General features: G+C 72.2%; 50 protein-coding genes and 2 pseudogenes (2 of these 52 cut by a window edge). 34 read left to right on the forward strand and 18 right to left on the reverse strand.

Annotation, left to right across the window (positions count from 1 at the left end):
• A protein-coding gene (locus RNL97_RS28620; RefSeq protein ID WP_243315849.1) for a VOC family protein crosses the window boundary here: on the forward strand, positions 1-207 show its end. The gene continues 588 nt to the left of window position 1, outside the view; only the last 207 of its 795 coding nucleotides appear in the window; the start codon falls outside the window, past its left edge; the stop codon is at positions 205-207.
• Positions 208-314: 107 nt separating this feature from the next.
• The gene (locus RNL97_RS28625; protein ID WP_006128884.1) at positions 315-569 is read left to right on the forward strand and encodes a WhiB family transcriptional regulator; all 255 of its coding nucleotides are present in this window, start codon (positions 315-317) and stop codon (positions 567-569) included.
• Positions 570-644: 75 nt separating this feature from the next.
• Here RNL97_RS28625 and RNL97_RS28630 read toward each other — a convergent pair whose 3' ends face one another.
• The 4 genes from RNL97_RS28630 to ssgD form a co-directional block, all read right to left on the reverse strand.
• A complete protein-coding gene (locus RNL97_RS28630; protein WP_030582503.1) occupies positions 645-1,619 on the reverse strand; it encodes an acyl-ACP desaturase in 975 nt (324 codons plus the stop codon).
• A gap of 188 nt (positions 1,620-1,807) precedes the next feature.
• Positions 1,808-4,135, reverse strand: a complete 2,328-nt coding sequence (locus RNL97_RS28635) for an excinuclease ABC subunit UvrA (protein ID WP_313751364.1) — start codon at positions 4,133-4,135, stop codon at positions 1,808-1,810.
• A 71-nt stretch (positions 4,136-4,206) separates the two neighbouring features.
• Positions 4,207-5,838, reverse strand: coding sequence for an ABC-F family ATP-binding cassette domain-containing protein (locus RNL97_RS28640; RefSeq protein WP_313751365.1), 1,632 nt, complete (start codon positions 5,836-5,838; stop codon positions 4,207-4,209).
• A 216-nt stretch (positions 5,839-6,054) separates the two neighbouring features.
• Positions 6,055-6,471, reverse strand: a complete 417-nt coding sequence (ssgD, locus tag RNL97_RS28645) for a spore wall synthesis regulator SsgD (protein WP_030582495.1) — start codon at positions 6,469-6,471, stop codon at positions 6,055-6,057.
• A gap of 238 nt (positions 6,472-6,709) precedes the next feature.
• Here ssgD and RNL97_RS28650 point away from each other — a divergent pair, with 238 nt between their 5' ends.
• Positions 6,710-7,798, forward strand: a complete 1,089-nt coding sequence (locus RNL97_RS28650; RefSeq protein ID WP_243315855.1) for a WD40/YVTN/BNR-like repeat-containing protein — start codon at positions 6,710-6,712, stop codon at positions 7,796-7,798.
• Positions 7,799-7,811: 13 nt separating this feature from the next.
• Here RNL97_RS28650 and RNL97_RS28655 read toward each other — a convergent pair whose 3' ends face one another.
• The 3 genes from RNL97_RS28655 to RNL97_RS28665 form a co-directional block, all read right to left on the reverse strand.
• Positions 7,812-8,678, reverse strand: a complete 867-nt coding sequence (locus RNL97_RS28655; RefSeq protein ID WP_030582489.1) for an alpha/beta fold hydrolase — start codon at positions 8,676-8,678, stop codon at positions 7,812-7,814.
• Between the two features lie 70 nt (positions 8,679-8,748).
• Complete coding sequence (locus RNL97_RS28660) at positions 8,749-9,045, reverse strand: YciI family protein (protein WP_030582486.1); 297 nt, start codon at positions 9,043-9,045, stop codon at positions 8,749-8,751.
• Between the two features lie 10 nt (positions 9,046-9,055).
• Positions 9,056-10,456: an LRV domain-containing protein gene (locus tag RNL97_RS28665; RefSeq protein WP_243315856.1), complete on the reverse strand. Its 1,401-nt coding sequence runs from the start codon at positions 10,454-10,456 to the stop codon at positions 9,056-9,058.
• A gap of 108 nt (positions 10,457-10,564) precedes the next feature.
• Here RNL97_RS28665 and RNL97_RS28670 point away from each other — a divergent pair, with 108 nt between their 5' ends.
• Positions 10,565-11,257, forward strand: a complete 693-nt coding sequence (locus tag RNL97_RS28670) for an endonuclease V (protein WP_030582480.1) — start codon at positions 10,565-10,567, stop codon at positions 11,255-11,257.
• A 133-nt stretch (positions 11,258-11,390) separates the two neighbouring features.
• Positions 11,391-11,534 (forward strand): morphogenic membrane protein MmpA, encoded by a 144-nt coding sequence (mmpA, locus tag RNL97_RS28675; RefSeq protein WP_199814189.1) that lies wholly within the window; start codon positions 11,391-11,393, stop codon positions 11,532-11,534.
• A 23-nt stretch (positions 11,535-11,557) separates the two neighbouring features.
• On the opposite strand, the gene RNL97_RS28680 is transcribed toward mmpA, so the two are convergent.
• Positions 11,558-12,748 (reverse strand): saccharopine dehydrogenase family protein, encoded by a 1,191-nt coding sequence (locus RNL97_RS28680; RefSeq protein ID WP_030582477.1) that lies wholly within the window; start codon positions 12,746-12,748, stop codon positions 11,558-11,560.
• A 209-nt stretch (positions 12,749-12,957) separates the two neighbouring features.
• On the opposite strand from RNL97_RS28680, the gene RNL97_RS28685 reads away from it, so the two are divergent.
• From RNL97_RS28685 to RNL97_RS28700, 4 genes are read left to right on the forward strand one after another with little or no spacing between them, the layout of a single operon-like run.
• Positions 12,958-14,097, forward strand: coding sequence for a CaiB/BaiF CoA transferase family protein (locus RNL97_RS28685; RefSeq protein ID WP_030582474.1), 1,140 nt, complete (start codon positions 12,958-12,960; stop codon positions 14,095-14,097).
• Positions 14,098-14,105: 8 nt separating this feature from the next.
• Complete coding sequence (locus RNL97_RS28690) at positions 14,106-15,248, forward strand: acyl-CoA dehydrogenase family protein (protein WP_030582471.1); 1,143 nt, start codon at positions 14,106-14,108, stop codon at positions 15,246-15,248.
• A 45-nt stretch (positions 15,249-15,293) separates the two neighbouring features.
• Complete coding sequence (locus tag RNL97_RS28695; RefSeq protein ID WP_030582468.1) at positions 15,294-16,508, forward strand: acetyl-CoA C-acetyltransferase; 1,215 nt, start codon at positions 15,294-15,296, stop codon at positions 16,506-16,508.
• Between the two features lie 40 nt (positions 16,509-16,548).
• A complete protein-coding gene (locus RNL97_RS28700; RefSeq protein WP_313751366.1) occupies positions 16,549-18,723 on the forward strand; it encodes a 3-hydroxyacyl-CoA dehydrogenase NAD-binding domain-containing protein in 2,175 nt (724 codons plus the stop codon).
• A gap of 24 nt (positions 18,724-18,747) precedes the next feature.
• Here RNL97_RS28700 and RNL97_RS28705 read toward each other — a convergent pair whose 3' ends face one another.
• Positions 18,748-19,479, reverse strand: coding sequence for a MerR family transcriptional regulator (locus RNL97_RS28705; protein WP_030582462.1), 732 nt, complete (start codon positions 19,477-19,479; stop codon positions 18,748-18,750).
• Between the two features lie 131 nt (positions 19,480-19,610).
• Between RNL97_RS28705 and RNL97_RS28710 the strand changes: the two genes are divergently transcribed.
• Together RNL97_RS28710 and RNL97_RS28715 are read left to right on the forward strand one after the other, a co-directional pair.
• Positions 19,611-20,087 carry a macro domain-containing protein gene (locus tag RNL97_RS28710; RefSeq protein WP_030582459.1) on the forward strand — a complete coding sequence of 159 codons (477 nt, stop codon included), beginning with the start codon at positions 19,611-19,613 and terminating at the stop codon, positions 20,085-20,087.
• Between the two features lie 113 nt (positions 20,088-20,200).
• Entirely contained in the window at positions 20,201-21,073 is an 873-nt protein-coding gene (locus RNL97_RS28715) for an oxygenase MpaB family protein (protein ID WP_243315861.1), read from the forward strand.
• Between the two features lie 105 nt (positions 21,074-21,178).
• Here the strand turns inward: RNL97_RS28715 and RNL97_RS28720 are convergent.
• Positions 21,179-22,347: pseudogene (locus RNL97_RS28720) on the reverse strand (M1 family aminopeptidase); the annotation flags it as partial.
• Between the two features lie 109 nt (positions 22,348-22,456).
• Here RNL97_RS28720 and RNL97_RS28725 point away from each other — a divergent pair.
• Positions 22,457-23,842 (forward strand): M14 family metallopeptidase, encoded by a 1,386-nt coding sequence (locus RNL97_RS28725; protein WP_243315862.1) that lies wholly within the window; start codon positions 22,457-22,459, stop codon positions 23,840-23,842.
• A 73-nt stretch (positions 23,843-23,915) separates the two neighbouring features.
• Positions 23,916-25,718 (forward strand): BCCT family transporter, encoded by a 1,803-nt coding sequence (locus tag RNL97_RS28730; protein WP_030582451.1) that lies wholly within the window; start codon positions 23,916-23,918, stop codon positions 25,716-25,718.
• Positions 25,719-25,943: 225 nt separating this feature from the next.
• Here RNL97_RS28730 and RNL97_RS28735 read toward each other — a convergent pair whose 3' ends face one another.
• Entirely contained in the window at positions 25,944-26,876 is a 933-nt protein-coding gene (locus RNL97_RS28735) for an FAD-dependent oxidoreductase (protein WP_032765489.1), read from the reverse strand.
• 257 nt (positions 26,877-27,133) lie between these two features.
• Between RNL97_RS28735 and RNL97_RS28740 the strand changes: the two genes are divergently transcribed.
• The 3 genes from RNL97_RS28740 (at position 27,134) to RNL97_RS28750 (ending at position 31,209) form a co-directional block, all read left to right on the forward strand.
• Positions 27,134-28,330, forward strand: a complete 1,197-nt coding sequence (locus RNL97_RS28740) for a glycoside hydrolase family 64 protein (RefSeq protein WP_313751367.1) — start codon at positions 27,134-27,136, stop codon at positions 28,328-28,330.
• Between the two features lie 155 nt (positions 28,331-28,485).
• Complete coding sequence (locus RNL97_RS28745; protein ID WP_243315866.1) at positions 28,486-29,220, forward strand: carbonic anhydrase; 735 nt, start codon at positions 28,486-28,488, stop codon at positions 29,218-29,220.
• Positions 29,221-29,571: 351 nt separating this feature from the next.
• Complete coding sequence (locus RNL97_RS28750; protein WP_030582440.1) at positions 29,572-31,209, forward strand: ABC-F family ATP-binding cassette domain-containing protein; 1,638 nt, start codon at positions 29,572-29,574, stop codon at positions 31,207-31,209.
• A gap of 106 nt (positions 31,210-31,315) precedes the next feature.
• Here RNL97_RS28750 and RNL97_RS28755 read toward each other — a convergent pair whose 3' ends face one another.
• Positions 31,316-33,748, reverse strand: a complete 2,433-nt coding sequence (locus RNL97_RS28755; protein ID WP_313751368.1) for a Tex family protein — start codon at positions 33,746-33,748, stop codon at positions 31,316-31,318.
• Positions 33,749-33,950: 202 nt separating this feature from the next.
• Positions 33,951-34,820 carry an SCO6745 family protein gene (locus RNL97_RS28760; RefSeq protein WP_313751369.1) on the reverse strand — a complete coding sequence of 290 codons (870 nt, stop codon included), beginning with the start codon at positions 34,818-34,820 and terminating at the stop codon, positions 33,951-33,953.
• 169 nt (positions 34,821-34,989) lie between these two features.
• Here RNL97_RS28760 and RNL97_RS28765 point away from each other — a divergent pair.
• Both RNL97_RS28765 and RNL97_RS28770 read left to right on the forward strand, forming a co-directional pair.
• A pseudogene (locus tag RNL97_RS28765) lies at positions 34,990-35,954 on the forward strand (GlxA family transcriptional regulator).
• A gap of 125 nt (positions 35,955-36,079) precedes the next feature.
• Positions 36,080-36,715 (forward strand): DJ-1/PfpI family protein, encoded by a 636-nt coding sequence (locus RNL97_RS28770; RefSeq protein WP_313751370.1) that lies wholly within the window; start codon positions 36,080-36,082, stop codon positions 36,713-36,715.
• A gap of 18 nt (positions 36,716-36,733) precedes the next feature.
• On the opposite strand, the gene RNL97_RS28775 is transcribed toward RNL97_RS28770, so the two are convergent.
• Positions 36,734-37,498 (reverse strand): enoyl-CoA hydratase/isomerase family protein, encoded by a 765-nt coding sequence (locus RNL97_RS28775; protein WP_030582429.1) that lies wholly within the window; start codon positions 37,496-37,498, stop codon positions 36,734-36,736.
• A gap of 80 nt (positions 37,499-37,578) precedes the next feature.
• Between RNL97_RS28775 and RNL97_RS28780 the strand changes: the two genes are divergently transcribed.
• Positions 37,579-38,202 (forward strand): HdeD family acid-resistance protein, encoded by a 624-nt coding sequence (locus RNL97_RS28780; RefSeq protein WP_030582425.1) that lies wholly within the window; start codon positions 37,579-37,581, stop codon positions 38,200-38,202.
• 145 nt (positions 38,203-38,347) lie between these two features.
• Positions 38,348-38,803 carry an ATP-binding protein gene (locus RNL97_RS28785; RefSeq protein ID WP_030582422.1) on the forward strand — a complete coding sequence of 152 codons (456 nt, stop codon included), beginning with the start codon at positions 38,348-38,350 and terminating at the stop codon, positions 38,801-38,803.
• A gap of 74 nt (positions 38,804-38,877) precedes the next feature.
• On the opposite strand, the gene idi is transcribed toward RNL97_RS28785, so the two are convergent.
• The 4 genes from idi to galE form a co-directional block, all read right to left on the reverse strand.
• Positions 38,878-39,471, reverse strand: coding sequence for an isopentenyl-diphosphate Delta-isomerase (idi, locus tag RNL97_RS28790; protein WP_030582419.1), 594 nt, complete (start codon positions 39,469-39,471; stop codon positions 38,878-38,880).
• 147 nt (positions 39,472-39,618) lie between these two features.
• The gene (locus tag RNL97_RS28795; RefSeq protein WP_313751371.1) at positions 39,619-40,143 is read right to left on the reverse strand and encodes a GNAT family N-acetyltransferase; all 525 of its coding nucleotides are present in this window, start codon (positions 40,141-40,143) and stop codon (positions 39,619-39,621) included.
• Positions 40,144-40,253: 110 nt separating this feature from the next.
• Positions 40,254-41,195, reverse strand: coding sequence for a cation diffusion facilitator family transporter (locus RNL97_RS28800; protein ID WP_030582412.1), 942 nt, complete (start codon positions 41,193-41,195; stop codon positions 40,254-40,256).
• Positions 41,196-41,378: 183 nt separating this feature from the next.
• Entirely contained in the window at positions 41,379-42,368 is a 990-nt protein-coding gene (gene galE, locus RNL97_RS28805) for a UDP-glucose 4-epimerase GalE (RefSeq protein ID WP_030582409.1), read from the reverse strand.
• A gap of 317 nt (positions 42,369-42,685) precedes the next feature.
• Here galE and RNL97_RS28810 point away from each other — a divergent pair, with 317 nt between their 5' ends.
• The 14 genes from RNL97_RS28810 to hpnH form a co-directional block, all read left to right on the forward strand.
• Entirely contained in the window at positions 42,686-44,440 is a 1,755-nt protein-coding gene (locus RNL97_RS28810) for a DUF5941 domain-containing protein (protein ID WP_243315873.1), read from the forward strand.
• Positions 44,437-45,174 carry a phosphocholine cytidylyltransferase family protein gene (locus tag RNL97_RS28815; RefSeq protein WP_030582403.1) on the forward strand — a complete coding sequence of 246 codons (738 nt, stop codon included), beginning with the start codon at positions 44,437-44,439 and terminating at the stop codon, positions 45,172-45,174. Before RNL97_RS28810 ends, RNL97_RS28815 begins: the two co-directional genes overlap by 4 nt.
• Positions 45,162-46,223, forward strand: coding sequence for an iron-containing alcohol dehydrogenase family protein (locus tag RNL97_RS28820; protein WP_030582400.1), 1,062 nt, complete (start codon positions 45,162-45,164; stop codon positions 46,221-46,223). Before RNL97_RS28815 ends, RNL97_RS28820 begins: the two co-directional genes overlap by 13 nt.
• A complete protein-coding gene (locus RNL97_RS28825; RefSeq protein WP_078652016.1) occupies positions 46,201-46,980 on the forward strand; it encodes a CDP-alcohol phosphatidyltransferase family protein in 780 nt (259 codons plus the stop codon). Before RNL97_RS28820 ends, RNL97_RS28825 begins: the two co-directional genes overlap by 23 nt.
• An 8-nt stretch (positions 46,981-46,988) precedes the next feature.
• The gene (locus tag RNL97_RS28830) at positions 46,989-47,861 is read left to right on the forward strand and encodes a glycosyltransferase family 2 protein (protein ID WP_030582394.1); all 873 of its coding nucleotides are present in this window, start codon (positions 46,989-46,991) and stop codon (positions 47,859-47,861) included.
• Positions 47,862-47,962: 101 nt separating this feature from the next.
• Entirely contained in the window at positions 47,963-48,892 is a 930-nt protein-coding gene (locus RNL97_RS28835) for an ABC transporter permease (RefSeq protein ID WP_030582391.1), read from the forward strand.
• A complete protein-coding gene (locus tag RNL97_RS28840; protein ID WP_030582388.1) occupies positions 48,885-49,670 on the forward strand; it encodes an ABC transporter ATP-binding protein in 786 nt (261 codons plus the stop codon). Before RNL97_RS28835 ends, RNL97_RS28840 begins: the two co-directional genes overlap by 8 nt.
• Positions 49,671-50,083: 413 nt before the next feature.
• A complete protein-coding gene (gene hpnC, locus RNL97_RS28845) occupies positions 50,084-50,995 on the forward strand; it encodes a squalene synthase HpnC (protein ID WP_313751372.1) in 912 nt (303 codons plus the stop codon).
• A 29-nt stretch (positions 50,996-51,024) separates the two neighbouring features.
• Positions 51,025-51,945, forward strand: a complete 921-nt coding sequence (hpnD, locus tag RNL97_RS28850; protein WP_199814193.1) for a presqualene diphosphate synthase HpnD — start codon at positions 51,025-51,027, stop codon at positions 51,943-51,945.
• Positions 51,946-52,063: 118 nt separating this feature from the next.
• On the forward strand, positions 52,064-53,449 hold the full coding sequence (hpnE, locus tag RNL97_RS28855) for a hydroxysqualene dehydroxylase HpnE (protein WP_313751373.1): 1,386 nt from the start codon (positions 52,064-52,066) through the stop codon (positions 53,447-53,449).
• On the forward strand, positions 53,446-54,549 hold the full coding sequence (locus tag RNL97_RS28860) for a polyprenyl synthetase family protein (RefSeq protein WP_044373057.1): 1,104 nt from the start codon (positions 53,446-53,448) through the stop codon (positions 54,547-54,549). The genes hpnE and RNL97_RS28860 overlap by 4 nt, the downstream gene beginning before the upstream one ends.
• Positions 54,550-54,656: 107 nt before the next feature.
• Positions 54,657-56,657: a squalene--hopene cyclase gene (gene shc / locus RNL97_RS28865; RefSeq protein WP_030582373.1), complete on the forward strand. Its 2,001-nt coding sequence runs from the start codon at positions 54,657-54,659 to the stop codon at positions 56,655-56,657.
• Entirely contained in the window at positions 56,657-57,304 is a 648-nt protein-coding gene (locus RNL97_RS28870; protein WP_313751374.1) for a phosphorylase family protein, read from the forward strand. Before shc ends, RNL97_RS28870 begins: the two co-directional genes overlap by 1 nt.
• Positions 57,305-57,309: 5 nt before the next feature.
• Positions 57,310-57,671 carry the 5' end (the start) of an adenosyl-hopene transferase HpnH gene (gene hpnH / locus RNL97_RS28875; protein WP_030582367.1) on the forward strand. It continues 658 nt past the right edge of the window, so only the first 362 of its 1,020 coding nucleotides appear in the window; it begins with the start codon at positions 57,310-57,312; its stop codon lies off the right edge, out of view.

Consider the following 57,671-nt stretch of genomic DNA (forward strand, 5'->3'; position numbering starts at 1 on the left):
GACGTCCCGTCCGAGGCCGCCCGCGGCGCCCACTGGCTGCCGTATTTCGCCGTGGCCGACGTCGACGCCGTGGTGGCCGAGGCGAAGCGGCTCGGCGGCAGGGAGACACTGGCCGCCATGGAGGTGCCCGGCGTCGGCAAGATGGCCAATGTCGCCGACCCGTACGGGGCGGTCTTCGCGGTCATGAAGCCCGAGCCGAGGCAGTGACGCGGGAGCGCCGCCCGCGGGACGCCCCCGCGGGATGAGCGGGGCGCCCCCGCCGGGTTGATGCATCGTTGATCGGTTGTTTATCGCCGCCGGGCAGCGTGTGCTCCATGCTGATCAACACCGTGACCGACGACGCACTCGCCTGGCAGGAGACCGCGTTGTGCGCGCAGGCCGGGCCCGAGTTCTTCTTCCCGGCCCCGGGCAGCTCGACCCGCGAGGCCAAGCAGCTCTGCAACGCCTGCGAAGGGCGGCTGGCCTGCCTGGAGTACGCACTCGCCAACGACGAGCGGTTCGGCGTCTGGGGCGGGCTCTCGGAGAAGGAGCGCGAGCGGCTGCGCAGGGAAGGACGCGACCGGGGCTGACCGCCCCGTACCGCGCGAACGCCCCCGTCCCCGGGCACGGACCGGAGCTCCCGGGAGGGGGGGGACGGGGTGGGATCAGGCGCGGTCGCGCGCCGCCATCCGGGCCTTGCGGGCGGCGAGCTTCTCGTCGAACTTCGACGCCTCGCTGTCGAGTCCGCCCATGTAGAGACCCAGCTCCTCCTGGGCCTTGGCGCCCTCCGGGCCGAGCCCGTCGATCTCCATGACCTTGAGGAAGCGCAGCACGGGCTGGATCACGTCGTCGTGGTGGATGCGCATGTTGTAGATCTCGCCGATCGCCATCTGCGCGGCGGCCCGCTCGAAGCCGGGCATGCCGTGTCCGGGCATCCGGAAGTTGACGACGACGTCCCGCACGGCCTGCATGGTCAGGTCCGGGGCGAGCTCGAAGGCGGCGCCCAGGAGGTTGCGGTAGAAGACCATGTGGAGGTTCTCGTCGGTCGCGATCCGGGCCAGCATCCGGTCGCAGACCGGGTCGCCGGACTGGTGGCCCGTGTTGCGGTGCGAGACGCGGGTGGCCAGCTCCTGGAAGGCCACGTACGCGACGGAGTGCAGCATCGAGTGCCGGTTGTCCGACTCGAAGCCCTCCGCCATGTGCGCCATGCGGAACTGCTCCAGCTTGTCCGGGTCCACGGCGCGCGAGGTGAGCAGATAGTCGCGCATCACGATGCCGTGGCGGCCCTCCTCGGCGGTCCAGCGGTGCACCCAGGTGCCCCACGCGCCGTCGCGGCCGAAGAGGGAGGCGATCTCGTGGTGGTAGCTGGGGAGGTTGTCCTCGGTGAGGAGGTTCACCACGAGAGCGATCTTGCCGATGTCGGTGACCTTGGACTGGTCCGCCGCCCACGCCTCGCCGTCCTCGAAGACCCCGGGGAAGTTCCGGCCGTCGGAGAACGGGACGTACTCGTGCGGCATCCAGTCCTTGGCGACCTTGAGATGGCGGTTGAGTTCCTTCTCCACCACCTCTTCCAGCGCGTACAGCAGCTGGGCGTCGGTCCACGCCTTCGAACTGCCGAGGTGGGGAGAGGTGATCGTCACGGGGACCTCCTGGGGACGGGAGAATTACCTACGGCTTCGTAGGTTACGAGACCGTAGGTTAAGGCGACCGTAAGGCCAAAGCCAAGCCCGCCACCCGCAGGGGCGGGCTGCACAGGGTGATATCTCCAGGTGAACGGGTGTGTGAGAGGGCGCTCCGGGGCCTTCTCGGGTCCCTGCTCCAGGGGTTCTCAGCGTTCCGGATTCGGTGATTCCACCCCCGGGTCGCGACGGAGGTACCGGCCCGTTACGGACGTCGGATGCGCGAGCAGCTCGGCGGGCGTCCCCGCGAAGACCAGCTCCCCGCCGCCCTTGCCGCCGTCCGGACCGAGGTCGATCACCCAGTCGGCGCGCTTGACCACCTCCAGGTTGTGCTCCACGCAGATCACGGTGTTCCCCGCGTGGACCAGCCGGTCCAGCAGCTCCACCAGCGTGCCCGTGTCCGCCAGGTGCAGTCCGGTGGTCGGCTCGTCCAGCACGTACACGCTGGAGGTGCGGTGCAGCTGGGTGGCGAGCTTGATCCGCTGGCGCTCACCGCCCGACAGCGAGGAGAGCGGCTGCCCCAGGGTGAGGTAGGTGAGCCCGACCGCGTCGAGGGTCCGCAGCTTCCGCAGCAGCACCGGGTCCTCGAAGAGTCCGGCCGCCCGCGCCGCCGTCATGTTCAGTACGTCCACGATCGACCGGCCGCCGACCCGGTGCTTCAGTACGTCGTCGTGGAACCGGCGCCCCTCGCACTCCGGGCAGGTCGTGGTGACCGGATCCATGAACGCCAGATCCGTCGAGATCTCACCACGGCCCGAGCAACCCGCGCAGGCCCCCGCGGAGTTGAAGCTGAACAACCCCGCGTCCACACCGTTCTCCCGGGCGAACACCTTGCGGATGGCGTCCAGCGCGCCGATGTACGAGGCGGGCGTGGAGCGGGACGAAGCCGTGATCGCGCTCTGGTCGATCACCACCGCGTCCGGGTACGCCGCCGTGAACACCCGTGACACCAGGGTCGATTTCCCGGATCCGGCCACCCCCGTGACCGCGGTCAGCACCCCGGCGGGGAAGGACACGTCCAGACCCTTGAGGTTGTGCAGATCCGCCCCGTACACCGGGAGCCGGCCGGTGGGGGAGCGGACGGCATCCTTCACCGGGGTACGGCGGCGCAGTGACCGGCCGGTGAGCGTATCGGCCTCGCGCAAACGCTCGAACGGCCCCTCGAAGACGATGTGGCCGCCGTCGGCACCGGCCCGCGGCCCCATGTCGACGACATGGTCGGCGACCGCCATCACATCCGGGTCGTGCTCGACGACCAGCACCGTGTTGCCCTTGTCGCGCAGCCGCACCAGCAGATCGCCCAGTCGGCCCACGTCGCGCGGATGCAGGCCGACGCTGGGCTCGTCGAAGACGAACGTCAGCCCCGTGAGGGAACTGCCCAGGTGCCGCACCATCTTGAGGCGCTGGCCCTCGCCTCCCGAGAGAGTCGTGGTCTCCCGGTCCAGGCTCAGATAGCCGAGCCCGATGCCGACGAGCCGCTCCAGCCGCTCCCGGGCCGCGGCGGCGATGGGCCCGCCCACCGGATCGTCGATCCGCTCCAGTACGCCGACGAGTTCGGCGACCTCCATCCGCCCGTAGTCGGCGGGCGAGAGCCCGTGGATCCGGGTGGCGAGCGCCGCCGCGTTGAGTCGTGCCCCGCCGCAGGATCCGCAGACCCGCTCCACGGTGAACCGGGCGGCCGCCTCGCGCCGCTTCTCGGAGAGGGAGGCGGTGTCGCGCTTGAGGTACAGGCGCTCGAAGCGGGTCACGACCCCCTCGAACTTCATGTCCGCCGACCCGGTCCGCATGTCGAGGCGGACGGTGAACCCCGATCCGTACAGCAGGAGTCGGCGCTCCTCTTCGCCGAACTCGGCCAGCGGCAGGTCGTTGTCGAACCGCCCCGACCCGCCGTACAGATTCCACTCCCAACTTCCCACCGACAGGCCGGGCAGCAGCAGCGCCCCCTCGTTCAGCGACTTCGACCAGTCGATCGCCCGGTCGAGATCCAGGTGGACCGTGCGCCCCACCCCGTCGCACTCCGGGCACATCCCGGCGGGATCGTTGAACGAGTACGCCGTCGCCCCGCCCGCGCTCGGGTCCCCGCGCCGGGAGAACAGCACCCGGAGCACCGACCAGATGTCGGTCGCCGTCCCCACCGTGGAGCGGACGTTCCCGCCCAGGGGCTTCTGGTCGATCACGATGGCCACCGACAGATCCTCGACGGACTCGACGTGCGGCCGCTCGTACTTCGGCAGCCGGTTGCGCAGGAACGAGGTGAACGTCTCGTTCAGCTGCCGCTGCGACTCCACGGCGATCGTGTCGAAGACGACCGACGACTTCCCCGAGCCGGACACACCGGTGAAGACGGTGATCCGGCCCTTGGGGATCCGGAGGGAGACGTCGCGCAGATTGTTCTCGCGCGCGCCGGTGATGACGATGTCGCGGTGGACGGAGCCGGGGGCGTCCGGCTCCGCACCGCACGGGGAAGAGCGATCCATGAGGGCGACGCTAGGCGGGATACCGGACAGCTTCTGTCGCCTTTTTTCGGGACGTGGGCCCGGGGCCGGTCTCAGCAGCCCCGGCGCACCGCCTCCGCCGTCGTGTCCCGCAGCCCGCCGTCGAGCCGGAGCCACCGGGTGATCCCGATCGACCCCAGGAACGGCACGTCGTGGCTGGCCACGATCAGCGCCCCCTCGTACGCCTCCAGCGCCTCGGTCAGCCGCCGTACGCTCGCCAGGTCGAGGCTGTTCGTCGGCTCGTCGAGCAGCAGCAGCCGGGGCGCCGGATCGGCCAGCAGCAGCATCGCCAGCGTCGCCCGGAACCGCTCCCCGCCCGACAGGGTCGAGACCGGGCGGTCCGCCGCCGCCCCCTTGAACAGGAAGCGCGCCAGCCGGGCCCGCACGGCGTTCTCCGTACGGTCGGGCGCCGCCCGTGCCACGTTCCGCGCCACCGACGACGCCTCCTCCAGCACGTCCAGCCGCTGTGGCAGGAACCCCGTCGCCACCCGCGGGCCGACCTCCCCCGCGAGGGGCTTCAGCTCGCCCGCGATCGTCCGCAGCAGCGCCGTCTTGCCCGCCCCGTTACGCCCGGTCAGCGCGATCCGCTCGGGGCCCCGCACCATCAACTCCCCCCGCAGCGGCGGCCCGTACGGCGGCACCGGATCGCGCAGCAGCAGCACCTCGCTGCCGGGGTGGACCCGGGTGTCCGGCAGCTCGATCCGGATCTCCTCGTCCTCCCGGACCGCCGACTCCGCTTCGTCCAGGCGCTTCTCGGCCGCCGCCAGCCGCTCGGTGTGCAGGATGCGGTGCTTGCCGGCGGACACCTGCGCGGCGCGCTTGCGCTGCCCCATCACGACCTTGGGCTCCCGCTTGGTGTCCCACATCTTCTGCCCGTACCGCTTGCGACGGGCCAACGTGACGTGCGCGGCGGACAGTTCGCGCTTCTGTCGCTGTACGTCGGACTCGGCGGCCCGCACCATGCGCCGCGCAGTCTCCTGCTCGACGGCGAGCACCTCCTCGTACGCCGACAGGTTCCCGCCGTACCAGGTGACCGAGCCCTCGCGCAGGTCCGCGATCCGGTCCACCCGCTCCAGCAGCTCCCGGTCGTGGCTGACGACGAGCAGCACCCCCGTCCAGGCCTCGACCGCCTCGTACAGCCGCCGGCGGGCGTACGCGTCCAGGTTGTTCGTCGGCTCGTCCAGCAGCAGCACCCCGGGCCGGTCCAGCAGCAGCGCGGCCAGCCGCAGCAGGACGCCCTCGCCGCCGGACGTCTCCCCGACGGTGCGGTCGAGCCCGATGTGCCCGAGGCCGAGCCCGTCCAGCGTGGCGAGGGCCCTCTCCTCGATGTCCCAGTCGTCGCCGATCACCGCGAAGTGCTCCGCCCGGACGTCGCCCGACTCCACGGCGGCGAGCGCCGAGCGCCGCTCCGCGACCCCCAGCACCTCGTCGACCCGCAGCGCGGTGTCCAGGACCACGGTCTGGGGGAGATGGCCGAGCTCGCCGCGGATCCTGATCGTCCCGGAGGCCGGGGTCAGTTCGCCGGCGATCAGCCGCAACAGGGTCGACTTGCCGCAGCCGTTGAGACCGATGAGCCCGGTGCGGCCGGGGCCCACGGCCAGATCGAAGCCGGTGAGGACCTCGCTGCCGTCGGGCCAGGAGAAGGAGAGGGAGGTACAGCTGATATGGGTGCCGGCGGATGACATACGGAACTCCCGTTGTACGTCGGGAACGGGCAAGGACGGCTGAAGGAGGCTGAGGTCGCACACGGGCGCTCCGGGCCACGACAGGGCGCGGCGGGCGCTGCACGGTGTGCACAGGACCTCAGATCAGCAACGTCCTACTCCGATCGACGACAACAGGGACGTTCACGAAGGTAGGGCCGGGGCGCGGGCCCGGCAACGGGATTTACGGCCGGGGCGTCAGCGGGGACCGCCGAGCAGGTCGGTCAGACCCCGGTCCATGTCCAGATACCGGTGCTCGTCGCCCACCGGAACCAGCTCCTGCGCCCGCTGGAGGAAGAGCCGCAGCTCCTCGGTGCGCACATGGACCATCGCGATGCCTTCGGGGGCGTGGAACTCCAGGACGGTCCGCTCGTACCCGAACGGCCGGACGCGTACGTCGCCCTGCCCGGCGGGGGAGTCCACGCCGGTGGTCAGCAGCTCGCGGGAGAACTCCCAGGAGACCTCGGTGCCTTCCAGGGTCGCCGGGGCCGGGAACGCCATGCGGACGGCGAAGGGGTACTGGCGGTCGTAACTGAGCATGGCGGGCAGGGTCTCCATCCGGGGTGCGGACGCGACCATGCGAGCCTGCACGGACTGCTCGATAACGCTGGACAAGACCTGCTCCCTCTCGCGGCTGGGTGAACGGTTCCCGGCACTGGAGTAGACGACGGAACTCCTCGTTTCGTGCACCGGCGCGCGGCGTGAGCTGCGTCACCGGTTCCGTCCGGCTCCTGCCCGTATCCCCGCGCACCCCCGCTCTCCTGCCCGTTCGAGGGCGACGCACCCTGGACGGGCCCCTACCCGTGGGCTAGCTTCCAGCGCCATGAAGGCCATGGGGAAGACGAGACGGCTGATGGCAATGGTGACCGGAGGGGCGGCCCTGGCGGCCGCACTGGTCGCACCGGGCGCACACGCGGCGCAGGTCACGGAGGGAAGGACGGCCTCCCAGGAGGCCGCCGTCCGAGGGCTCCTGCCCGAGTGGCGGCTCACCGGCACCGGCACCGGCGCCCGCTTCCGGGGGCTCGCCGCGGTCAGCCGCACCACCGCCTGGGTCGCCGGGTCGAAGGGCACGGTCCTGCGCACCTCGGACGGCGGCCGCACCTGGCATGACGTGTCACCGCCGGGCGCCGCCGAACTGGAACTGCGGGACATCGAGGCGTTCGACGGCCGCCGGGCCGTCGCCCTGGCCATCGGCGAGGGCGAGGCGTCGCGGGTCCTGCGCACCGAGGACGGCGGAGCGACCTGGACCGAGTCCTTCCGCAACACCGACCCCCGCGCCTTCTTCAACTGCCTGACGTTCTTCGACAGCCGGCACGGCCTCGCGGCGGGCGACCCGGTGGACGGCAAGTTCCGGGTCCTGTCCACGGCGGACGGCGGCCGGTCCTGGCGGGTCCTGCCCGACGCCGGGATGCCCGCCGCCCTGCCCGGCGAGGCGGGGTTCGCGGCGAGCGGCCAGTGCCTGGTCAGCTTTGGCGCCAAGGACGTCTGGCTGACCACCGGGGGAGCGGAGACCGCCCGGGTCCTGCACTCCCGCGACCGGGGCCTGACCTGGACGGCGAGCGCCTCGACCCTCCCGGCGGGAGACCCGGCCCGGGGCGTCTTCGCCGTCGCCTTCCGCGACCGGGCCCACGGCATCGCCGTCGGCGGCGACTACCGCCCCGACCAGGCCTCCCCGCAGGCGGCCGCCGTCACCGGGGACGGCGGCCGGAGCTGGCGGCAGTCCGCCACCCCGCCGCCCGCCTACCGCTCCGGCGTCGCCTGGCTCCCGTACAGCCGCACCGCCGCCCTGGCCGTCGGCCCGACGGGCACCGGCCTCACCCGGGACGGCGGGCGCACCTGGCGGACGGTCGACCCCGGCTCGTACGACACCGTCGACTGCACCCCCGACCTCGGCTGCTGGGCGGCGGGCGAGAAGGGACGGGTGGCCCGGCTGGGCCTCTGACGCCGGGGCCGCCTCACGGCGCGTCCAGCACCTCCCGCAGCCGCGCCGCGAACTCGTCGGGCTTCCCGGGGTAGCCGAACTCCCCGTCGAGGAAGCCGCCGTGATGGCTCGGGAAGACGGTCACCCGCTGCCCGAGCAGCTCGGCGGCCGCCTCGGAGGTCCGGCCGGTCTGCACCGCCCGGGACTCCTCGCCCACGGCGACCACCACACGGGTGGGGGCCGCGGTGATGGCCTCGACGTCCGGCCGGTGGTCGCTGACCGCCCAGGACCGCTCGGACAGCAGCGGGTCGTCACGCGAGCCGTCGTCCTCGGTGGGCATCCCGAACGCCGCGGGATCGGGCGCGGGCTGAGCGAAGTACGCGTCCGTGAACTCGCCCTCCCACGAGGTCATGGCCACGAACGCGGCCATCCCGGCGCCCCACCCCCGCTTCTCGTACGCGTCCCGGACCCCGGCCCGCGCCCGGACGGCCGCCGGGCCGTCCGGGGTGATCGCGATGAGCGGCGGCTCGTGCGCGACGAGGGTGGTCACGTCGTCGGGGTGGCGCGCCACGAGAGCGAGAGCGGTGACCGCCCCGCCGCTGCTGGCGAACATCTCGACCGGCCCGGCCCCGAGCTTCGTGATGACGGCGTGCACGTCGTCGGCGAGGGTCTCGGGCGTGTGGTCGACCTGTCCGTCTTCACAGGTGGACCGGCCGAGCCCCCGCGGGTCGAACGTGACGACGGTCCGTTCGGGGAAGCGTGCCGCCAGCGCGGCGAACCCGCTCGCGTCCATGGGGTGCCCGATCAGGAACAACGGTGGGCGGCCGTCGGCGGTGGGCAGCGGTCCGCGGACGTCGTACACGAGGTCGGCGCCGGCTCTGGTCAGTGTGTAGGTCTCCATACCCGTACAGACCGGCCCCGCCCCGGAAAGTCATCGGTGGCGGCGGCAACCACCGTGAGGCGTCCGCCCGCTACGGCAACAACTGCTGGTAGGGCGCCAGCGCCGGCGCCGTCTTGGTGGCGATGAACTCGGTGATCCGGTACGCGCACACGCCGTGCGCGGCGAAGGGGTCGGCCGCCGCGATCTTCTCGATCGCCGCCCGGTTCTCCCCGACGGCCAGGATGACGCCGCCGTCCCGGGGGTTCTTGCGTCCCGAGGCGATGAAGACGCCCGCTGCGTACTGCTCGTCGAGCCAGGTGATGTGCTCCGCCATCAGCGTGTCGACGCGCTCGACGGGAGCCGTGTAGGTCAATTCGAGTACGAACATGATCGTCAGGCTACGGGACCCCGGCCGCCACGAGGACGGCCTCCATGGCCGTGCGCGGAAGGGCGGGCCCCTCCGCCGCGGCCCCCATGGTCTCCGGATCGTCGAGCAGTTCGAGCAGCCGGCCCGCCGGCAGCCGGGCGTCCCGGGCCATGACGCCGCGGACACCGGCCGACGGGTCATGGCTCAGCCGCTCGATCAGCTCCGCCGGGGCCTCCGGATCCCGCGCCACCAGCAACCGCGCCCCCGGATCGTCGCTCTCCGCGAACCGCGCCAGCCCGGCGCGCGGGAACTGCGGTTGGGGCAGCTGCTCGAACCGGGTGATGAAGGGCGATTCGAGCAGCGTCTCCAGCAGCAGTTCCCCGGGGGCCGCCGGATGGTTCTCGCACAGCAGCATCCGCACGACGAAGTCCTCGTCGGCGGCGAGCCGGGCCACCAGATCGCCCGGCAGATGAGGGCTGTACGCGGCGAAGCGCCGCATTCCCGGGTGCGCGGACTCGGCGCAGGCCCGCATGAGCACGGGATCGGTGAGCGACTGCGCCACCCACGCCGGGGGGTGGATGCGGTCCTCCCGCCCGACGTGCCAGTCGATCGCCGTCCGCCGCTCCTCGGTCAACTCCGGCCGCAAGGACACCGCGAGCCGGACCGCCGGGGAGTCGTCCGAGGCGAGGGCGGTCACCAGCCGGTCCGAAAGCCCCTGGTTGGCGGCGAGCCCCGCGCGCACGTCCTCGTCGCCGGTGGCGTACAGCCGGTCCGCGAGCCCGTCGGTGAGCACCGCGCCCGCGGCGGTCCGCCGACGCTCCCAGCCGGACTCCGCGGCGGCGACCTGTTCCAGGATCTCGGCGGGGGAGCCGAGGACGACGTCCGCGACATGGGCCGCCGCCCGCCGCACCGCCGGATCGGGGTCGTCCAGGAGCGGCCGCACCGCCTCGATGGGGGCACGCCGCCAGTGGTACAGGGCGGACTCCCGCACCTTCGCCTCCGGATCCGCGAGCAGGAGCGCCCACACCTCGTCCGGAACCGGGACGAACCTGCCGAGCCAGGCCCGTACCTGCCGGTCCTCGTCCCGGGCGAGAGCGGCGCACACCTCGTCCGGCAGGGGATCGGCCTTCCGCCAGCGGCCGTGCACCTCCGGACCCGCCGCCACCCGGCTGCGTACCCACGGATCCGGGTCCGCCGCGAGCCGGGCCCGCTGCGCACCGGAGGCGCCCCGGCCCACGGCCAGATATCCGCGGACCTCCCGGTCGGGGTGGGACACGGCGGCGTCGCACACCGGCTCCGGGACGTCGTCCCGGTCGAACACGGAACCGCGCACCGGCCCCTCGGCGCCGGTCAGAATCCGCAGGAGCACCGAGTCCGGGGCGGCCGGATTGCGCGCCAGGCCGTCGAGACGTACGAGGTCCGCTCTCTTCATCGCGCCAGTATGAGGAGCGCTCCCGCCGGCCGGCACACCAGCCCCACCTGTGGCCTCGCGGCGCCACCGGGAACAGGACAGGCCTCGTCACCGCATAAGCTTCCCGATATGACGAGCTCTCCCGCCCCCGCCCACGAGACCCCCGCCGACGAAGCCGAGGGCCGGGCGATCCAGGACCGGCTGCGCGACCGGGTGATCCTGGACGAGGCGGGGCCGGAGCCCGGAACCGGCCTGGTCACCGGGGTGGACGTGGCCTACGACGACGAGAAGGACGTCGTCGTCGCGGCGGCCGTGGTGCTGGACGCCGCGACGCTGGAGACGGTCGAGGAGGCCACCGCCGTCGGCACGATCGCTTTTCCGTACGTCCCCGGGCTGCTGGCCTTCCGGGAGATCCCGACGGTCCTCGAGGCACTGGAGGAGCTGAGCGTCGACCCCGGTCTCGTCGTCTGCGACGGCTACGGGCTGGCGCACCCGCGCCGCTTCGGACTCGCCAGCCACCTGGGCGTGCTCACCGGACTGCCGGTGATCGGCGTCGGCAAGAACCCGTTCACCTTCACCTACGAGGCCCCCGGCCCCCGGCGCGGTGACTCCTCCCCGCTGCTGGACGGCGAAGAGGTGGTCGGCCGCGCGCTGCGCACCCGGGAGAACACCAGCCCGGTGTTCGTCTCGGTGGGTCACCGCATCAGCCTCGACAACGCCTGCGCCCACACACTCCGCCTCGCCGGCCGCTACCGCCAGCCCGAGAGCACCCGCCGGGCTGACGCCCTGTGCCGGCAGACCCTGCGGGAAGCGACCGCCTGACGAGGCCGCCGGGCCGCCCGGAGAACCGCCGCCCCGCGCATGATCGTCCCGGGCGTGGAACGGCGTGGAACAGTCCCGCAACTGAGTACGCGTACGGATGGCATAGATCCGTACGGCTGGGCAGGCTGAACGCATGAACGCTTCTCGCACAGTCGTCCGACCCGCGCCCTTCGACCCCGCCCAGCGCCGCATGGCCCTCGGCATACTCCTCGGCAGCGCCGTCGGCCTCGTCTGGCTGGGCGCGATGCTCTACACGCTGGCCGGCTGGATCTTCTAGACCCGGCCGGCCGAGGGCACCGGTTACCGCACCGCCGCCACCCGGAACCGCAGCCCCGCCGCCGTCAGCCGGTCCAGGAGCGCGTCGCCCATCGCCACCGCCGTGGTGACCTGCCCGGAGGTCTCCGGCAGCTCGTCCAGGGCCAGGCACACCGCCGACTCGGCGAGGATCTTCGCCGTCTCGCCGTACCCCGGGTCGCCGCCGGACACCTCGGTGAAGACACGTCGCCCGCCGCCCCCGCCCACGAAGCGGACGGTGAACCAGCTCCGCCCGCGGCGCTCCTCGTCCGGTCCCCGCCCGGGCTCGTAACGGCTCATCAGCCACTCCCGTACGCCTTCCACCTGCGCTGCCGCGACCAGCCCGCCGAGCGCCACGGGGGCGCCGAGAGCCATGGGCAGCGTCTTGACCGAGGCGAAGTGGCGGTAGCGGAAGTCGGGGCCGTACCGCTCCAGGGCCCGCGCCGAGCGGCCCACGATCGCCGGGTCGACCGTCGGCAGGGGCAGTGCCCAGGTGCCGGCCTTCCCGCTGAAGTGCGGGGAGCCGGTCGGAGTGCGGACCCGTCGGCCCACCAGACGCGGCTCGTGCAGTCGGCGCTCCCGGGCGGCGGCCAGCATCTGCGGGCCCCGGCCCATCGCGGTCAGCGCCGAGGCGAACGTCCCGCCGGAGAACACCGCGTTGGTGCGGACGAAGCCGTCGACGGCCAGGGGGACGTCCTCGGGCAGCTGCTTGACGGTGAAGTACGCCCCGAGGTCGTGCGGTACGGAGTCGAAGCCGCAGGCGTGCACGATGCGTGCCCCCGTCTCACGGGCCCGGGCGTCGTGCTCCAGATACATCCGGTCGATGAACTCCGCCTCGCCGGTGAGGTCCGCGTAGTCCGTCCCGGCCTCGGCGCAGGCGGCGACGAGCTTCTCGCCGTACCGCAGGTACGGCCCCACGGTCGTGGCCACCACCCGGGTGGAGGCGGCCAGTTCGGCCAGCGCCCCGGCGTCGTCCGCGTCGGTCTCCAGCAGCGGCAGCTCCGCGCAGGCCGGGGCGATCGCCGTCAGCCGCTCGCGCAGCTCCTCCAGCTTGGCCCGGCTGCGCCCGGCCGGCGCCCAGCGGAGACCGGCGGGGGCATGGGCCGCCAGGTACTCGGCCGTGAGCGCCCCCACGAAGCCGGTGGCACCGAAGAGGACCACGTCCAAGGGCCGTGTCGCGTCGTTCTGCCTGTTCACGAGTACCTCCGGCTGGGAGACGGGTGCCGATGCGGCAGGCAGAGGGTAGCGGAGAGCGCCGTGGCGGGGTGCGGCCGGGCGGGACGCATGCGAGAGGATCGGAGGAAAGAGCTAAGCGCTTGCTCGGCCCGAGGGGTTGTGCGGAGCCGGGGACGTTCTTAGCATCGCAGGTGTTACATCGGTTGTGTCACACCCCTGGGGGCTCACAGATGGCGAAAGGCCCAAGGCCCGGGCACGGTCCGCTGACCGGTGTCCGGGTCGTCGAGCTGGCGGGCATCGGCCCCGGACCGTTCGCCGCGATGCTGCTGGCGGACCTCGGGGCCGATGTCGTCCGCGTCGACCGGCCCGGCGGCGCGGGGCTCGGCATCGATCCCGCGTACGACCTCACCAACCGCAACAAGCGCTCCGTCCTCCTGGACCTCAAGAGCGACGGGGGGCCGGCCCGCGTTCTGGACCTCGTCGAACGCGCCGACATCCTCGTCGAGGGCTACCGCCCCGGCGTCGCCGAACGCCTCGGCCTCGGACCCGACGCCTGCCTCGCCCGCAACCCGAAGCTCGTCTACGGGCGGATGACCGGCTGGGGCCAGGACGGGCCGCTCGCCGACCGCGCGGGCCACGACATCGCCTACATCGCGCTCACCGGCACGCTGTCCATGATCGGCAGGCCGGACGAACCGCCCACCGTCCCCGCCAACCTGGTCGGCGACTACGCGGGCGGCTCGCTCTACCTCGTCGTCGGCGTCCTCGCCGCCCTCCAGCACGCCCGCGCCCACGGCGAGGGCCAGGTCGTCGACGCCGCCATCGTGGACGGCGCCGCCCATCTCGCCACGATGATCCACGGCATGCTCGCCGCCGGGAGCTGGCAGGACCGCCGCGGCGCGAACCTCCTCGACGGCGGCTGCCCGTTCTACGGCACCTACGCCACCTCCGACGGCGGCCACATGGCGGTCGGCCCGCTGGAAGGCCAGTTCTACGCGGAGTTCGTCCGGCTCCTCGGGATCGCGGACTCCTTCCCCGACCGGTGGGACCTCGCGCGCTGGGACGCACTGCGCGCCGCCGTCACCGAACGCTTCCTGGCCCGTACGCGCGCCGAGTGGACGGAGGTCTTCGCCGGCAGCGACGCCTGCGTGGCCCCCGTCCTCTCGCTCACCGAGGCCCCGCACCACCCCCACCTCGCCGCCCGCTCCACCTTCGTCGAGCACGGCGGCCGGACCCAGCCCGCCCCCGCCCCGCGCTTCTCGGCCACCCCCGTCTCCGTACGCACCGGGCCCGCGCTGCCCGGCGCGGACACGGAGGCCGTCGCGGCCGACTGGGACGTACCGGGGCTCCGGCCCACCCCCCGAGACTAGGAGACCCCGTGCAACGGCAGATCTTCACCGAGGAGCACGACGCGTTCCGCGAGACCGTCCGGGCCTTTTTGGCCAAGGAGGTCCTCCCGTACTACGAGCAGTGGGAGCAGGACGGCATCGTCTCCCGCGAGGCGTGGCTCGCCGCCGGGCGGGCGGGGCTGCTGGGCCTGGCCGTCCCGGAGGAGTACGGGGGCGGCGGCAGCGACGACTTCCGCTACAGCGCGGTCCTCGCCGAGGAGTTCACCCGCGCCGGGGCCCCCGGGCTCGCGATCGGCCTGCACAACGACATCATCGGCCCCTACCTCACGGGCCTGGCCACCGACGAGCAGAAGCGCCGCTGGCTCCCCGGCTTCTGCTCCGGCGAGACCGTCACCGCCATCGCCATGACCGAGCCGGGGGCGGGCTCCGACCTCCAGGGCATCCGCACCACCGCCGAGGACAAGGGCGACCACTGGCTGCTCAACGGTTCCAAGACCTTCATCTCCAACGGCATCCTCGCCGACCTCGTCGTCGTCGTCGCGAAGACCACCCCCGAGGGCGGGGCCAAGGGGCTCTCCCTCATCGTCGTCGAGCGCGGCGCGGAGGGCTTCGAGCGCGGCCGCAACCTCGACAAGATCGGACAGAAGTCCCAGGACACCGCCGAGTTGTTCTTCCACGACGTCCGTGTCCCCAAGGAGAACCTCCTCGGGGAACTCGACGGCGCGTTCATCCACCTGATGACCAACCTGGCCCAGGAGCGCATGGGCATAGCGGTCGCCGGGATCGCCGCCGCCGAACACCTGCTGGAGATCACCACCCGGTACGTCAAGGAGCGCGAGGCCTTCGGACGGCCGCTGGCCAAGCTCCAGCACATCCGCTTCGAGATCGCCGAGATGGCCACCGAGTGCGCCGTCACCCGGACCTTCCTCGACCGGTGCATCGTCGACCACTCCGACGGCGTCCTCGACGCAGTCCACGCCTCCATGGCCAAGTGGTGGGCCACCGAACTGCAGAAGCGCGTCGCCGACCGCTGCCTCCAACTCCACGGCGGCTACGGGTACATGAGCGAGTACAAGGTCGCCAAGGCGTTCACCGACGGCCGTATCCAGACCATCTACGGCGGCACCACGGAGATCATGAAGGAGATCATCGGCCGCTCGCTGCTCGCCTGAGCCCCCTGTGTCCTCCCTCTCCACCACCCTCGAAAGGCAGCTGTCTTGAGTACCGAAGCATTCGTCTACGACGCGATCCGCACCCCGCGCGGCCGCGGCAAGGCCAATGGCGCCCTGCACGGCACCAAGCCGATCGACCTCGTCGTCGGCCTCATCCACGAGATCCAGGGCCGCTTCCCGGACCTGGACCCGGCCGCCATCGACGACATCGTCCTCGGAGTGGTCAGCCCGCTCGGGGACCAGGGCTCCGACATCGCCCGTATCGCCGCCATCGCGGCCGGCCTGCCGGACTCCGTCGCGGGCGTCCAGGAGAACCGCTTCTGCGCCTCGGGCCTGGAAGCGGTCAACCTGGCCGCCGCCAAGGTCCGTTCGGGCTGGGAGGACCTGGTCCTGGCCGGGGGCGTCGAGTCGATGTCCCGGGTCCCGATGGGCTCCGACGGCGGGGCCTGGGCGATGGACCCGATGACCAGCTTCGAGACCGGCTTCGCCCCGCAGGGCATCGGCGCCGACCTCATCGCCACCGTCGAGGGCTTCAGCCGCCGCGACGTCGACGAGTACGCCGCCCTCTCCCAGGAACGCGCCGCCGCGGCCTGGAAGGACGGCCGCTTCGCCCGATCCGTCGTCCCCGTCAGGGACCGCAACGGCCTCCTCGTCCTGGACCACGACGAGCACATGCGCCCCGGCACCACCGCCGACTCCCTCGCCGGCCTCAAGCCCTCCTTCGCCGCCATCGGCGACATGGGCGGCTTCGACGCGGTGGCGCTGCAGAAGTACCACTGGGTCGAGAAGATCGACCACGTCCACCACGCGGGCAACTCCTCCGGCATCGTCGACGGCGCGGCCCTCGTCGCCATCGGCTCCCGCGAGGTCGGCGAGCGCTACGGCCTCACCCCGCGCGCCCGGATCGTCTCCGCCGCCGTCTCCGGCTCCGAGCCCACCATCATGCTCACCGGCCCCGCCCCCGCCACCCGCAAGGCGCTCGCCAAGGCCGGACTCACCATCGACGACATCGACCTCGTTGAGATCAACGAGGCCTTCGCCGGGGTCGTCCTGCGCTTCGTCAAGGACATGGGCCTCTCCCTGGACAAGGTCAACGTCAACGGCGGCGCCATCGCGCTCGGCCACCCGCTCGGCGCGACCGGCGCCATGATCCTCGGCACCGTCATCGACGAACTGGAGCGCCGCGACCAGCGGTTCGGCCTGGTCACCCTCTGCGTCGGCGGCGGCATGGGCGTCGCGACCATCGTCGAACGCATCTGACCTGTTCCCGGCCCCACCTGCTTACGGAGAAGACACCGACATGACCGAGAGCACCACCATCCGCTGGGAACAGGACGAGACCGGCGTCGTCACCCTCGTCCTCGACGATCCCGACCAGTCGGCCAACACGATGAACCAGGCCTTCAAGGACTCCATCGCGGCCGTCGCGGACCGCGCCGAGGCCGAGAAGGACTCCATCCGCGGCATCATCTACACCTCCGCCAAGAAGACCTTCTTCGCCGGCGGCGACCTCAAGGACATGATCAAGGTCGGCCCGGAGGACGCCCAGGCCGCCTTCGACACCGGCACCGCGATCAAGAAGTCGCTGCGCCGTATCGAGACCCTCGGCAAGCCCGTCGTCGCCGCGATCAACGGCGCGGCCCTCGGCGGCGGTTACGAGATCGCGCTCGCCTCCCACCACCGCGTCGCCCTCGACGCCCCCGGCTCCCGCATCGGCCTGCCCGAGGTCACCCTCGGGCTGCTCCCGGCGGGCGGCGGCGTCACCCGGACCGTACGCCTCATGGGCATCGCCGACGCCCTGCTCAAGGTGCTCCTCCAGGGCACCCAGTACACCCCGCGGCGGGCGCTGGAGAACGGCCTCGTCCACGAAGTCGCCGCCACCCGCGAGGATATGATCGAGAAGGCCCGCGCCTTCATCGACGCGAACCCCGAGTCCCAGCAGCCCTGGGACGTCAAGGGCTACAAGATCCCCGGCGGTACCCCGTCCAACCCGAAGTTCGCCGCCAACCTCCCCGCCTTCCCGGCCAACTTGAAGAAGCAGCTCGCGGGCGCGCCCATGCCCGCACCGCGCAACATCCTCGCGGCGGCCGTGGAGGGCTCCCAGGTCGACTTCGAGACCGCGCTGACGATCGAGGCCCGGTACTTCACCGAGCTGGTCACCGGCCAGGTCTCCAAGAACATGATCCAGGCGTTCTTCTTCGACCTCCAGGCGGTCAACTCCGGCGCCAACCGGCCGGGGGGCATCCCGGAGCGCCCGGTCCGCAAGGTCGCCGTGCTCGGCGCCGGGATGATGGGCGCGGGCATCGCCTACTCCTGCGCCAAGGCCGGGATCGAGGTCGTCCTCAAGGACGTCTCCGCCGAGGCGGCCGCCAAGGGCAAGGCGTACAGCGAGAAGCTGCTCGCCAAGGCGCTCTCCCGGGGCCGTACGACGGAGGCCCGGCGCGACGAACTGCTGGCCCGGATCACCCCGACCGCTGACGTGGCCGACCTCGCGGGCTGCGACGCGGTGATCGAGGCCGTCTTCGAGGACACCGCCCTCAAACACAAGGTGTTCCAGGAGATCCAGGACGTCATCGAGCCCGACGCCCTGCTCTGCTCCAACACCTCCACCCTTCCCATCACGGTCCTCGCGGAGGGGGTCTCGCGCCCCGACGACTTCATCGGCCTGCACTTCTTCTCGCCGGTCGACAAGATGCCGCTGGTCGAGATCATCAAGGGCGAGCGCACCGGCGACGAGGCGCTGGCCCGCGCCTTCGACCTGGTGCGCCGGATGAAGAAGACGCCGATCGTCGTCAACGACTCGCGCGGCTTCTTCACCTCGCGCGTCATCGGCCAGTTCATCAACGAGGGCGTGGCGATGGTCGGCGAGGGCGTCGAGCCCGCCTCGATCGAGCAGGCCGCCGCCCAGTCCGGCTACCCGGCCAAGGTGCTCTCCCTGATGGACGATCTGACCCTGACCCTGCCCCGTAAGATCCGCAACGAGACCAAGCGCGCGGTGGAGGAGGCCGGCGGCACCTGGCCGGGGCACCCATCCGACGAGGTCATCGACCGCATGGTCGACGAGTTCGAGCGGCCGGGGCGCAGTGGGGGAGCGGGCTTCTACGACTACGACGAGGACGGCAGGCGCACCGGTCTCTGGCCGGGCCTGCGCGAGCACTTCACCAGCAAGGCCGACGCGGACGTCTCCTTCGAGGACATGAAGGAGCGGATGCTCTTCTCCGAGGCGCTGGACAGCGTCCGCTGCCTGGAGGAGAACGTCCTCATCTCCGTCGCGGACGCCAACATCGGCTCCATCATGGGCATCGGCTTCCCGCCGTGGACCGGCGGCGTCCTCCAGTACATCAACGGGTACGAGGGCGGCCTGCCCGGCTTCGCGGCCCGCGCCCGGGAACTCGCCGAGCGCTACGGCGACCGCTTCCTGCCGCCCGCACTGCTGGTGGAGAAGGCGGAGAAGGGCGAGACCTTCCACGACTGAGGCCGTGGGGCGCCGCGTTCACCGTCACTCGGCGGTGAACGCGGCGCGCAGCTCCTCCTTCAGCGACCGCTGAAAGGCCGTCACCAGCGCCTGCACCACGATCGGCTGCATATGGGCCGACAGCGACTTCATCGCGGCCACATGCTCCGGATCGCCCTCCCGCTCCCGGTACGGATTCCACACCTCGTCCCGGAAGAGCCGGGTCATCTCCTGCGCCGCCGACCGGGTGTGGTCCAGCAGGACGGTCCGCGCCGCCAGGATCGTCTCGTGGGCGATCGGCACGTCCAGCAGTTCCACCCCGAGCCGCAACAGCCCGAGATCCACGCTGTACGTCGTGCCGTCCCCCTCGGACCGCACCAGCACCCCCATCGCCGCAAGCCGCTCCACATCCGCGTCCGACAGCGCCCGCCCGGCCCGCCGCTCCAGCTCGGCCCGGGAGAAGTCCTCGGTCTTGTCCGGCGCCCAGGATGCGACCAGCGCCCGGTGGATGGCCAGATCGTGGGCGCTGAGGCCGGGCGGCAGCTGCTCCAGATAGCGTTCGATCGCGGCGAGCGTCATGCCCTGCTGCTGGAGCTCCTCGATCAGCGCGAGCCGCGAGAGATGCTCGGGCCCGTAGTGCCCGACCCGGCGCGGCCCGATGACCGGGGGCGGCAACAGGCCCCGGGTGCTGTAGAACCGCACGGTACGCACGGTGACCCCGGCACGCGCCGCCAGCTCGTCCACCGTGAGCGTCGGCTCGTCGGTCCCCGTCGTCATCTCTGCTCCCCGCAGTCGAATCCCGGTATCGGACAGTTCCGCTGTCTCACCACTACTGCGAAAGTCTCCGGCACCATCGCTCCGCCGTCCACCCCGGTCCCCTTGTCAGTGGCGGCCCGTACGGTGAGGTCATGTCGGAGATCACTTACGTACGGGGGGACGCCACCGCCCCGCAGGGCAAGGGCGTCAAGCTGATCGTCCACGTCTGCAACGACCTAGGCGGCTGGGGCAAGGGCTTCGTGCTCGCCCTCTCCCGGCGCTGGCCCGAGCCCGAGGCCGCCTACCGCCGCTGGCACCGGGAGCGCGCGGGCAACGACTTCGTCCTGGGCGCGGCGCAGTTCGTGCAGGTGGGGCCCCGTCTCTGGGTGGCCAACCTGATCGGCCAGCGCGGCATGCGCACCGGCAGCAAGGGGGTGCCCGTGCGGTACGAGGCCATCGACACGGCGCTCGGCGCGGTCGCCGCCAAGGCCGTCGAGCTGGGGGCCTCTGTCCATATGCCCCGGATCGGCTGCGGGCTCGCGGGCGGCAGGTGGTCCCGCATCGAGCCGCTCATCGGGCGACGCCTGATATCCGCCGGAGTGCCGGTGACGGTGTACGACCACGACTGACCCGGCCGCCGGGGACCGGCCCCCGCCATCACGGTTCTCCCCTCCGCGGGGGACCATGGAGGGAGAGGGACGGGCAGCACCGGGCAGGCCCGCCGGGATCGCGGGAGCACCGGATGAGCAGCGCGAAGGACGTGAGGGTCCTTGAGCCGCCTCCGCCGGGTGGTGTGCTCTGGAGCCTGGCCGGTGACATCCGCGCCCTGCTGATGCTGCCCGCCGCTCTCACCCTCCAGGTCGCCCACCCGGCCGTCGGCGCCGGAGTCGACGAGCACTCCGTCTTCCGTACGGACCCGTGGGGGCGCGGCGAACGCTCGCTGCGCTCGCTCCAGCTCTGGGTGTACGGCGGCGCGGAGGCGGCCGAGGAGGGCCGCCGGCTGCGCGTGCTGCACCGCACCATCCGGGGCACCGACACCCGGGGCCGCCGCTACCGCGCCCTGACGCCCGCCACCTACGCCTGGGTGCACGCCACCGGCTTCCCCGTCTACCAGCACGCGGCCCGCTGTCTGATCCGGCCCATGACCCCGGCCCAGGAGCGCGCCCTGTACGCGGAGTGGCTCCAGGTCGGCCGGATCCTCGGCATCCACGACCGGGACATGCCGCAGACCATCGAGGAGTTCTGGCCGTACTGGAAGAAGATGCTCGCCGAGGAGATCGAGGCGACCACCGTCGTGCGGGAACTGGTCGACGTCGACCAGCCCGTGCCACCGCCCGACCGGGGTCCATGGCCGCTGCGGACGGTCCTGCAGGCGCTGTGGCCGGCGCTGCTGCCGCCGCTGGCCCGCTTCCGGCGGTTCGTCACCATCGGGCTCATGCCGCCCGACGCCCGTGAGGCCCTCGGCCTGCCGTGGAACGCGGAGCAGGAGAAGCGGCTGCGCCGGATGTGCGCGGTCCTGCGGGTCGTCGTTCCGGTCCTGCCGGAGAGGCTGCGCTATCTGACCCGGGCGCGAGCGGCCCGGGCGGCCCGCCGTACGGCTGCGTCCAACGGTTGAGCGGATCCGTCCCGCCGGCGTACGACCGTGCGCGGAGACCGAGGGGCCGTCGGAGCGGCTGAACCCCCGCCGCTCCGACGGCCCCGATTCCCGGGTGTACGGCCGTCAGCGGTGCTCGTGACCTGCGTGATGCCGGTCCGCGTGGTCACCGCGACCCTGGCCGCCGTGGTCGTGCACGGTGTTCGTCGCCGCGATCTTCTTCCAGGAAGCGGGCCGCTCGACCCGTGCCGCAGACCGTGCCGAGAGGGCCGCCCCGGCGGGGCCCGCATCGGCCGCGGCAGGGGCCGCCGGCCGCGACGGCTGGTACAGCCAGGTGTCGGACAGCGCCGCGAGCGGCTTGCCCGAGACCCGCTCCGCGTACCGGACGAAGTCGCCCACGTTCGCGTTGCCGTGCGCGTGCTCGGCCGGCCGGCCCTTCAGCAGCTCGAAGAAGGTTTCGTCGCCGACCTCGTCGCGCAGCGCCTGGAGCGCCAGCGCGCCCCGGGCGTGGACGGCGATGCCGAACTGGTTGTCCGGGCCCGGATCGCCCGGCTTCACCTTCCAGAACGGGTCGTCGGCCGGGTGCTGGGCGTACGTGTAGTCCGCCAGCTCCTGTGCGGTGCCCTCGCCCTCCTTCTCCGACCGGAGCCACTGGCTGTAACGGGCGAAGCCCTCGTTGATCCAGATGTCCTTCCAGCCGTCGACCGACACGCTGTTGCCGTACCTCTGGCGCGCGATTTCGTGGACGACGACCCAGACGTTCGCGCCTCCCGCGGACTGCCGCACCGGCGTTGGCGCCCAGGTACTTGCTGTAGGCGTTCAGCACCGGCAGGCCGTTTGCCGTCCTGTCGGTGGTGATGTCGAACTCGCCGACGGCGAGCGTCGTCGGATATGTCTCCTGCGGCTTGTCGGAGCGCCAGTCGAAGCGCGTCCAGCCGAGCTTCGAACTCCGCGACTGGGGCACCCCGTTGTTGATCTCCTGGGTGCCGTCGGGCACCGAGACCGAGATGTCGTACGTGGCCTTGTCCAGCGGGTGGTCGTCGGTCGGGTACCACCACACCGCCGACTCCGGCTCCTGCGCGGCGACCCCACCGTCCGGGGTGCGCCCGGGCGGTCCAGCCGTTGATCTTCAGCTCGGAGGGCTTCCCGGCGTACCGGACGACGACGCAGGCGGCCTTGCCCTTCGCCGGCCGCTCCGCGGGGATGACTTCCAGCTCGTGGTCGCCGCTCGTGGCGAAGCGGGCCTTCCTGCCGTTCACCCGCACTTCGAAGACGTCGAGTCCGAAGTCGAGGTCGCGATCACCCCCTGTTGCACAGGAGTTGACCGGTGTAACGTCCGCACATCGCCGACAGGCCGACGGGCGTCACGGCGCCCGCCCCCCCACGTTCCGGAGGCAGCCGCTGATGACCCGTCGTGTCGCTCGCGCACTCCACCTGCTCAGCCCGCACCCGTGGCTCGCACCGGTGGCCAGCCCCACCGGGCCGGAGTCCGCCGCCCCGCGCGGCGCGGGGCGGACGATGCGCCGGACGGCCGTGGCGGCGACGTTCGCCGCGCTCGCCCTGCCGTTCGCCATCGCGCCCGCCGAGGCCGCGCACCGCCCGCCGCGCACCGGGTTCGAGACGAGCGAAGGCACCCGCTGGACCGGCGAGGCGGAGGAGCGGGACTTCCTCGCCGCGGTGGACCGGGGGAGCGACCGGGTCTCCGTGGACCGCGTCGGTACGACCGGCCAGGGCCGCGCCCTGCGGCTCGTGCGCGTCGGCCAGCAGCGGCCCGGCGCCACGACCGTCCTGCTGATCTGCAGCCAGCACGGGGACGAGCCCGCCGGGCGTGAGGCATGTCTGACCACCATCCGCGACCTGGCGTTCGCCGAGGACGGGGCAACCCGCGCGTTCCTGGCCCGGACGACCCTGCTGGTGCTGCCGACGGCCAACCCCGACGGGCGCGCCGCCGACACCCGCGGCAACGCCGACGGCGTCGACATCAACCGCGACCACATCGCTCTGGAGACCGCCGAGGCGCGGACGGTCGCCGCCGTGGTCCGCGACGAACGGCCGGAGGTGATCTACGACTTGCACGAGTACGGCGCGACCCCGCCGTACTACGACAAGGACCTGTTCGCCCTGTGGCCGCGGAACCTGAACGTCCATGACGGGATCCACGACGCGTCCCGCGCCCTCTCCGAGCGCTATGTCCGCCCCGCCGCGACGGCGGACGGCTACAGCAGCGGGCACTACGGCATCTGGACCGACCCGGCCACCGGAGAGCCGATCAAGCAGGTCGCCGGGGACGGCCAGGAACGCATCCTGCGCAACACCTCCGGGCTCAAGCACGCCGTCGGCCTGCTCATCGAGTCCCGGGTCGACGCGCTGAGCGACGCGGAGAAGGCCGATCCGGCGCTCAACCACCGGCGCAGGGTCGACTCCCAGAAGACCGCGCTCGGCGGGCTCTTCGACTTCACCGACGAACAGCGCGCCCGGCTCCGGACCGCCCCCGCCCTCTCCCGCCTGGCCGGTCTCACCGACCGGGGACCCGTCTATCTGGGCGGCGCCGACAACGACCCGGCCGAGCCGTCCGAGGTCCTGGTCGACCCGCCGTGCGGCTACCGGCTGGACGCCGCCCAGTACACGGCGGTGAGGGACGAGCTGGCTCTGCACGGGGTGTGGGCCCGGCCGGAGCGAGATGGCGCATTCGTGCCCTTGCGGCAGTCGGCTCGGAACCTGATTCCCCTGCTCCTCGATCAGCGGGCGACATATCACCTCACAAACGGTCAAGCCCGAACCGCTTGTTGATCCTTCGAGATCCGGGGCAGGTGTGGTACTGCCTACGGAGAGCGTTTTTCAGACTCGGTGAAAGGTGCCATTTGTGTCCCAGGACGACCAGACAGCGGAGGGGCGGGAGGGGCTGGCGGTCACGGCGGACCTTCCCCCCGAACCGGTCAGTACCAGGACCCCCACCACCGACCGAGTGGTGTTCGGCGTCACGGCGGTTCTCACCCTCGCCTTCGTCGTGTGGGGGGCGACCGCGACCGACTCCCTGGAGAGCGTTTCCAGCACGCTGCTCGACGGGCTGATCCACAACGGCGGCTGGGCCTTCATGCTGGCCGCCTCCGGCTTCGTCGTCTTCGCGCTGTGGCTGGCCATCAGCCGGTACGGCAAGATCTGCCTCGGCCAGGAGGGCGAAGAGCCGGAGTTCCGGACCGTCTCCTGGGTCGCCATGATGTTCAGCGCCGGTATGGGCATCGGGCTGATGTTCTACGGAGTCAGCGAACCGCTCGCCCACTTCCGTACCCCGCCGCCCGGCACCGACCCGGCGGACGCGGCCGACGCCATGCAGACCGCGATGGCCACGACCCTCTTCCACTGGACGCTGCACCCCTGGGCCATCTACGCCGTGGTCGGGCTCGCCATCGCCTACAGCGCCTACCGGCGGCGCAGGCGGCAGACGATCAGCGCGGTCTTCGAGCCGCTGATCGGCAAGCGGCACGCCTACGGCGGCTTCGGCCGCTTCATCGACATCCTGGCCATCTTCGCCACCCTGTTCGGCTCCGCGGCCTCGCTCGGTCTGGGCGCGCTCCAGATCGGCAGCGGCTTCCAGGAACTGGACTGGATGGAGAAGACCGGCACCGGTCTGCTCGTCGCCATCATCGCCGTGCTGACCGTCTGCTTCGTCCTCTCCGCCGTCTCCGGTGTGGAGAAGGGCATCCAGTGGCTGTCCAACACCAACATGGTGCTGGCCCTGCTCCTGGTGGTGTTCGTCTTCATCGCCGGCCCCACGATCATCGTGCTCGACCTGGTGCCCACCTCCATCGGCGCCTACCTCAGCGACCTCGGGCAGCTCGCCGGGCGCACCGAGGCGTCCAGCGGCGAGGGCGTCGCGGACTGGCTCGGCAGCTGGACGGTCTTCTACTGGGCCTGGTGGATCTCCTGGACGCCCTTCGTCGGCATGTTCATCGCCCGCATCAGCCGCGGCCGTACGATCCGTCAGTTCGTCGGCGGCGTCATCCTGGTGCCCAGCACCGTCAGCCTGATCTGGTTCGCCGTCTTCGGCGGCTCGGCCATGAAGCTCGACGAGGCCGGCAAGCTCCAGGGCGCCGACACCCCCGAGGCGCAGCTGTTCGGCGTCCTCCAGGAGTTCCCGATCGCCACCGTGACGAGCCTCCTGGTGATGATCCTGGTCGGCATCTTCTTCGTCTCCGGGGCCGACGCCGCCTCCATCGTCATGGGCACCCTCTCGCAGAAGGGCGTCCTCGAACCGGGCAAGTGGATCGTCATCTTCTGGGGTGTCGTGACCGGGGCCGTGGCCGCGATCATGCTGCTGATCGGCGAGGGCAAGGAGAACGCCCTCCAAGGGCTCCAGAACCTCACCATCCTGGTGGCGGCGCCCTTCACCATCGTGATGATCGGCATGTGCGTGGCTCTGATGCGGGACCTGCGCAAGGACCCGCAGATCGTCCGCCAGGAGTTCGGCGTGGAAGCGGTCGAGTCCGCGGTGATCGAGGGGCACGCCAAGTACGACGGCGACTTCGAGATCCGGATCGGCCCCGGGACCACGCCGGTCACGGACGAGCGCCACAAGCACGAGGCCGGCGGATCGGGTTCGACGGCCACGTCGGTCTCCACCGAGAAGCGGCCCTCGGACCCCACGGAGGAGCGGCCCTCCGGCTGACACCGGCCGCGCGGCGCCGAGCCGCGCGACCGCACAGCCGTCCCGGAGCCCGCGACCGCACGCCGGTCGCGGGCTCCGGGCGTGTGCGCCCGAAGCCGGGCCGGGGAGCGCCGCGCCGGCGGGTGGCCGCGTCCGGCTGTGCCGGGCCCGCGTCAGGCCGTGCCCGTGCAGCGGCCGCGCCGGTGCTCCGGCTGGCCGGGCCCGGGCCCGCCGGGACCACCCCGGTCACCCCACCAGCGCCGCCGTCGCGCGTGCGCAGCCCCAGGCCACCGTCACGCCCGCGCCGCCGTGTCCGTAGTTGTGCACCAGCAGGCCGCCGCCGCGCAGCGTCTCCGCCTCGATCCGGACCCCCGCCTCCCGCGCCGGGCGCAGCCCGACCCGGTGGCCGAGCACCCGGGCGTCGGCGATCTCCGGGCGGACGCGCGCACACCGCGCCACGATCTCCCGCGCCGTGTCCGGGTCGGGCTCGGTGCGCGGGTCGTCCGCCTCCGCCGTACCGCCCAGCACCAGCCGCCCCGGCTGCGGGAAGAAGTACGTCGTCGCGGCCGACGCCGGATCCGCCTGCGTGTACCACTCCTCGATGCCCGGGTTCTCCACCGCGACCAGCTGCCCCCGCACCGGCCGCACCCCGGCGTCGGGCACCAGCTCGCGCGCCCCGAGCCCCGTGCAGTTCACCACCACCGGGCCCACTGCCGCCGCTTCGCCGAACCCCGTCACGGCCCGACGTTCCACCGCACCGCCCGCCGCCACCAGCCGCCGCTCCAGCCACTCCAGATGGGACGGCATGTCCAGCAGCGGCAGCGTCACCCGTAGCCCTTCGGGCACCTCCACGGCGTCCTTCAGCCCGGCCGCCCAGTCGCCCAGCGCCGCCAACCGCTCCCCGCCGTGCAGCCCCGCCACCCGCCGCACACCGGTCTCCTCCGGGGCGCCTGCCAGCTCCTCGTACACCGCCAGCGTCTCCAGCGACCAGTCGCCCACCCGCTCGGCCGGCTCGATCCGGTACGGCCACCACAGGGCCCCCGCCACAGCCGACGTGGTGGCCCCGGCCGGATCGCGCGACCAGACCCGCACGCGCAGCCCGCGCTCCGCCAACGTCACGGCGGTGGTGAGCCCGACGACTCCGCCGCCCACCACGATCACATCCGCCACCACGGTCACTCCCCTTCCCTCGGCCCCGGTGCGTCGCTGCCCGGACGCTAACCGAAACCGGAATCCCGGGGCCAGAGCAACCGGAGTCCCCGCGCCGGGGGGAGTGGCAGCCCCGCCGCGCAGGGCGCGGTGCCCCGCCGGTTCGACAAGTTGAGACAGGCTCGTTGACAGCGGTCGCCCCCGGCAGGATTCTGAGAGCGCTCTCACGCTCAGGTGATGTGCCCCCCGCGCTCCACCCACGCATCCGCCCGATGAGGAGGACGAGCATGTCCGTTCTATGGAGAGGTCTCGGCGCGCTGACCGCCGCCCTGGCCCTCGCCCTGGGTCTGACCACCGGCGTCGGGCAGACGCCGGCGGAGGCGGCGGTACCCGCCACCATCCCGCTGACCATCAAGAACGACTCGGGACGCGCCGACCAGATCTACGTCTACAACCTCGGAACGGAGCTCTCCACCGGCCGCCAGGGCTGGGCGGACGCGAACGGCGCCTTCCACCCCTGGCCCGCCGGAGGCAACCCGCCCACCCCGGCCCCGGACGCGTCGATCGCCGGTCCGCGGAACGGGCAGTCCGTGACGATCCGGATGCCGAAGTTCTCCGGACGCGTCTACTTCTCGTACGGTCAGAAGCTCGTCTTCAAGGTCACCACCGGCGGTCTCGTGCAGCCCGCCGTGCAGAACCCGAGCGACCCGAACAGGAACATCCTGTTCAACTGGACCGAGTACACGCTCAACGACGCGGGCCTGTGGATCAACAGCACCCAGGTCGACATGTTCTCCGCCCCCTACTCCGTCGGCGTCAGGGCGCCGGGCGGGGCCGTCAAGAGCACCGGCAAGCTCAAGCCGGGCGGCTACAACGCGGTGTTCAACAACCTCAGGAACCAGTCCGGCGGCTGGTCCGGCCTGGTCCAGACCCGGTCCGACGGAACGGTGCTGCGCGCCCTGTCCCCGGGCCACGGCGTCGGGAGCGGAGTCCTGCCGTCCGGGATCATGAACGACTACATCAACCGGGTCTGGAGCCGCTACAGCGGCTCCGTGCTGACGGTGACGCCGTTCGCGCACGAACCGAACACCAAGTACTACGGCCGGGTCTCCGGCAACGTCATGAACTTCACCAACGGCTCGGGCGCCGTCGTGACATCGTTCCAGAAGCCGGACTCGGACAGCGTCTTCGGTTGTTACAAGCACCTGGACGCGCCCAACGACCAGGTGCGCGGCCCGATCTCCCGCACCCTGTGCGCGGGCTTCAACCGCTCCACCCTGCTGACCAGCGCGAACCAGCCCGACAACAACGCGGCGAACTTCTACAAGGACTCCGTGACCAACCACTACTCCCGCCTCATCCACGCGCAGATGGTGGACGGCAAGGCGTACGGCTTCGCCTTCGACGACGTGGGCGCCCACGAGTCGCTCGTCCATGACGGCAACCCGCAGGAGGCGCTGATCACGCTCGACCGCTTCAGCTGACCGTCCCGCTTCCCGGCCCGGTGGGGCACGCCCCCGGGCCGGTCGCCCCCCGGTGCGTCCTTCTCCGCCCTCGCCGGCCCAAGAGACGGTCAAGATCTGGCCAAGGGCTGTCCCTCGTCAACTCCCCTGAGGGGGAAGGGGGTTAACGTCCGCGCGTGAGAATCACCCGAACCCCCCGCACGGCGCCGACCACGCGCCGCACCCTGCTCCGTGCCTCCGCGGCCACCGCGGCGGCGGGCGTGCTCGCCGCGGGCTCCTCGTCCGTGGGCGCCGCCCCGCGCACCCGGTCCGCGACCGCGGCGAGGCCCACGACCCCGGCCGCGGCGCTGAAGGAACTCGCCGCCGGGAACCGCCGCTGGCGCACGCTCCGCCAACGGCATCCTCACGAGACCGCCCGGGTGCGCGGCGCCCTGGCCTCCGGCCAGTCGCCGTTCGCGCTGATACTCGGCTGCATCGACTCCCGCGTCCCCCCGGAGCTGGTCTTCGACCAGGGACTCGGCGACCTGATGACCGTCCGCTCGGCCGGCGAGGTGCTGGACGAGGCGGTTCTCGGCAGCATCGCCTACGGCGTCCTCGAACTGGGCATCCCCCTGGTGGTGGTCCTCGGCCACCAGTCGTGCGGCGCGGTCGCCGCCGCGGTCCACGCGGAGGAGACCGGGGAGAGCCTGCCCGCGCACATCCAGTACGTGGCCGACCAGATCAGGCCCGCGATCGTGCCCGGGCAGCACGGCGAAGCCCGGGTGGACGCCACGGTCAGCGCCCAGGTCCGGCTGGTCCGCTCCCGGCTGGCGCGCGAGGCCGATCTCGCGGCGAGGGTGGCCGCCGGGGAGCTGGCGATCGTGGGTGCACGGTACGAACTGGGGACCCAGCTGGTCCACCGGGTGGGCTGACTGCCGGGGCACCGGGCCGCCGCGACCCCGCGCGGCCGGATCCCCGGGGCTCCCGGGCCCCTCGGGCTCCCGGCCGCAGGCCCTCCTGCCGGAGGCTGAAGCACGGCGGGTCCGGGCGGCGGCGCGAGTGGGTGGGGCTGGTGGTGGCGCCCGGCACCGGGCGCCACCACCTCCGGTCCGGACGGCGGGGCCGAGCTGACCGGAGGCACGGGGCCGGCGGTGGCACGGGGTCCCAGGCACCGGGCGCCTGGCCTCCGCGCCGACCGACGGGGCAGGGCCACCGTGGGCATCGGCCGTCGGGGCATCGCCCGGCAGGGGCATCGAGCGCCGGCGACTAGGATCGGGATCCTGATGACTGCCACTCTCGTCGCCAAGGACCTCGCCGCCGGACACGGCGACCGCACGCTCTTCGCCGGGCTCGACCTCGTCGTCGCCCCCGGTGACGTGATCGGTCTCGTCGGAGCCAACGGGGCGGGCAAGTCCTCCTTGCTCCGCCTGCTCGCCGGGCTCGACCGGCCGGAGGAGGGCGAGCTGCGGCTCTCCCCGCCCACCGCCACCGTCGGCCACCTCCCACAGGAGCCCGAGCGCCGGGACGGCGAGACCGTGGCCGCCTTCCTGGCCCGACGGACCGGCGTCGCCGACGCCCAGCGCACCATGGACGAGGCGACCGAGGCCCTGGTCGCGGGAGCCCCGGGCGCGGACGACGCGTACTCCGACGCCCTGGAGCGCTGGCTCGCCCTCGGTGGCGCGGACCTGGAGGAGCGGGCCGAGCAGGTCGCCGCCGAGCTGGGCCTGACCGTGGGCCTCGACCGGCCCATGACCGCGCTCTCCGGCGGACAGGCGGCGCGCGCCGGACTCGCCTCGCTTCTTCTCTCCCGCTACGACGTGTTCCTCCTCGACGAGCCCACCAACGACCTCGACCTGGACGGCCTGGAGCGCCTGGAGCGCTTCGTGTCCGGCCTGCGCGCGGGCACCGTCGTCATCAGCCACGACCGGGAGTTCCTGATGCGCACGGTCACCAAGGTGCTGGAGCTGGACCTCGCCCAGCAGCAGATCAACCTGTACGGCGGTGGCTACGCGGCCTACCTGGAGGAGCGCGAGACCGCCCGCCGGCACGCCCGCGAGGACTACGAGGAGTACGCCGACAAGAAGGCCTCCCTCGAAGCACGCGGTCACATGCAGCGCTCCTGGATGGACAAGGGTGTGAAGAACGCCCGCCGCAAGGCCACCGACGGCGACAAGCTCGGCCGCAACGCCCGCAGCGAGGCCAGTGAGAAGCAGGCCGCGAAGGCCCGCCAGACCCAGCGCATGATCGAACGCCTCGATGTCGTGGAGGAGCCCCGCAAGGAGTGGGAGCTGCGGATGGAGATCGCCTCCGCCCCGCGCTCCGGATCCGTCGTCGCCACCCTGCGTGAAGCCCGCGTCGCGCGCGGCGACTTCACCTTCGGCCCCGCCTCGCTCCAGATCGACTGGGCGGACCGGGTCGCCATCACCGGGGCCAACGGCGCGGGCAAGTCCACGCTGCTGGCCGCCCTGTTGGAGCGGGTGCCGCTGGACTCCGGGAACGCCACGCTCGGTTCGGGGGTCGTGGTCGGCGAAGTGGACCAGGCCCGCAAGCTGTTCCTCGGGACGCAGTCGCTGCTGGACGCGTTCTGCGCGGCCGTGCCCGACACGGAACCGGCCGAAGTCCGCACCCTGCTGGCCAAGTTCGGCCTGCGCGCCGACCATGTGATGCGCCCGGCCACCAGCCTCTCCCCCGGGGAGCGCACCCGCGCCGCCCTCGCCCTGCTCCAGGGCCGGGGCGTGAACCTCCTGGTGCTCGACGAGCCGACGAACCACCTGGACCTGCCCGCCATCGAGCAGTTGGAGGCGGCCCTGGAGACGTACACGGGCACCCTGCTGCTGGTCACGCACGACCGCCGGATGCTGGAGGCGGTCCGCACCACGCGCCGCATCGAAGTGGCGGACGGCCAGATCAAGGAAGTCTGAGCAACGTCACGGGGGGTGAGTGCGGCCCGCACTCAACCCCCGTAACCCCGCGTGGGAACGGGGAGGGCGGGCCGCACACGGCGATCCGCCCCCGGAGACCACCAGGTCAGCGCCCCCGGCCGCCGCCCTGCTTCGGGTCGGCCAGCCCGGCCCGCCGCAGAGCATCTGCCATCGCGCTGTTGGCCGGAGCCGGAGCGCCCTGGCCGCCCTGCCGGGACCCGCCACCGCGCCGGTCCCGTCCGCCGCCGCCCTGACGGCCCTGGCCGCCACCGGAGACCTGGCCCTGGCGCTGCTTCGGCGGACGGACGCCCCGCTCGCCGCGGCCCTGCTGCCCGCCACCGGAGCCGCCGCCCGCGCCGGGCTCGTCGTCGAGGCGCAGCGTCAGCGAGATCCGCTTGCGGGGCACGTCGACGTCCATGACCTTGACCTTCACGATGTCCCCGGGCTTCACCACGTCGCGCGGGTCCTTGACGAACGTCTTCGACAGCGCGGACACGTGCACCAGACCGTCCTGGTGGACGCCGACGTCGACGAACGCGCCGAACGCGGCCACGTTCGTCACGACGCCCTCCAGCACCATGCCCGGCTCCAGGTCGCCGAGCTTCTCGACGCCCTCCTTGAAGGTCGCCGTGCGGAACGCCGGACGCGGGTCGCGCCCCGGCTTCTCCAGTTCCTTGAGGATGTCCGTCACGGTCGGCAGCCCGAACATGTCGTCCACGAAGTCCGCCGCCCGCAGCGCACGCAGGGCCTCCGCGTTCCCGATCAGCGAGGCGACCTCGCCGCCCGCGCTCTTCCCCATCCGCCGTACCAGCGGGTATGCCTCGGGGTGCACGCTGGAGCCGTCCAGCGGGTCGTCTCCGCCCCGGATCCGCAGGAAGCCCGCGCACTGCTCGTACGCCTTCGGGCCGAGGCGCGCCACGTCCTTGAGCGCCTTGCGGGAACGGAAGGGGCCGTTGGCGTCCCGGTGCGCCACGATGTTCTCCGCCAGCCCCGAGCTGATCCCGGAGACCCGTGAAAGCAGGGGCGCGGACGCGGTGTTGACGTCCACACCGACGCCGTTCACACAGTCCTCGACGACCGCGTCCAGGGACCGCGAGAGTTTCACCTCGGACAGGTCGTGCTGGTACTGACCGACGCCGATCGACTTCGGGTCGATCTTCACCAGCTCGGCCAGCGGGTCCTGGAGCCGCCGTGCGATGGAGACCGCGCCGCGCAACGACACGTCCATGTCGGGCAGTTCCTGCGAGGCGAACGCGGAGGCGGAGTACACCGAGGCGCCCGCCTCCGAGACCATCACCTTGGTGAGCTTCAACTCCGGGTGCTTGTCGATCAGTTCACCGGCAAGCTTGTCCGTCTCGCGGGACGCCGTGCCGTTACCGATCGCGATCAGGTCGACCGCGTGCTCCTTCGCGAGGTGCGCGAGCTTGGCCAGCGCCTGGTCCCACTTGTTGGCGGGTACGTGCGGGTGGATCACATCGGTGGCCACCACCTTGCCGGTGGCGTCGACGACCGCGACCTTCACCCCCGTACGGAATCCGGGGTCCAGGCCCAGCGTGGCCCGCGTCCCGGCCGGGGCGGCGAGCAGCAGATCACGCAGGTTCGAGGCGAAGACCCGGACCGCCTCGTCCTCCGCCGCCGTACGCAGCCGGAGCCGCAGGTCGATGCCCAGGTGCACCTGGATCCGGGTCCGCCAGGCCCACCGCACGGTGTCACCCAGCCACTTGTCGCCCGGGCGGCCCCGGTCGGCGATCCCGAAGCGGCGGGCGATCATGTTCTCGTACGCGGACGGGCCAGGCTGCTCGGCGGCCTCGGGCTCCTCCGGCTCCAGCACCAGGTCGAGCACGTTCTCCTTCTCGCCGCGCAGCATCGCGAGCACCCGGTGCGAGGGCAGCGCGGTGAACGGCTCCGCGAAGCCGAAGTAGTCGGCGAACTTCGCACCCGCCTCCTCCTGGCCGTCGCGCACCTTCGCCGCCAGCCGGCCGCGCGTCCACATGCGCTCACGCAGCTCGCCGGTCAGGTCGGCGTCCTCGGAGAACCGCTCGGTGAGGATCGCGCGTGCGCCCTCCAGGGCGGCCGCCGCGTCCGCCACACCCTTGTCGCCGTCGACGAACGCGGCGGCAGCGGTGAGCGGATCGACGGACGGGTCCCCGAGGAGCCCGTCCGCCAGCGGTTCGAGCCCCGCCTCCCGGGCGATCTGCGCCTTGGTGCGCCGCTTGGGCTTGAACGGCAGGTAGACGTCCTCCAGGCGCGCCTTGGTCTCGGCGGCCCGGATGCTCGCCTCCAAAGCCGCGTCGAGCTTGCCCTGTTCGCGTACGGAGTCGAGGATCGCCGTACGCCGTTCCTCCAGCTCCCGCAGGTAGCGCAGCCGTTCCTCCAGCGTGCGCAGCTGCGCATCGTCGAGGGATTCGGTCGCCTCCTTGCGGTAGCGCGCGATGAACGGCACGGTCGATCCGCCGTCGAGCAGCTCGACCGCCGCCCTGACCTGTCGCTCCCGTACGCCGAGCTCCTCGGCGATCCTGCCTTCGATGGACGTCGTCACGGTTTTCCCGACTCGCCTTCTCGTACTGGCTGTGCTGGCCGTGCTCGGGTCGCGCTGAGCACGTATCTGCTTGCCGGGGGGCATCCCCCCGGCCTGCATTGTGCCGCGTGGCCGGGGGCCGTGTCGCGTGACCTCGGGCAACACGCCCGGCAGCCCCGACGCGGTGCGCGGGAGGCCGGGCGGCGCCGGGGCCCGTCCCGGGTCAGTCCCGGCCGGTCGCCGAGGCCGGGAACGCGCCCGCAGCGGCGGCCGTGAAGAGGAAGTTGCGGGCGAGTTCGGTGAGCCGCTCCACGCCTTCCGCGCCCAGGTGTTCGTACGGGGCGATGTCCATGCGGTCCGTCGCCTCCTCGACCTCGGCGCGCAGCGCGGTGCCCGCCTCGGTCAGCGCCAGTTCCTCGCCCGCCTCCAGCAGCCCGCGCTCCCGCAGCCGCTCGGACGCCGCCTCCCAGTCGGTGCGGCGCCAGCCCCGGGAGGACAGGATCCAGCGGATCGCCATGCCCTTGCCGGTGGCCGTGTGGCTGACGAGCGACTCCAGCGGGTCGAGGCCGGCCGCGAGCAGGGCGGCGAGATGGGCATCGCCCCGGTGCTCGCGGAGCAGGGTCGCGGCGTGCCAGAACGCCAGGTGCGGCTCCTCGGGCACCGGCAGGCCGGCGTGCGCGGCGTACAGCGGGCGGGCGTGCGGGGCGCAGGCCTCGGTGGCGCGCAGCGCGAGCCGGGCCGCCTCCGCCATCTCCTCGGAGGCGATGACCTCCTCGCCGAGCAGCCGCCGCAGCGTCGAGTCCGCCGCCCTCAGCCGGGCTTCGAGGACCACCTCGGGGGAGGCGGTCTCCCAGACGGCCGGCACATGGCGGGCCACCAGCACGGGGTTGAAGTTGTAGAAGGTGGCGCTGACGGTGCCCGCGCCCACGGTGCCGAACGCGGCGGCACGGGTCGCGAAGTAGGCGGCGGAGGGGTCCTCGATACCGATCTTCGCCATCTCCGTACCCAGGTCGGGGGAGAAGAAGAGGCAGGAGTGCAGCGGGTTGACGGCGTTGTGGCAGTGGCGCTCCGCGCGGGCCGGGAGAGTACTCATGCCCGCACGTTACCGACTGGTCGGTACGGTGCGGAACCCCGGGGGAGGGCCATCGCCCTGCGAACCGGGCCGACAGCAGACCGGTGACCGGTCCACGGTGGATGGATGGCAGGAAAGGAGGGGTATACGTCATTGCGGCCATCGCCGCCCGCCGCCCAGGATGTCGGACGTGAAGCAGCGAACCGTCCTCGTCGTCCTCTTCGACGGCGTCCAGGGTCTCGACGTGACCGGCCCGATGGAGGTCTTCGCGGGCGCCTCCTGGTCGCCGGGGGTCTCCTACGACCTGCGGACCGCCTCGCTCGACGGCAGCCCCGTCCGGTCGACCAGCGGGCTCGTCCTGATGCCCGACAGCAGCCTGGCCGACGCGCCCTCCCCGCACACCCTGCTGGTACCCGGCGGGCCCGGCACCCGGGGCTCCCACCCGGAGCTGACCGCCTGGCTGCGGGAGCACGGGCCCGGGCCGGACCGGCTCGTCTCCGTGTGCACCGGGGCGGTGCTGCTGGCCGAGGCGGGCCTGCTCGACGGACACCGGGTCACCACCCACTGGAACTACTGCGAGCGGCTGGCCCGCGACCACCCGGCCGTCCGGGTCGATCCCGAGCCGATCTTCGTACGGGACGGGAGGCTGGCCACCTCGGCGGGCGTCACGGCGGGGATCGACCTGGCCCTCGCGCTCGTCGAGGAGGACCACGGGCGGGACCTCGCGCTGACCATCGCCCGGCACCTCGTGGTGTTCCTGCGCCGCCCCGGCAACCAGGCCCAGTTCAGCGCCCAGCTCAGCGCCCAGACCGCTCGGCGCGAACCACTGCGCGAGGTCCAGCACTGGATCACCCAGCACCCGGACGCCGACCTCGGCGTCGACGCCCTCGCGGCCCGCGCCCGGCTCTCGCCCCGGCACTTCGCCCGCGCGTTCCGGGCGGAGACCGGGACGACCCCCGGGCGGTACGTGGAGCGGGTTCGCCTGGAGCACGCCCGCCGGCTGCTGGAGGACACCGCCGACGGCGTGGAGCAGGTCGCCCGCGCCAGCGGCTACGGCACCCCGGAGGCCATGCGCCGCGCCTTCGTGAAGAACCTCGCGACGGCACCGGGGTCGAATACCGCCGCCGCTTCCGCACCCCCGCATCAACCACCTGACCCCCCCGGCGCACCACGGCCCACATCGGCCCACCGGCCCACACCGACCCACGCAGCGCACCAGTCCGCGCAGACCCGCACCGACCCGCGCCGGCTCTCACCGGCCGAACCGAGAGGCAACTCCCGTGCAGATCGCCATCGTGCTCTTCGACCGCTTCACCGCCCTGGACGCGGTGGGCCCCTACGAGATCCTCAGCCGGGCACCCGGTGCCGAGACCGTCTTCGTCGCCGAGCGGACCGGACCGGTCCGCAACGACAGCGGGAGCCTCGGGCTCGTCGCGGAGAAGTCGCTCACCGAGGTGGCCTCGCCCGATCTGGTGATCGTGCCGGGCGGCCCCGGCCAGAGCGACCAGATGGAGAACGAGGCCCTGCTCGGCTGGCTGCGCGCGGTCGACGCCGCCACCACCTGGACCACCTCGGTCTGCACCGGCTCGCTCCTGCTGGCGGCGGCCGGACTCCTGAAGGGGCGGCGGGCCACGTCCCACTGGCTGGCACTGGAACTGCTGAAGGGATTCGGCGCCGAGCCCACCGGGGAGCGTGTGGTCCTCGACGGCAAGTACGTCACCGCCGCCGGGGTCTCCTCCGGCATCGACATGGGGCTGACCCTCCTCGGCCGGATCGCGGGCGACGACACGGCACGCTCGGTTCAGCTGCTCACGGAGTACGACCCGCAGCCCCCCTACGACTGCGGCTCGCCGGAGAAGGCCCCCGCGGCCCTCGTCGAGGAGTGGCGGGCCAGGAGCCGGCACGTCACCCGGTGAGACCTGTGGCGTACGGCATCAGCGCGCGGGCGCGGTGGTGTAGGTGAAGCGCGGGGCGCGCCGCTCCAGGAAGGCGGCGACGCCCTCCGCCGTGTCCGTACTGCCGCGCGCCTCGGTGGCCCAGTGGGCGTCCCGGTCCGTCCGGCCCGCGGCGAACTCCTTCGCCGAGGCCTGGGTCAGCTGCGACCGGGACGCCAGCACCCGTACGTACTCCTCGACCCGCTTGTCCAGGCCGCCGGGCGGCAGCACCTCGTCGACCAGGCCGGTGCGCAGCGCCCGTTCCGTGCCGATCAGCTCGCCGGAGAACAGCAGGTGCTTCGCGGTGCCCGGGCCGACGAGGGCGACCAGACGCCGGGTCGAGGACGCCGGGTAGACGATGCCGAGCTTGGCGGGGGTGACCCCGAAGGAGGCCCCCTCCTCCGCGAACCGCAGATCGCAGGCGGCCGCGAGCTGACCGCCGCCGCCCACGCAGTAGCCGCGCACCGCTGCCAGCGTCGGCCGGGGGAACGCGGCGAGCGCCTCCTCGGCCCCCACCGCGAGGCCCTGGGCGGTGCCCGCGCTCTCCCGCAGCGAGGAGATGTCGGCTCCGGCGCAGAAGGTGTCCCCGGCCCCGGTCAGCACCAGCGCCCGGACCTCCGGATCGGCCGCCAGCCGCTCCAGCAGCTCCGGCAGGCTCCGCCACATCGCGGTGGTCATCGCGTTCCGCTTGGCGGGGTTGGCGATCACGACGGTGGCGACGCCGCGCTCGACGGACGTGATCAGGCGGGGTTCCGTACGGTCCATGCGCCGGATGCTATCCCCACGGTTCGAACCTATGATCAAGAAGGGGTCGCCGGACGGACACGCGCCGTGAGGAGCTGTCGATGAACGAACCCACCGCCGAGGGCAGGAAGCTCAGCCGCAGTTTCGGCTGGCTGGCGCTGCTCGGCACGCTGCTGGTGATCGCGGGCATCGTCGGGCTCGTCTACACCGGCGTGGCCACCCTGACCTCGATGCTGCTCTTCGGCTGGCTGCTGCTCGTCGGCGGTCTGGTCGGGCTGCTGCACGCGATCGAGTCGCGCGGCACGAGCTACTTCTGGCTGGGGGTGGTGGTCGCGGCCCTCAACATCGCGGCGGGCGTCGTCGTCATCAAGCACCCCGAGGGCACCGCCGAGGCGCTGACCATGTTCGCCGCCCTGCTCTTCCTGACCGGCGGGGTCTTCCGGCTCGTCGGCAGCGTCGTGGTGCGCGGCCCGCAGATGGGGTGGACGCTGCTGCAGGGAGCCTTCGGTCTGTTGCTGGGCCTGCTGGTGCTGTTCGACTGGCCGCACAGCAGCCTGTACGTGCTCGGCTGCTTCTTCTCGCTGGCCCTGCTGTTCGACGGTCTCGGCCTGATCGCCGTCGGCATCGGCGGCCGACGCATCGTCAGCATGGTCTCGGAGCGGCTCGATGAAACGGTCCCGACCGCGGGCGAGCCGGCCACGTCACCAGAAGACGAGCAGAAGTAGTCACTCAGTCGTCAATGGCCTACAGGTTTGGTCAAATGGCACCGATACCTGGCTACTTCCGGTCAGTGGCACGGTGCGGACCAAGCCATTCCCACACTCTTTACTCGACGGTCAGTGCAGTGCGAGTGAGAGCTGGTGCCGGACGATGGAGAGCCTCGGGAGTGCCCCTGCCGACCCCGTGTCGTACGAGGGGGTGTGGCGCTTCACCGCCCCCGCCGTGGAGGCGTCCGTGCCCAGCGCCCGGCACGCCGTACGCGATCTTCTCGGCCGGCAGGGCGTGCCGGTCGAGGACGACATCCTCCAGGGGCTTCTGCTGATCGTCTCGGAGCTGGTCACCAACTCCGTGAAGCACGCGGCGCTGCTCTCGCCCGAGCTGGCCGTCGAGGTGGCCATCGGCCCCGACTGGGTCAGGGTCTCGGTGGAGGACAACCACCCCTACCGCCCCACCGCCCTGGAGACGGACTACGCGCAGACCGGCGGCCGGGGCCTGCTGCTGGTCAAGGTGGTCACCGCGGAGGCGGGCGGGACCTGCGACGTCGAGCACACCGCGAGCGGCGGAAAGATCATCTGGGCGACGCTGCCGTTGAAGACGCAGCTCTGACCGCCCCGTACACGACTGTCCGGCCGCCCCCGCCCCCGCCCCCGCCCCCGCCCCCGTCCGCGACCGGGCGACGGTCACCAGCCCGCCGAGGGCCCCGTCAGCTCACGGATCGCCGGCCGCGCCGCGTCCAGCACCGTCATGAACCACGCCGAGAACGGGTCGTCGGCGTGTCGCTTCTCCAGCTCGGCGGCCGTGACGAACGCGGTCTCGCCGACCTCCTCGGGGTCCGGCTTCAGCGCCTCCTGCGCCATTCCCACGAACAGGTGGTTGAACTCCTGCTCCACCAGGCCCGACGCCGGGTCCGGGTGGTTGTAGCGCACGGTGCCCGCCGCGGCCAGCAGCGACGGCGAGATGCCCAGCTCCTCGTACGTACGCCGGGCGGCGGCCGCGAACGGGGACTCGCCCGGGTAGGGGTGTCCGCAGCAGGTGTTCGACCAGACGCCGGGGGAGTGGTATTTGCCGAGTGCCCGGCGCTGGAGCAGCAGCCGCCCCTGCTCGTCGAAGAGGAACACGGAGAACGCGCGGTGCAGCTGCCCGGGGGCCTGGTGGGCCGCCAGCTTCTCCGCGGTGCCGATGGTGGTGCCGTTCTCGTCGACCAGTTCGAGCATGATCGCTTCTGCGGTGCCGTTCGACGAGCTGTGCGTCGCGGTGGCTGGTGTGGTCGGCATACCCATCCTTCGCTTTGGTCCCCGGCCTCGTGCGCCGGGCCCCTGGAGTCCGGTCAAGTCTGCCGTACAAAAGCCGCTTGTCCGCACTCCGGGGCCGGGCATGTCCGTCCCGCCACGCCCTGCGAAAGCGGCGGGACGGACGGGCCGTCAGACGTCGAAGGCCGCCGGATAACGGATCAGGCCCGCCGGAACAGGAACCGAATCGTCCAGTACCAGGGCCATCATCGCCTCGTCCGGAACCTCGAAACCTGGCCGGATCCCGTAGCGCGAGGCCGGTCCGAAACCGAAGCGCGGGTAGTACTCGGGATGACCGAGCACCAGCACCAGCGCCTCACCGCGCACCCGGGCGGCGTCCAGCACCGCCCGCACCACGGCCTGCCCCGCCCCCTGCCGCTGGTACGCGGGGACCGTGGCCACCGGTGCCAGGGCGAGCGCCGGGGCCTCGGCGACCCGGCAGCGGGTCAGCAGCGCGTACGCCGCGATGGACCCGTCCGGGGCCTCGGCGACGTAACTCATCTCCGGCAGCCACGCGTCGGGGTCGGCCCGCAGGGCGTCCACGAGGTCCGCCTCGTCGCGGGTGGGGAACGCGGCCGTGTTGACTCCGTGCACGGCCGCGCGGTCCGCCGGGGTCTCCGGGCGGACGGTCCACCGGGGGTCGGTGTGGTCGGTCAACGTGAAAACCCTTGCGTGAGAGGGGCCAGGGCCCGGTCCGGGGAGGAAGGGACCCGGCCCGGGGCCCGGGAGACGAGGAAGGAACCGGGGGGCGGCCCCCGCCCCGTCGCTCAGTGGCAGAGATGCGCCTCGTGCTCCGCGTGACCGCTCGGCTCCAGCTGGAAGGTGCAGTGTTCCACGTCGAAGTGGTCCCCGAGGCAGCCCTGCAGCTCGTGCAGCACCTTCTCGTGCCCTATCGAGTCGAGCATCTCCTGGCGCACCACCACGTGGGCGGAGAGCACCGGCATCCCCGAGGTGATCGTCCAGGCGTGCAGGTCGTGGACGTCCAGCACCCCGGGCAGGGCCGTGATGTGGGCCCGCACCTCCGCCATGTCCACCCCCTTGGGCGCGGCTTCCAGCAGCACGTTCAGGGTCTCCCGCAGCAGCTTCACCGTCCGGGGGACGATCATCAGACCGATCACCAGCGAGGCGATCGGGTCGGCGGCCTGCCAGCCGGTCGCCATGATGATCCCCGCCGAGATGATCACGGCGAGCGATCCCAGGGTGTCGGCCATCACCTCCAGATAGGCGCCCCGTACGTTGAGGCTCTCCTTCTGCCCGCGCATCAGCAGCGAGAGGGAGACGATGTTGGCCACCAGGCCGACCGCGGCGAAGGCGATGGCGAGCCCGCCCTTCGTGTCGGCGGGGGTGATGAACCGCTCCACCGCCTCGTAGATCAGATAGGCGCCGACGCCGAGCAGCAGCAGGCAGTTGGCGAGTGCGGCCAGGATCTCCGCGCGGGCGAAGCCGAAGGTGCGGTTCGGGGCGGCCGGGCGGTTGGCGAAGTGGATGGCGAGCAGCGCCATCCCGAGCCCCAGGGCGTCGGTGGCCATATGGGCGGCGTCCGCGATCAGCGCGAGCGAGTCGGAGAGCACCCCGCCGACGAGCTCCATGACCATCACGCCCAGGGTGATCGCCAGGGCGATCCGGAGCCTTCCCCGGTACGCGCCGGCCGCCGTTCCCGTCGGAGGCGGCCCGCCGTGCGTGTGCCCGTGATCGTGGCCAGCCCCCATGCGAAACGCCTCCAGGTCCGTAGGACATGCCGGGGCGGAACCGCCCCGGCCAGGCCCAGTGAACTACGGGTGGGGGGTATCGGGCAACACGGGACTGAACACCGTTGTCATCTGCTCTGACCTGCGGAAACGTTCCGCAGGTCAGAGCGTTGACACGATCGGGCACCCGTCTCGCGGAGACGGTCAGGGGCGCCCCTGCGCGCGGGCCTCGGGGTGGTGCAGGCACCAGCCCTCCCAGGCCGACTCGACCATCTCGCGCACACTCCGCCGGGCCGTCCAGCCCAGCTCCCCGGTGATCCGCGCGGCCGACGCCACCGCCTTCGGAGCGTCACCGGCCCGGCGCGGCTCGACCACCGGCTCCAGAGCGCTTCCCGTCACCTCGCCGATCACGTCCGCCAGCTCCCGTACCGAGACGCCCTCGCCCCGACCGACGTTCAGCGTCAGATCGCCCGCGCCCGTCTCGTCCAGCCGGCGCGCGACCGCGAGGTGCGCCTCCGCCAGATCGGCGACGTGGATGTAGTCGCGGATGCAGGTGCCGTCCGGGGTCGGGTAGTCGTCGCCGAAGATCCGGGGGGCCTCGCCGCGCGTCAGCCGCTCGAACATCATCGGCACGATGTTGAAGACCCCGGTGTCCGCGAGCTCCGGCGCGGCCGCCCCCGCCACGTTGAAGTACCGCAGGCAGGCGGTGGAGAGCCCGTGCGCACGGCCGGTGGCCCGCACCAGCCACTCACCGGTGAGCTTCGTCTCGCCGTAGGGGTTGATGGGGAGGCAGGGCGTCTCCTCCGTGATGAGGTCCACGTCCGGTACGCCGTACACGGCCGCCGAGGACGAGAAGAGGAAGCGCCGAACCCCCGCCGCGACCACGGCCTCCAGCAGGACGGCCAGTCCCGCGACGTTCTCCCGGTAGTACAGCAGCGGCTTCTCCACGGACTCGCCGACCTGCTTCTTCGCCGCGAGATGCACCACCCCGCTCACCGCGTGATCGGTCAGCACCCCATCCAGCAGGCCCCGGTCGGAAGCGGAGCCCTCCACCAGCGTGACGCCGTCGGGCAGCCGCTCCGCGATGCCGCTGGAGCGGTCGTCGAGCACCACGACCCGCTCACCCGCCGCGACCATGGCCCGCGCCACGTGTGCCCCGATGTAACCCGCCCCACCTGTGATCAGCCATGTCATGACCGCCAGCCTAAGCGCAGCGTTCCTGCCGCCCGGTCCGCGGGTTTGTGGGCCGGGCCCCCGATCGATGATGATGATCGCGAACGGCGCCCGACCGCGCAGGTCCACCCGAACAGCGCGCAAACGGGTGGTGAACTCGGTCTTCCGTTCATCCGATAGCCTCAGCCGACACGCCGCCGGCCCGCCATGGGGCCGTGCCGCCGTGTGCCGTCCACGTCAGTACCAAGGAGTGAGTTCGTCTGTCGACCGCCATCCTCACCGGTACGCCGGTACCCGGGTCGTCGCTCGCGGACGATCTGCGGTCCCTGGGCTTCGACGTGCAGACCGCCGCCGACGCCGGTGACGCCGCAACCCTCCTCGCCGCCGTCCCGGCCGGCCGCCGGGTCGCCCTCGTCGATCCGCGTTTCGTCGGCCACGTCCACGCGCTGCGGCTCGGCCTGACCGACCCCCGCTTCGCCGCCGCCACCGTGCCCGGTGCGCTCACCGCCCAGCCCGAGGCGCGCGGCGCCCTGCTGCGCGCGCTCCGGCGCACCACGGCCGCCGTCGGCGCCGGCGCCCCCGTCGTCGCCGCCGACACCGATCCGGCGCCCGAGGACCGCACCGTCCCCGGCCGGATCGCCGTCGCGCTGGAGGCCGAGGGCACCGCCGTCAAGCGCCCCGAGCTGGGATCGCTCACCGCCTGTGTCCCCGCCGACGCCGGAGCGCGGGCGACCGCCGAGAACGCCCGCGACGCGGTCGACGACGAGGCGGTCCGGCTGCGCAGCGCGGTGAAGGCCCACGACGGCTTCTTCACCACCTTCGCCATCAGCCCGTACTCCCGCTACATCGCCCGCTGGTGCGCCCGCCGGGGCCTCACCCCGAACCAGGTCACCACCGCGTCCCTGATCACCGCGCTCATCGCGGCGGGCGCGGCGGCCACCGGAACCCGCGGCGGTTACATCGCGGCGGGGGTCCTGCTCCTGGTCTCCTTCGTGCTGGACTGCACCGACGGGCAGCTCGCCCGCTACTCGCTGCAGTACTCCACGATGGGCGCCTGGCTGGACGCCACCTTCGACCGGGCCAAGGAGTACGCGTACTACGCCGGACTCGCCATCGGCGCCGTACGCGGCGGTGACGACGTCTGGGTCCTGGCGCTCGGCGCGATGGTCCTCCAGGCCTGTCGCCATGTCGTCGACTTCTCGTTCAACGAGGCCAACCACGACGCTGTCGCCAACACCAGCCCCACCGCCGCCCTCTCCGACAAGCTGGACAGCGTCGGCTGGACGGTCTGGGCTCGCCGGATGATCGTGCTGCCGATCGGCGAGCGTTGGGCCATGATCGCGGTCCTGACCGCGCTCACCACCCCGCGCATCGTCTTCTACGCGCTGCTCATCGGCTGCGCGCTCGCCGCCTGCTACACCACCGCGGGCCGTCTGCTGCGCTCGCTGACCCGCCGGGCCAGCCGCACCGACCGCGCCGCGCAGGCCCTGGCGGACCTCGCCGACTCCGGCCCGCTGGCCCAGGGTGTCGCGGCGGTGGCCCCCGGACTCCGGGGCGCGTTCACGGCTCCGGCCGTCGCCCTGCTCGGGACGCTCGTCATGATCGGCGGGGCCCTCTTCCTCCCGTACGGCAGCCCGCTCACCGTCGCCGCCGCGGTCGTGTACGTGGTCCTCTCCGGCCTCGCCGTCGCCCGCCCGCTCAAGGGCGCGCTCGACTGGCTGGTGCCGCCGTTCTTCCGGGCGGCGGAGTACGTAACGATCCTCGTGCTGGCGGCCCGCAGCGACGCTCCGCACGCCGTTCCGGCGGCCTTCGGGCTCGTCTCGGCCGTCGCCTACCATCACTACGACACGGTGTACCGCATCCGCGGAGGCACCGGCGCGCCGCCCCAGTGGCTGGTGCGGACGATCGGTGGACACGAGGGCCGTACCGCGCTGGTGGCCGTCCTCGCCGCCGTACTCACCCACGCCGCAGGTTTCACCACGGCCCTGACCGCGCTCGCGGTCGCCGTGGCTCTGGTGGTGCTCGTGGAGTCCATCCGCTTCTGGGTGTCCTCCTCGGCGCCCGCCGTACACGACGAAGGAGAACTCGCATGATCGGCCTCGTACTGGCAGCCGGTGCAGGACGACGTCTGCGCCCCTACACGGACACGCTCCCCAAGGCGCTCGTCCCTGTCGACGGCGACAAGACGGTCCTCGACCTCACGCTGGCCAACTTCGCGGAGGTCGGACTCACCGAGGTCGCGATCGTCGTCGGCTACCGCAAGGAGGCGGTCTACGCCCGCAAGGCCGAGCTGGAGGCCGCCTACGGCCTCAGCCTCACGCTGATCGACAACGACAAGGCCGAGGAGTGGAACAACGCCTACTCCCTGTGGTGCGCCCGTGACGTCATCAAGCGCGGCGTGATCCTCGCCAACGGCGACACCGTGCACCCGGTCTCCGTCGAGAAGACCCTCCTGGACGCCCGCGGCAAGGGCCAGAAGATCATCCTCGCCCTGGACACCGAGAAGGTGCTCGCCGACGAGGAGATGAAGGTCATCACCGAGGAGGGCAAGGGCGTCCAGCGCATCACCAAGCTGATGGACCCGTCCACCGCCACCGGTGAGTACATCGGCGTCACCCTCATCGAGGCCGAGGCCGCCGAGGAGCTGGCGGACGCGCTGAAGACCACCTTCGAGCGCGACCCCGACCTCTACTACGAGGACGGCTACCAGGAGCTCGTGAACCGCGGCTTCACCGTCGACGTGGCCCCCATCGGCACCGTGACCTGGGTCGAGATCGACAACCACGACGACCTGAAGAAGGGCCGGGAGATCGCGTGCCAGTACTGACCCGGCTCATTCCGTCCCCGGTCGTCGTCGACATCCGACGCGGCGCCATGGACGATCTGGCGGGTCTCCTGGCCGATCAGCGGATCTCCTCCTCGGGCAAGCTCGCCATCGCGATCAGCGACGGCTCCGGGCGCGCCCTGAAGGAGCGGCTCGCCCCGGTCCTGCCCGGCGCCGACTGGTATCCGGTCGCCGACGGCACGATCGACTCCGCGGTGAAGCTCGCCGACGGCATCAAGGGCAACCGGTACGACGCCGTGGTGGGCCTCGGCGGCGGCAAGATCATCGACGTGGCGAAGTACGCCGCGGCGCGGGTCGGGCTGCCCATGGTCGCCGTCGCGACGAACCTCTCGCACGACGGCCTGTGCTCGCCGGTCGCCACGCTGGACAACGACAACGGGCGCGGCTCCTACGGGGTCCCCACCCCGATCGCCGTGGTCATCGACCTCGATGTGATCCGTGAGGCGCCCGCCCGCTACGTCCGCTCCGGCATCGGCGACGCGATCTCGAACATCTCCTGCGTCGCCGACTGGGAGCTGGCCCACGAGGTCAACGGCGAGGAGATCGACGGGCTCGCGGCCGCGATGGCCCGCCAGGCCGGCGAGGCCGTGCTGCGCCACCCGGGCGGCGTGGGCGACGACGCCTTCCTGAAGGTGCTGGCCGAAGGGCTCGTCCTGACGGGCATCTCGATGTCGGTCGCGGGCGACTCGCGTCCGGCGTCCGGCGCCTGCCACGAGATCAACCACGCCTTCGACCTGCTCTACCCCCAGCGCGCGGCCAGCCACGGCGAACAGGTCGGCCTCGGCGCCTGCTTCGCCATGCATCTGCGCGGTGCCCGCCAGGAGTCCCTCCTGATGGCATCGATACTGCGCCGCCACGGTCTGCCGGTCCTGCCGGAGGAGATCGGGTTCAGCGTCGACGAGTTCGTGCAGGCCGTCGACTACGCGCCGCAGACGCGTCCGGGACGCTTCACGGTCCTGGAGCACCTCAACCTGTCCACCGACCAGATCAGGGACGCGTACGCCGACTATGCGACGACCATCCGTAGCTGAACTCCGTCCGGTCGTCCACCCCCCGGGGGTGAAGGACCGGCGAAGCGGCGAGCACTGGGCCGGACGCATGTACATGCGCGAGGTCTCGCTGCGTGTGGACCGCTACCTGGTCAACACCCGCGTCACGCCGAACCAGGTCACGTACGTCATGACGCTGGCGGGAGCCCTGGCCGCCCCGGCGCTGCTGGTGCCGGGCATCTGGGGCGCCGTGCTCGGCGTGGTGATGGTCCAGCTCTACCTGCTCTTCGACTGCGTGGACGGCGAGCTGGCCCGCTGGAAGAAGCAGTACTCGCTCAGCGGGGTCTACCTGGACCGGGTCGCCGCCTATCTGTGCGACGCGGCGGTGCTGGTGGGCCTCGGCCTGCGGGCCGCCGACATCTGGGGCGAGGGCCGGATCGACTGGCTCTGGGCGTTCCTCGGGACGCTCGCCGCGCTCGGCGCGATCCTGATCAAGGCCGAGACGGACCTGGTGGGCGTGGCCCGTCACCAGGGCGGGCTGCCGCCGGTGAAGGAAGCGGCCTCCGAGCCGCGCTCCTCCGGTATGGCGCTGGCCCGCAAGGCCGCCGCCGCGCTCAAGTTCCACCGGCTCATCCTCGGCATCGAGGCGTCCCTGGTGATCCTCGTGGTGGCCGTCGTCGACGCGATCGCGGGAGACCTCTTCTACACCCGGCTGACCGTGGCGGTCATGGCCGGCATCGCGCTGCTGCAGACCCTGCTGCACCTGGTGTCCGTCCTGGCGTCCAGCAGGCTGAAGTGACCCTTCCCATGAAACTGGGCGCGGTGATCATCACCATGGGCAACCGCCCGGACGAGCTCCGCGCCCTCCTCGATTCGGTCACCGCCCAGCACGGTGACCGGATCGAGGCCGTGGTGGTCGGGAACGGCGCCCCGGTCCCCGACGTGCCCGCCGGGGTGCGCACGGTGGAGCTGCCCGAGAACCTGGGCATCCCGGGCGGCCGCAACGTCGGCATCGAGGCGTTCGGCCCCTGCGGGGCGGACGTGGACGCGCTGCTCTTCCTGGACGACGACGGGCTGCTCCCGAACCGGGACACCGCCGAGCTGTGCCGGCAGGCCTTCGAGGCGGACCCGAAGCTCGGGATCATCACCTTCCGCATCGCCGACCCGGACACGGGCGCCACGCAGCGGCGGCACGTGCCCCGGCTGCGGGCCGCCGACCCGATGCGCTCCTCGCGCGTCACGACGTTCCTCGGCGGCGCCAACGCCGTACGCACCAAGGTCATCGCCGAGGTCGGCCCGCTGCCCGAGGACTTCTTCTACGCCCACGAGGAGACGGACCTCGCCTGGCGGGCGCTGGACGCGGGCTGGATGATCGACTACCGCGCCGACATGGTGCTGAACCATCCCACCACCGCCCCGTCCCGGCACGCCGTCTACCACCGCATGGTCGCCCGCAACCGGGTCTGGCTCGCCCGCCGGAACCTGCCCGCCCCGCTGGTCCCCCTCTACACGGGGGTCTGGCTGCTGCTGACCCTGGTCAGGCGCCCGTCCCGGCCGGCGCTGAAGGCATGGTTCGGCGGATTCAGGGAAGGCTGGACGGCCCCCTGCGGAACCCGGCGCCCGATGAAGTGGCGTACGGTGTGGCGGCTGACGAGGCTGGGCCGCCCTCCGGTCATCTGAGACGCTTTCCTCTGAGAGCATGAGGCGTATTTTCTTTCCGGAACCTGTCCGCCTGAGCCGCGCCCGCGACTGGCTGCGCGTGAAGACGAGAGTTTCAACTTGTGAGTGACACGACCCACGACGGTGGGGTAGCCCTCGGGACCCCGCCGTCCGCCGACGAGGGCCTCGACGCGGCCCAGCTGGCCGCCAAGTACGGCCTGACCGTGAGCGGCGCCCGGCCGGGGCTGTTCGCGTACATGCGACAGCTCTGGGGCCGACGCCACTTCATCCTGGCCTTCTCCCGGGCGAAGCTGACCGCGCAGTACAGCCAGGCCAAACTGGGCCAGCTGTGGCAAGTGGTCACGCCCCTGCTGAACGCCTGTGTCTATTACCTGATCTTCGGCCTGATCCTGGGGACCAGGGAGGGGATCCCCCACGACGTCTTCGTGCCGTTCCTGGTCACCGGCGTCTTCGTCTTCACCTTCACCCAGAGCTCGGTGATGGCGGGTGTCCGGTCGATCGCCGGCAACCTCGGCCTGGTCCGGGCCCTCCACTTCCCCCGGGCCTCGCTGCCCATCTCCTTCTCGCTCCAACAGCTCCAGCAGCTGCTCTTCTCGATGATCGTGCTGGTCGCGGTCGCCGTGATCTTCGGCAGCTACCCCTCGCTGTCGTGGCTCCTGGTGATCCCCGCCCTGCTTCTCCAGTTCGTCTTCAACACGGGCCTGGCCCTCGTCATGGCGCGGCTCGGCTCCAAGACCCCCGACCTCGCGCAGCTGATGCCGTTCATCATGCGCACCTGGATGTACGCCTCGGGCGTCATGTTCTCCATCCCGGTGATGCTGAAGGACAAGCCCTCGTGGATCGCGGACGTGCTCCAGTACAACCCGGCGGCCATCTACATGGACCTGGTCCGCTTCGCCATGATCGACGGGTACGGCTCCGAGAACCTGCCGGACCACGTCTGGGCCGCCGGCCTGGGCTGGGCGGTGCTGCTGGGCGTCGTGGGATTCGTGTACTTCTGGAAGGCGGAGGAGCGGTACGGCCGTGGCTGACGACAACGCGCAGGGGCGCATCCCCACGGTGATCGCCGACGATGTGCACATCGTGTACCGGGTCAACGGCGCGGGCGGCGGGCGGGGCAGCGCCACCGCCGCGCTGAGCCGCATGATGCGGCGCGGCAAGGGCGAGCCCCGCGGCGTCCGGAAGGTGCACGCCGTACGCGGTGTCTCCTTCACCGCCTACCGCGGCGAGGCCATCGGCCTCATCGGCACCAACGGCTCCGGCAAGTCGACGCTGCTGCGGGCCATCGCCGGGCTGCTGCCGACCGAATCCGGCCATGTGTACACCGACGGCCAGCCCTCGCTGCTCGGCGTGAACGCGGCCCTGATGAGCGACCTCACCGGCGAGCGCAACGTCGTGCTGGGCGGTCTGGCCATGGGGATGACCCAGGCGGAGATCCGCTCCCGTTACCAGGAGATCGTCGACTTCTCCGGCATCAACGAGAAGGGCGACTTCATCACCCTGCCGATGCGGACGTACTCCTCCGGTATGGCGGCGCGGCTGCGCTTCTCGATCGCCGCGGCCAAGAACCACGACGTCCTCATGATCGACGAGGCGCTGGCCACCGGTGACCGCAAGTTCCGCATCCGCTCCGAGGAGCGGATCCGCGAGCTGCGCAAGGAAGCGGGCACGGTCTTCCTGGTCAGCCACAACAACAAGTCGATCCGGGACACCTGCGACCGTGCGCTCTGGCTGGAGAAGGGCGAGCTGCTGATGGACGGCCCCACCGAGGAAGTCCTCAAGGCGTACGAGCGCGAGACGGGCAAGTAGCCCGAGCCTCTCCCGTGGCCCCCGCCGGACCGGTCCGGCGGGGGCCGTGCGGTGCCCGGTGCCGGGCAGGCCCCGCGCAGTAGGGGCCCGGGGGCGATCTCCTCCCGGCGGATGACGTCAAGTCAGCCGTGCGCGGGGAAGGTTGACGGGGACGGCCGGGCCGCGGTGGCGGGCTCTCCACCCCGCCGACCCCCGGTGAGCTGTACGACGTAAGCTGAAGCGGTGCTGATTCATGGCAAGTAGGGCGATACGCCGCGGCACCGACGCTCTGCCGCAGTGCACTCGGAAGACTGAGCGGCGTGTCCGAAAAGGGTTGTTTTGGGTCGGCAGTGTAGAACGGGATATGTGACGGCAATGACGGAAGATCTCCAGCTCCGACGTGGTTTCGCCGTCCCCGCGCCGGGCGGTCCGCAGTGACCTCGACCCCCGCGGCGCGCACCGGTGACGCCACCCTCGGCAAAGCCGCGGACGAGAACTTCCCCGTGGCGCCCTTCTTCCTGCCCCGCGCCTGGCGCGGCGACCTGATGGCGGTCTACGGATTCGCCCGGCTCGTCGACGACATCGGCGACGGAGACCTCGCCCCCGGCGGCGCGGACGCCCGCCACCTCGGCCTGGAGCCGGAGCGGAGCGACGACCGCCTCGCCATGCTCGACGCCCTGGAGACCGACCTCCGCCGGGTCTTCGCCACCACCGGCGAGGAGCCGCACCACCCCCTGCTGCGCACCCTGCGCCCCACCGTCCGGCGCCGTGCGCTCACCCCCGACCCCTTCCTCGGCCTGATCGAGGCGAACCGCCAGGACCAGAAGGTCCGCCGCTACGGCACCTACGCCGAGCTCGCCGCCTACTGCGAGCTCTCCGCGAACCCCGTCGGCCGCCTGGTCCTCGCCCTCACCGGCACCACCAGCCCCGACCGCGTCCGCCGCTCCGACGCGGTCTGCACCGCACTCCAGATCGTCGAGCACCTCCAGGACGTCGCCGAGGACCTGGAACGCGACCGGATCTATCTGCCCGCCGAGGACATGGAGCGCTTCCGGGTCACCGAATCCGACCTGGCCGCGCCCTCCGCCGGAGCCTCCGTCCGCGCCCTGATCGCGTACGAGGCCCAGCGCGCGAGCGACCTGCTGGACGAGGGCCCCCCGCTGGTGGGCAGCGTCGACGGCAGGCTGAAACTGCTCCTCGCCGGATTCGTCGGGGGCGGCCGCAGCGCGCTCACGGCGATCTCGGCCGCCGGGTTCGACGTCCTGCCCGGACCGCCCAAGGCCACCAAGCCCAGCCTGCTGCGTGAAGTGGGAACCGTCTTGCGAAGAGCGCGTGGAGAGAGGTGAGCCGGACCGTGGAGGGACAGACGACGTACATGTCGCCGCCGGTGCAGGCCGCATACAGTTACTGCGAAGCGGTCACCGGACAGCAGGCCCGTAACTTCGCCTACGGCATCAGGCTGCTGCCGAACGAGAAGCGGCAGGCCATGTCGGCGCTGTACGCCTTCTCCCGTCGGGTCGACGACATCGGCGACGGGGAACTGGACGCGGGGACCAAGCGGACCCGGCTGGAGAGCACCCGCGAGCTGCTCGACCGGGTCCGGCACGGCAAGGTCGAGGAGGACGACACCGACCCGGTGGCCGTCGCGCTCGCCGACGCCGCCCGCCGCTTCCCGCTCCCGCTCGGCGGACTCGACGAGCTGATCGACGGCGTCCTGATGGACGTACGGGGGGCGACCTACGAGACCTGGGACGACCTGAAGGCCTACTGCCGGTGCGTCGCCGGAGCCATCGGACGCCTCAGCCTCGGCGTCTTCGGCACCGCGCCCGGCGCCCGCGGGGCCGAGCGCGCCGCGGAGTACGCCGACACCCTCGGCCTCGCCCTCCAGCTCACCAACATCCTGCGCGACGTCCGCGAGGACGCGGGCAACGGGCGCACCTACCTGCCCGCCGACGACCTGGCCAAATTCGGCTGCTCGGCAGGGTTCCAGCGGGCCACTCCGCCCCCCGGGTCCGATTTCGCCGGCCTCATCCACTTCGAGGTCCGCCGCGCCCGCGCCCTGTTCGCCGAGGGCTACCGGCTGCTGCCGATGCTCGACCGCCGCAGCGGCGCCTGCGTCGCCGCGATGGCCGGGATCTACCGCCGCCTCCTCGACCGGATCGAGCGCGACCCCGAGGCCGTCCTGCGGGGCCGGGTCTCCCTGCCCGGCCACGAGAAGGCCTACGTCGCGGCGCGCGGCCTGTCCGGCCTCGACGCCCGCCACATCTCGCGTCTCACCGCCAGGGGGCGAGCCTGATGCGTCCGCGTAGCCCCGGCCCCGGGGCAACCCTCCGGTGGCCCGACGCGTCACCGACTGCGACGATCTGCAGGGTGACGACCCGGCAGACAGCCACGACCCGGCGGGAGGGCCAGGCATGAGCGACGAGAGCCCGCGCCCCGTCGGCGTCGTCGTCGGCGGCGGCCTCGCCGGGGTGACGGCGGCGCTCCGCCTCGCCGACGCCGGACTCGACGTGACCCTCCTGGAAGGCCGGCCACGCCTCGGCGGCCTCGCCTTCTCCTTCCAGCGCGGCGACCTCACCGTCGACAACGGCCAGCACGTCTACCTGCGCTGCTGCACCGGCTACCGCTGGTTCCTCGACCGGATCGACGCCGCGCACCTGGCCCCGCTCCAGGACCGCCTCGACGTGCCCGTACTCGACGTCGGCCGGGCCGCCGGGCCGCGCCTGGGACGGATCCGCCGCACCGCCCTGCCCGTACCGCTGCATCTGGCGGGCGGCCTCGCCGCCTATCCGCACCTCTCGCTCGCGGAGAAGGCGGCCGTGGGGCGGGCCGCCCTGGCGCTCGGCCGCCTCGACCCCGCCGACCCCGAGCTGGACCGGATCGACTTCGCCACCTGGCTGCGCCGGCACGGCCAGTCCGAGCGCGCCATCGAGGCGCTCTGGGACCTCGTCGGCGTCGCCACCCTGAACGCCACCGCCCCTGACGCCTCCATGGCGCTCGCGGCGAAGGTCTTCAAGACCGGCCTGCTCTCCGACCCCGGCGCCGCCGACATCGGCTGGGCGACCGTCCCGCTCGGCGACCTGCACGACACCCTTGCCCGCAAGGCCCTGGACACCGCGGGCGTCCGCACCGAACTGCGTGCCAAGGTGGGCTCCCTCACCCGCACCGAGGACGGCCGCTGGAGCGTCGAGAGCGCGGGGGAGCGGATCGTCGCCGACACCGTCGTCCTGGCCGTGCCGCAGACCGAGACCCACGGCCTGCTGCCCGCGGGGGCGCTGGACGAGCCGGAGCTGCTGCTCGACATCGACAACGCGCCCATCCTCAACGTGCACGTCATCTACGACCGCAAGGTGCTGCGCCGGCCGTTCTTCGCCGCGATCGGCTCCCCCGTCCAGTGGGTCTTCGACCGCACCCACTCCTCGGGGCTGAAGGGCCCCGGGCAGTATCTGGCGGTCTCGCAGTCGGCCGCCCAGGCCGAGATCGACCTTCCCGTCGCCGAACTGCGCTCCCGCTACCTTCCCGAGCTGGAGCGGCTGCTGCCCGCCGCCCGCGGCGCGGGCATCCGCGACTTCTTCGTCACCCGGGAGCGCACCGCCACCTTCGCGCCCGCCCCGGGCGTCGGGCGGCTGCGCCCCGGCCCCCGCACCCGGCTGCCCGGCCTCCAACTGGCCGGGGCCTGGACCGACACCGGCTGGCCCGCGACGATGGAGGGTGCCGTGCGCAGCGGCGGCGCCGCCGCCGACGCGGCCCTCCACGACCTCGGCCGCCCCCCAGGACATCCGCTGCAGGAGGCGGCATGAGCAGTACCACCGGAACAAGAGGAGAGTCTGTGACCCCGGCGAATCCGGCTTTCGACACCGTGGCGGACACCGCGGACGTCACCGCGCTTCTGGAGCGCGGACGAGCCCTGTCAGCGCCGGTCCTGCGGGCTGCCGTGGACCGGCTCGCGCCGCCCATGGACACCGTCGCCGCGTACCACTTCGGCTGGATCGACGCCGAGGGCCGGCCCTCGGACGGCGACGGCGGCAAGGCCGTACGCCCCGCGCTCGCCCTGCTGTCCGCCGAGGCGGCGGGCGCCCCGGCCGAGGCAGGCATCCCCGGCGCCGTCGCCGTCGAGCTCGTGCACAACTTCTCGCTGCTGCACGACGACCTGATGGACGGCGACGAACAGCGCCGCCACCGCGACACCGTATGGAAGGTGCACGGCCCCGCACAGGCGATCCTGGTCGGCGACGCGCTCTTCGCCCTCGCCTACGACCTGCTGCTGGAGCTGGGCACGGTCGAGGCGGGCCGCGCGGCCCGCCGGCTGACCACCGCCACCCGCAAGCTCATCGACGGGCAGGCCCAGGACATCTCCTACGAGCACCGCGAGCGGGTCACCGTCGAGGAGTGCCTGGAGATGGAGGGCAACAAGACCGGCGCCCTGCTGGCCTGCGCCGTCTCCATCGGCGCGGTGCTCGGCGGCGCCGACGACCGCACCGCCGACACCCTGGAGGCTTACGGCTACCACCTCGGCCTCGCCTTCCAGGCCGTGGACGACCTGCTCGGCATCTGGGGCGACCCGGAGTCCACCGGCAAGCAGACCTGGAGCGACCTGCGCCAGCGCAAGAAGTCCCTGCCGGTCGTCGCCGCGCTCGCCGCGGGCGGCGAGGCCTCCGAGCGCCTCGGCGAACTGCTCGCCGCCGACGCCAAGAGCAATGACTTCGACAGCTTCTCCGAAGAGGAGTTCGCCGCCCGCGCGGCGCTCATCGAGGAGGCGGGCGGCCGCGAGTGGACCGCCCAGGAAGCCCGCCGTCAGCACGCGATCGCCATCGAGGCGCTGCACGCCGTCGACATGCCGCACCGGGTGCGGGAGCAGCTCACCGAGCTCGCCGACTTCGTGGTGGTACGGAAGAGATGATCACTTTCTCCATATGACTCGCAGTCGCCGGCCGGCGCCCTCACCGGGGCGCCGGCCGACGGAGACCCCAGCACAGCAGAGAACCGACTGCACGTAAGGGGAAGCTCATGACAGCGACGACCGACGGATCGGCCGGGGCCTCGAACATCACCGGGGCCCCCGCGGGCGATCCGACCGAGACGAGAACCGCCGCCGACGACGTCACCGACGCCGCGCGGCAGGCCGCGGAACGCTCCGTCGAGCACCTCCTCGGCAGACAGGACGAGCAGGGCTGGTGGAAGGGCGACCTCGCCACCAACGTCACGATGGACGCCGAGGACCTGCTCCTGCGCCAGTTCCTCTCCATCCAGGACCCCGGGACCACCCGGGCCGCAGCCCTCTTCATCCGCGGCGAACAGCTCGGCGACGGCACCTGGAACACCTTCTACGGCGGACCGGGCGACCTCTCCGCCACGATCGAGGCGTACGTCGCCCTGCGGCTGGCCGGGGACCGCCCCGACGAGCCGCACATGGCCCGCGCCTCCGGCTGGATCCGGGAACAGGGCGGCATCGCCGCCGCCCGTGTCTTCACCCGCATCTGGCTGGCCCTGTTCGGCTGGTGGAAATGGGACGACCTCCCCGAACTCCCGCCCGAGCTGATGTTCTTCCCCAAGTGGGTCCCGCTCAACATCTACGACTTCGGCTGCTGGGCACGTCAGACCATCGTGCCGCTCACCATCGTCTCCGCGAAGCGCCCCGTACGCCCCGCGCCCTTCGCCCTGGACGAGCTGCACACCGATCCGGACCAGCCCAACCCGCCCAGGAAGCTTGCCCCGCCCACCAGTTGGGACGGACTCTTCCAGCGCCTGGACAAAGGGCTGCACCTCTACCACAAGGTCGCCCCGCGCCCGCTGCGCCGTATCGCAATGAACGTGGCCGCCCGCTGGATCATCGAACGCCAGGAGAACGACGGCTGTTGGGGCGGAATCCAGCCTCCGGCCGTCTACTCGATCATCGCCCTGCACCTCCTCGGCTACGACCTCGACCACCCGGTGATGAAGGCGGGCCTCGCCTCGCTCGACCGGTTCGCCGTCCGGCGCGAGGACGGCGCCCGCATGATCGAGGCCTGCCAGTCGCCCGTCTGGGACACCTGCCTGGCCACCATCGCACTCGCCGACGCCGGGCTCAGACCCGACCACCCCGCCCTGGTGAAGGCCGCTGACTGGATGCTCGCCGAGGAGATCACCCGCCCCGGCGACTGGTCGGTCCGCAGACCCGGACTGCCCCCGGGAGGCTGGGCGTTCGAGTTCCACAACGACAACTACCCGGACATCGACGACACCGCCGAGGTCGTCCTGGCGCTGCGTCGGGTGCGCCACCCCGACCCCGCCCGGCTGGAGGCCGCCATCGCCCGCGGGGTCCGCTGGAACCTCGGGATGCAGTCCCGCAACGGGGCCTGGGGCGCGTTCGACGCCGACAACACCAGCCCCTTCCCCAACCGTCTGCCCTTCTGCGACTTCGGCGAGGTCATCGACCCCCCGTCGGCCGACGTCACCGGACATGTCGTGGAGATGCTCGCCGTCGAGGGGCTCGCGAGCCACCCCCGTACCCGTGAGGGCATCGAGTGGCTGCTCGCCGAACAGGAGGCGTGCGGCGCCTGGTTCGGCCGCTGGGGCGTCAACTACGTCTACGGCACCGGGTCCGTGGTGCCCGCCCTCATCACCGCCGGGCTGCCCGCGGGACACCCCGCCATCCGCCGGGCCGTCGACTGGCTGGAGTCCGTCCAGAACGACGACGGCGGCTGGGGCGAGGATCTGCGCTCCTACCAGGAGGAGAAGTGGATCGGGCACGGTGAGTCCACCGCCTCCCAGACCGCCTGGGCGCTGCTCGCCCTCCTCGCCGCGGGACGCCGGGACACCGCCGCGGTCACCCGAGGCGTCACCTGGCTGACCGAGGCGCAGCAGGCCGACGGCTCCTGGGACGAACCGTATTTCACCGGCACCGGATTCCCCTGGGACTTCTCGATCAACTACCACCTCTACCGCCAGGTCTTCCCCCTCACCGCACTCGGGCGCTACGTGCACGGCGACCCGTTCGCGGACCGCGCGGACGCCGCCGAGGGGGTTTGATGGACGATCCGCGGGGGCCCGGGAACCCCGTGACGCCGCTGCTGGTCGCCTGCGCCCTCGGCATCGAGCAGGTGGCCCTGCGCAGCGGCAGGGGCGCCCCGGGGCCGGTCCGGGTGCTGCGTACCGGAATGGGCCCCCGGGCGGCGGAGGCGGCCGTGGCGCGCCTCCTGGGCCCCGGCGGATTCCCCGACGCCGCTGTGATCGCCTCCGGCTTCTGCGCCGGACTCGCCCCGGGGATGCACCCCGGGGACCTGGTCGTCGCCGAGGAGACCCGGGACGCGGACGGCACCACCCCCTGCGCCGGCACCGGCGTCCTAATCGCCGCCCTCACCCGCGCCCTCCCCGGGCGCGGCGTCCACACCGGCCCGCTGACCGGCTCCGACCATGTCGTACGGGGGCCCGAGCGGGCCGCGCTGAGGGCGAGCGGGGCCATCGCGGTCGACATGGAGTCCGCCGCGACACTGCGTACCGCCCTGTGTCACGGACCGCGCCCGGTTGCGGCCGTCCGGGTGGTCGTGGACGCTCCTGAGCATGAGCTCGTCCGTATCGGCACGGTCCGCGGTGGAATATCGGCGTTCCGCGTACTTCGTGTCGTCCTACCGGCTTTCTATGAATGGCACCGATCTTTACTGCTCCCCAGGAGGTGAGCTAGATGGCCATGCCGCTCCGCCAGACCATCAAGGTTGCGACGTATCTCTTCGAACAGAAGCTCCGCAAGCGTGAGAAGTTCCCGCTGATCGTCGAGCTGGAGCCGTTGTTCGCCTGCAACCTCGCCTGCGAGGGATGCGGCAAGATCCAGCACCCGGCCGGTGTCCTGAAGCAGCGCATGCCGGTCGCCCAGGCGGTGGGCGCGGTGCTCGAATCAGGGGCCCCCATGGTGTCCATCGCCGGTGGTGAGCCGCTGATGCATCCGCAGATCGACGAGATCGTGCGCCAGCTCGTCGCCCGGAAGAAGTACGTCTTCCTCTGCACCAACGCGATGCTGATGCGGAAGAAGCTCGACAAGTTCACCCC

The organism is Streptomyces parvus (assembly GCF_032121415.1).
GTDB lineage: Bacteria > Actinomycetota > Actinomycetes > Streptomycetales > Streptomycetaceae > Streptomyces > Streptomyces globisporus_A.

Excerpts from the sequence above, each read along its gene's own strand:
- RNL97_RS28650 (WP_243315855.1), top strand. The coding sequence starts at position 6,710 with ATGGCAATGGTGACCGGAGGGGCGGCCCTGGCGGCCGCACTGGTCGCA.
- RNL97_RS28760 (WP_313751369.1), bottom strand. The coding sequence starts at position 34,820 with ATGAGTACTCTCCCGGCCCGCGCGGAGCGCCACTGCCACAACGCCGTC.
- hpnE (WP_313751373.1), top strand. The coding sequence starts at position 52,064 with ATGAGCGACGAGAGCCCGCGCCCCGTCGGCGTCGTCGTCGGCGGCGGC.
- RNL97_RS28660 (WP_030582486.1), bottom strand. The coding sequence starts at position 9,045 with ATGTTCGTACTCGAATTGACCTACACGGCTCCCGTCGAGCGCGTCGAC.
- RNL97_RS28635 (WP_313751364.1), bottom strand. The coding sequence starts at position 4,135 with ATGGATCGCTCTTCCCCGTGCGGTGCGGAGCCGGACGCCCCCGGCTCC.
- mmpA (WP_199814189.1), top strand. The coding sequence starts at position 11,391 with ATGAACGCTTCTCGCACAGTCGTCCGACCCGCGCCCTTCGACCCCGCC.
- RNL97_RS28830 (WP_030582394.1), top strand. The coding sequence starts at position 46,989 with ATGAAACTGGGCGCGGTGATCATCACCATGGGCAACCGCCCGGACGAG.
- RNL97_RS28700 (WP_313751366.1), top strand. The coding sequence starts at position 16,549 with ATGACCGAGAGCACCACCATCCGCTGGGAACAGGACGAGACCGGCGTC.
- RNL97_RS28780 (WP_030582425.1), top strand. The coding sequence starts at position 37,579 with ATGAACGAACCCACCGCCGAGGGCAGGAAGCTCAGCCGCAGTTTCGGC.
- RNL97_RS28715 (WP_243315861.1), top strand. The coding sequence starts at position 20,201 with ATGAGCAGCGCGAAGGACGTGAGGGTCCTTGAGCCGCCTCCGCCGGGT.
- RNL97_RS28655 (WP_030582489.1), bottom strand. The coding sequence starts at position 8,678 with ATGGAGACCTACACACTGACCAGAGCCGGCGCCGACCTCGTGTACGAC.
- RNL97_RS28705 (WP_030582462.1), bottom strand. The coding sequence starts at position 19,479 with ATGACGACGGGGACCGACGAGCCGACGCTCACGGTGGACGAGCTGGCG.
- RNL97_RS28750 (WP_030582440.1), top strand. The coding sequence starts at position 29,572 with ATGACTGCCACTCTCGTCGCCAAGGACCTCGCCGCCGGACACGGCGAC.
- RNL97_RS28625 (WP_006128884.1), top strand. The coding sequence starts at position 315 with ATGCTGATCAACACCGTGACCGACGACGCACTCGCCTGGCAGGAGACC.
- RNL97_RS28825 (WP_078652016.1), top strand. The coding sequence starts at position 46,201 with ATGCGACGACCATCCGTAGCTGAACTCCGTCCGGTCGTCCACCCCCCG.
- RNL97_RS28775 (WP_030582429.1), bottom strand. The coding sequence starts at position 37,498 with ATGGACCGTACGGAACCCCGCCTGATCACGTCCGTCGAGCGCGGCGTC.
- RNL97_RS28725 (WP_243315862.1), top strand. The coding sequence starts at position 22,457 with ATGACCCGTCGTGTCGCTCGCGCACTCCACCTGCTCAGCCCGCACCCG.
- galE (WP_030582409.1), bottom strand. The coding sequence starts at position 42,368 with ATGACATGGCTGATCACAGGTGGGGCGGGTTACATCGGGGCACACGTG.
- RNL97_RS28740 (WP_313751367.1), top strand. The coding sequence starts at position 27,134 with ATGTCCGTTCTATGGAGAGGTCTCGGCGCGCTGACCGCCGCCCTGGCC.
- RNL97_RS28870 (WP_313751374.1), top strand. The coding sequence starts at position 56,657 with ATGGACGATCCGCGGGGGCCCGGGAACCCCGTGACGCCGCTGCTGGTC.
- RNL97_RS28815 (WP_030582403.1), top strand. The coding sequence starts at position 44,437 with ATGATCGGCCTCGTACTGGCAGCCGGTGCAGGACGACGTCTGCGCCCC.
- RNL97_RS28710 (WP_030582459.1), top strand. The coding sequence starts at position 19,611 with ATGTCGGAGATCACTTACGTACGGGGGGACGCCACCGCCCCGCAGGGC.
- RNL97_RS28665 (WP_243315856.1), bottom strand. The coding sequence starts at position 10,456 with ATGAAGAGAGCGGACCTCGTACGTCTCGACGGCCTGGCGCGCAATCCG.
- RNL97_RS28860 (WP_044373057.1), top strand. The coding sequence starts at position 53,446 with ATGAGCAGTACCACCGGAACAAGAGGAGAGTCTGTGACCCCGGCGAAT.
- idi (WP_030582419.1), bottom strand. The coding sequence starts at position 39,471 with ATGCCGACCACACCAGCCACCGCGACGCACAGCTCGTCGAACGGCACC.
- RNL97_RS28640 (WP_313751365.1), bottom strand. The coding sequence starts at position 5,838 with ATGTCATCCGCCGGCACCCATATCAGCTGTACCTCCCTCTCCTTCTCC.
- RNL97_RS28785 (WP_030582422.1), top strand. The coding sequence starts at position 38,348 with ATGGAGAGCCTCGGGAGTGCCCCTGCCGACCCCGTGTCGTACGAGGGG.
- hpnD (WP_199814193.1), top strand. The coding sequence starts at position 51,025 with ATGTCGCCGCCGGTGCAGGCCGCATACAGTTACTGCGAAGCGGTCACC.
- RNL97_RS28670 (WP_030582480.1), top strand. The coding sequence starts at position 10,565 with ATGACGAGCTCTCCCGCCCCCGCCCACGAGACCCCCGCCGACGAAGCC.
- RNL97_RS28685 (WP_030582474.1), top strand. The coding sequence starts at position 12,958 with ATGGCGAAAGGCCCAAGGCCCGGGCACGGTCCGCTGACCGGTGTCCGG.
- shc (WP_030582373.1), top strand. The coding sequence starts at position 54,657 with ATGACAGCGACGACCGACGGATCGGCCGGGGCCTCGAACATCACCGGG.
- RNL97_RS28800 (WP_030582412.1), bottom strand. The coding sequence starts at position 41,195 with ATGGGGGCTGGCCACGATCACGGGCACACGCACGGCGGGCCGCCTCCG.